The 56847-nt window shown below is 71.9% G+C and carries 54 protein-coding genes and 1 tRNA gene (2 of these 55 running past the window's edge); 13 read left to right on the top strand and 42 right to left on the bottom strand.

What is annotated here, in order from left to right; genetic code table 11:
- Both O7622_RS08070 and O7622_RS08065 read left to right on the top strand, forming a co-directional pair.
- Nucleotides 1–2053, top strand: partial view of a transposase gene (locus O7622_RS08070; protein ID WP_282312642.1) — the 3' portion only. 353 nt of this gene lie to the left of the window's left edge; the window shows 2053 of its 2406 coding nt (coding positions 354–2406); the start codon falls outside the window, past its left edge; it ends in the stop codon at nucleotides 2051–2053.
- A gap of 121 nt (nucleotides 2054–2174) precedes the next feature.
- Nucleotides 2175–3395: an ABC transporter substrate-binding protein gene (locus tag O7622_RS08065; protein WP_282312641.1), complete on the top strand. Its 1221-nt coding sequence runs from the start codon at nucleotides 2175–2177 to the stop codon at nucleotides 3393–3395.
- Between the two features lie 123 nt (nucleotides 3396–3518).
- Here the strand turns inward: O7622_RS08065 and O7622_RS08060 are convergent, their stop codons facing one another.
- From O7622_RS08060 to O7622_RS08045, 4 genes are all read right to left on the bottom strand, one after another.
- Entirely contained in the window at nucleotides 3519–4112 is a 594-nt protein-coding gene (locus O7622_RS08060; protein WP_030501201.1) for an ATP/GTP-binding protein, read from the bottom strand.
- 1 nt (nucleotide 4113) lies between these two features.
- Nucleotides 4114–4491, bottom strand: a complete 378-nt coding sequence (locus tag O7622_RS08055; RefSeq protein ID WP_030501200.1) for a DUF742 domain-containing protein — start codon at nucleotides 4489–4491, stop codon at nucleotides 4114–4116.
- Between the two features lie 100 nt (nucleotides 4492–4591).
- Entirely contained in the window at nucleotides 4592–4996 is a 405-nt protein-coding gene (locus O7622_RS08050; protein WP_117671056.1) for a roadblock/LC7 domain-containing protein, read from the bottom strand.
- Nucleotides 4993–8637: a nitrate- and nitrite sensing domain-containing protein gene (locus tag O7622_RS08045; protein ID WP_282312640.1), complete on the bottom strand. Its 3645-nt coding sequence runs from the start codon at nucleotides 8635–8637 to the stop codon at nucleotides 4993–4995. The genes O7622_RS08050 and O7622_RS08045 overlap by 4 nt, the downstream gene beginning before the upstream one ends.
- A gap of 532 nt (nucleotides 8638–9169) precedes the next feature.
- Between O7622_RS08045 and O7622_RS08040 the strand changes: the two genes are divergently transcribed.
- Nucleotides 9170–9436 (top strand): hypothetical protein, encoded by a 267-nt coding sequence (locus tag O7622_RS08040; RefSeq protein ID WP_228531240.1) that lies wholly within the window; start codon nucleotides 9170–9172, stop codon nucleotides 9434–9436.
- On the opposite strand, the gene O7622_RS08035 is transcribed toward O7622_RS08040, so the two are convergent.
- From O7622_RS08035 to O7622_RS08020, 4 genes are read right to left on the bottom strand one after another with little or no spacing between them, the layout of a single operon-like run.
- Nucleotides 9437–10513 carry an adenosine deaminase gene (locus tag O7622_RS08035; protein WP_013473969.1) on the bottom strand — a complete coding sequence of 359 codons (1077 nt, stop codon included), beginning with the start codon at nucleotides 10511–10513 and terminating at the stop codon, nucleotides 9437–9439.
- 49 nt (nucleotides 10514–10562) lie between these two features.
- Nucleotides 10563–10976, bottom strand: a complete 414-nt coding sequence (locus O7622_RS08030) for a PPOX class F420-dependent oxidoreductase (protein WP_282312638.1) — start codon at nucleotides 10974–10976, stop codon at nucleotides 10563–10565.
- Nucleotides 10973–11548, bottom strand: coding sequence for an NAD(P)H-dependent oxidoreductase (locus O7622_RS08025; protein ID WP_282312637.1), 576 nt, complete (start codon nucleotides 11546–11548; stop codon nucleotides 10973–10975). Before O7622_RS08025 ends, O7622_RS08030 begins: the two co-directional genes overlap by 4 nt.
- Entirely contained in the window at nucleotides 11536–12162 is a 627-nt protein-coding gene (locus tag O7622_RS08020; protein ID WP_282312636.1) for a hypothetical protein, read from the bottom strand. Before O7622_RS08020 ends, O7622_RS08025 begins: the two co-directional genes overlap by 13 nt.
- A gap of 57 nt (nucleotides 12163–12219) precedes the next feature.
- Here O7622_RS08020 and O7622_RS08015 point away from each other — a divergent pair, with 57 nt between their 5' ends.
- Both O7622_RS08015 and O7622_RS08010 read left to right on the top strand, forming a co-directional pair.
- Nucleotides 12220–12705, top strand: coding sequence for a MarR family transcriptional regulator (locus O7622_RS08015; RefSeq protein WP_282312635.1), 486 nt, complete (start codon nucleotides 12220–12222; stop codon nucleotides 12703–12705).
- Between the two features lie 3 nt (nucleotides 12706–12708).
- Entirely contained in the window at nucleotides 12709–13560 is an 852-nt protein-coding gene (locus tag O7622_RS08010) for a putative RNA methyltransferase (RefSeq protein ID WP_282312633.1), read from the top strand.
- Between the two features lie 2 nt (nucleotides 13561–13562).
- Here O7622_RS08010 and O7622_RS08005 read toward each other — a convergent pair whose 3' ends face one another.
- From O7622_RS08005 to O7622_RS07965, 9 genes are all read right to left on the bottom strand, one after another.
- Nucleotides 13563–14243 carry a DUF4272 domain-containing protein gene (locus O7622_RS08005; RefSeq protein WP_282314082.1) on the bottom strand — a complete coding sequence of 227 codons (681 nt, stop codon included), beginning with the start codon at nucleotides 14241–14243 and terminating at the stop codon, nucleotides 13563–13565.
- 101 nt (nucleotides 14244–14344) lie between these two features.
- The gene (locus O7622_RS08000) at nucleotides 14345–15625 is read right to left on the bottom strand and encodes a thymidine phosphorylase (protein WP_282312631.1); all 1281 of its coding nucleotides are present in this window, start codon (nucleotides 15623–15625) and stop codon (nucleotides 14345–14347) included.
- Between the two features lie 152 nt (nucleotides 15626–15777).
- Entirely contained in the window at nucleotides 15778–16479 is a 702-nt protein-coding gene (locus tag O7622_RS07995; protein WP_282312630.1) for a cytidine deaminase, read from the bottom strand.
- 104 nt (nucleotides 16480–16583) lie between these two features.
- Complete coding sequence (locus tag O7622_RS07990) at nucleotides 16584–17864, bottom strand: ABC transporter permease (protein WP_282312629.1); 1281 nt, start codon at nucleotides 17862–17864, stop codon at nucleotides 16584–16586.
- A gap of 2 nt (nucleotides 17865–17866) precedes the next feature.
- Entirely contained in the window at nucleotides 17867–19231 is a 1365-nt protein-coding gene (locus tag O7622_RS07985) for an ABC transporter permease (protein WP_282312628.1), read from the bottom strand.
- A complete protein-coding gene (locus tag O7622_RS07980) occupies nucleotides 19228–20883 on the bottom strand; it encodes an ABC transporter ATP-binding protein (protein ID WP_348774056.1) in 1656 nt (551 codons plus the stop codon). The genes O7622_RS07985 and O7622_RS07980 overlap by 4 nt, the downstream gene beginning before the upstream one ends.
- Nucleotides 20884–21005: 122 nt before the next feature.
- Nucleotides 21006–22076 (bottom strand): BMP family ABC transporter substrate-binding protein, encoded by a 1071-nt coding sequence (locus O7622_RS07975; RefSeq protein WP_282314080.1) that lies wholly within the window; start codon nucleotides 22074–22076, stop codon nucleotides 21006–21008.
- A gap of 278 nt (nucleotides 22077–22354) precedes the next feature.
- Nucleotides 22355–22696 (bottom strand): hypothetical protein, encoded by a 342-nt coding sequence (locus tag O7622_RS07970; protein WP_282312627.1) that lies wholly within the window; start codon nucleotides 22694–22696, stop codon nucleotides 22355–22357.
- A 129-nt stretch (nucleotides 22697–22825) separates the two neighbouring features.
- Complete coding sequence (locus tag O7622_RS07965) at nucleotides 22826–23797, bottom strand: helix-turn-helix transcriptional regulator (protein WP_282312626.1); 972 nt, start codon at nucleotides 23795–23797, stop codon at nucleotides 22826–22828.
- Between the two features lie 118 nt (nucleotides 23798–23915).
- Here O7622_RS07965 and O7622_RS07960 point away from each other — a divergent pair, with 118 nt between their 5' ends.
- From O7622_RS07960 to O7622_RS07950, 3 genes are all read left to right on the top strand, one after another.
- Nucleotides 23916–24230 (top strand): hypothetical protein, encoded by a 315-nt coding sequence (locus tag O7622_RS07960; protein ID WP_282312625.1) that lies wholly within the window; start codon nucleotides 23916–23918, stop codon nucleotides 24228–24230.
- A 5-nt stretch (nucleotides 24231–24235) separates the two neighbouring features.
- Nucleotides 24236–24496, top strand: coding sequence for a hypothetical protein (locus O7622_RS07955; protein ID WP_282314079.1), 261 nt, complete (start codon nucleotides 24236–24238; stop codon nucleotides 24494–24496).
- A 62-nt stretch (nucleotides 24497–24558) separates the two neighbouring features.
- Nucleotides 24559–25944: a tachylectin-related carbohydrate-binding protein gene (locus O7622_RS07950; RefSeq protein WP_282312624.1), complete on the top strand. Its 1386-nt coding sequence runs from the start codon at nucleotides 24559–24561 to the stop codon at nucleotides 25942–25944.
- A gap of 73 nt (nucleotides 25945–26017) precedes the next feature.
- Here the strand turns inward: O7622_RS07950 and O7622_RS07945 are convergent, their stop codons facing one another.
- From O7622_RS07945 to O7622_RS07930, 4 genes are all read right to left on the bottom strand, one after another.
- Nucleotides 26018–27880 carry a glycoside hydrolase family 13 protein gene (locus O7622_RS07945; protein ID WP_282312622.1) on the bottom strand — a complete coding sequence of 621 codons (1863 nt, stop codon included), beginning with the start codon at nucleotides 27878–27880 and terminating at the stop codon, nucleotides 26018–26020.
- A gap of 143 nt (nucleotides 27881–28023) precedes the next feature.
- Complete coding sequence (locus tag O7622_RS07940) at nucleotides 28024–28923, bottom strand: sugar ABC transporter permease (RefSeq protein ID WP_282312621.1); 900 nt, start codon at nucleotides 28921–28923, stop codon at nucleotides 28024–28026.
- Nucleotides 28920–30563, bottom strand: coding sequence for an ABC transporter permease subunit (locus O7622_RS07935; RefSeq protein ID WP_282312619.1), 1644 nt, complete (start codon nucleotides 30561–30563; stop codon nucleotides 28920–28922). The genes O7622_RS07940 and O7622_RS07935 overlap by 4 nt, the downstream gene beginning before the upstream one ends.
- On the bottom strand, nucleotides 30563–31816 hold the full coding sequence (locus tag O7622_RS07930) for a maltose ABC transporter substrate-binding protein (RefSeq protein WP_282312617.1): 1254 nt from the start codon (nucleotides 31814–31816) through the stop codon (nucleotides 30563–30565). The genes O7622_RS07935 and O7622_RS07930 overlap by 1 nt, the downstream gene beginning before the upstream one ends.
- A gap of 199 nt (nucleotides 31817–32015) precedes the next feature.
- Between O7622_RS07930 and O7622_RS07925 the strand changes: the two genes are divergently transcribed.
- On the top strand, nucleotides 32016–33083 hold the full coding sequence (locus O7622_RS07925; protein WP_282312616.1) for a LacI family DNA-binding transcriptional regulator: 1068 nt from the start codon (nucleotides 32016–32018) through the stop codon (nucleotides 33081–33083).
- A 371-nt stretch (nucleotides 33084–33454) separates the two neighbouring features.
- The gene (locus tag O7622_RS07920) at nucleotides 33455–35089 is read left to right on the top strand and encodes a glycoside hydrolase family 13 protein (RefSeq protein ID WP_282312614.1); all 1635 of its coding nucleotides are present in this window, start codon (nucleotides 33455–33457) and stop codon (nucleotides 35087–35089) included.
- Between the two features lie 164 nt (nucleotides 35090–35253).
- On the opposite strand, the gene O7622_RS07915 is transcribed toward O7622_RS07920, so the two are convergent.
- From O7622_RS07915 to O7622_RS07890, 6 genes are all read right to left on the bottom strand, one after another.
- Nucleotides 35254–35697 (bottom strand): hypothetical protein, encoded by a 444-nt coding sequence (locus O7622_RS07915; protein WP_282312613.1) that lies wholly within the window; start codon nucleotides 35695–35697, stop codon nucleotides 35254–35256.
- Nucleotides 35698–35770: 73 nt separating this feature from the next.
- Complete coding sequence (locus O7622_RS07910) at nucleotides 35771–36145, bottom strand: GntR family transcriptional regulator (RefSeq protein WP_013283968.1); 375 nt, start codon at nucleotides 36143–36145, stop codon at nucleotides 35771–35773.
- Nucleotides 36142–37083, bottom strand: a complete 942-nt coding sequence (locus tag O7622_RS07905; RefSeq protein WP_282312612.1) for a YhjD/YihY/BrkB family envelope integrity protein — start codon at nucleotides 37081–37083, stop codon at nucleotides 36142–36144. The genes O7622_RS07910 and O7622_RS07905 overlap by 4 nt, the downstream gene beginning before the upstream one ends.
- 56 nt (nucleotides 37084–37139) lie before the next feature.
- Nucleotides 37140–37715: a 2'-5' RNA ligase family protein gene (locus O7622_RS07900; protein ID WP_282314078.1), complete on the bottom strand. Its 576-nt coding sequence runs from the start codon at nucleotides 37713–37715 to the stop codon at nucleotides 37140–37142.
- Nucleotides 37716–37749: 34 nt separating this feature from the next.
- Nucleotides 37750–38775, bottom strand: a complete 1026-nt coding sequence (trpS, locus tag O7622_RS07895; protein ID WP_282312611.1) for a tryptophan--tRNA ligase — start codon at nucleotides 38773–38775, stop codon at nucleotides 37750–37752.
- Nucleotides 38776–38808: 33 nt separating this feature from the next.
- Nucleotides 38809–39825, bottom strand: a complete 1017-nt coding sequence (locus O7622_RS07890) for a hemolysin family protein (protein ID WP_282312610.1) — start codon at nucleotides 39823–39825, stop codon at nucleotides 38809–38811.
- Between the two features lie 177 nt (nucleotides 39826–40002).
- Between O7622_RS07890 and galE the strand changes: the two genes are divergently transcribed.
- Together galE and galK are read left to right on the top strand one after the other, a co-directional pair.
- Nucleotides 40003–40977 carry a UDP-glucose 4-epimerase GalE gene (galE, locus tag O7622_RS07885; protein WP_282312609.1) on the top strand — a complete coding sequence of 325 codons (975 nt, stop codon included), beginning with the start codon at nucleotides 40003–40005 and terminating at the stop codon, nucleotides 40975–40977.
- Complete coding sequence (galK, locus tag O7622_RS07880; protein WP_282312608.1) at nucleotides 40974–42155, top strand: galactokinase; 1182 nt, start codon at nucleotides 40974–40976, stop codon at nucleotides 42153–42155. The genes galE and galK overlap by 4 nt, the downstream gene beginning before the upstream one ends.
- 96 nt (nucleotides 42156–42251) lie before the next feature.
- On the opposite strand, the gene O7622_RS07875 is transcribed toward galK, so the two are convergent.
- The 9 genes from O7622_RS07875 to O7622_RS07835 form a co-directional block, all read right to left on the bottom strand.
- Nucleotides 42252–43553 carry a GTP-binding protein gene (locus O7622_RS07875; protein WP_282312607.1) on the bottom strand — a complete coding sequence of 434 codons (1302 nt, stop codon included), beginning with the start codon at nucleotides 43551–43553 and terminating at the stop codon, nucleotides 42252–42254.
- Entirely contained in the window at nucleotides 43553–44464 is a 912-nt protein-coding gene (gene cysD, locus O7622_RS07870) for a sulfate adenylyltransferase subunit CysD (protein ID WP_282312606.1), read from the bottom strand. Before cysD ends, O7622_RS07875 begins: the two co-directional genes overlap by 1 nt.
- Nucleotides 44465–44543: 79 nt before the next feature.
- On the bottom strand, nucleotides 44544–45377 hold the full coding sequence (locus tag O7622_RS07865; protein ID WP_282312605.1) for an inositol monophosphatase family protein: 834 nt from the start codon (nucleotides 45375–45377) through the stop codon (nucleotides 44544–44546).
- Between the two features lie 66 nt (nucleotides 45378–45443).
- Entirely contained in the window at nucleotides 45444–46034 is a 591-nt protein-coding gene (gene pth, locus O7622_RS07860; protein WP_282312604.1) for an aminoacyl-tRNA hydrolase, read from the bottom strand.
- Between the two features lie 100 nt (nucleotides 46035–46134).
- Nucleotides 46135–46830 (bottom strand): 50S ribosomal protein L25/general stress protein Ctc, encoded by a 696-nt coding sequence (locus tag O7622_RS07855; protein WP_013283957.1) that lies wholly within the window; start codon nucleotides 46828–46830, stop codon nucleotides 46135–46137.
- Between the two features lie 285 nt (nucleotides 46831–47115).
- Entirely contained in the window at nucleotides 47116–48096 is a 981-nt protein-coding gene (locus O7622_RS07850) for a ribose-phosphate diphosphokinase (RefSeq protein ID WP_013283956.1), read from the bottom strand.
- 116 nt (nucleotides 48097–48212) lie between these two features.
- Nucleotides 48213–49718, bottom strand: a complete 1506-nt coding sequence (glmU, locus tag O7622_RS07845; protein ID WP_348774055.1) for a bifunctional UDP-N-acetylglucosamine diphosphorylase/glucosamine-1-phosphate N-acetyltransferase GlmU — start codon at nucleotides 49716–49718, stop codon at nucleotides 48213–48215.
- A 33-nt stretch (nucleotides 49719–49751) separates the two neighbouring features.
- Nucleotides 49752–49822: transfer RNA gene (locus O7622_RS07840), tRNA-Gln, on the bottom strand.
- A 47-nt stretch (nucleotides 49823–49869) separates the two neighbouring features.
- Nucleotides 49870–50610: a helix-turn-helix domain-containing protein gene (locus O7622_RS07835; RefSeq protein ID WP_348774054.1), complete on the bottom strand. Its 741-nt coding sequence runs from the start codon at nucleotides 50608–50610 to the stop codon at nucleotides 49870–49872.
- 72 nt (nucleotides 50611–50682) lie between these two features.
- Here O7622_RS07835 and O7622_RS07830 point away from each other — a divergent pair, with 72 nt between their 5' ends.
- Nucleotides 50683–51351: a TetR/AcrR family transcriptional regulator gene (locus O7622_RS07830; RefSeq protein WP_282312602.1), complete on the top strand. Its 669-nt coding sequence runs from the start codon at nucleotides 50683–50685 to the stop codon at nucleotides 51349–51351.
- A 45-nt stretch (nucleotides 51352–51396) separates the two neighbouring features.
- Here the strand turns inward: O7622_RS07830 and O7622_RS07825 are convergent, their stop codons facing one another.
- The 6 genes from O7622_RS07825 to O7622_RS07800 all read right to left on the bottom strand — a co-directional run.
- On the bottom strand, nucleotides 51397–51864 hold the full coding sequence (locus tag O7622_RS07825) for a DUF4383 domain-containing protein (protein WP_282312601.1): 468 nt from the start codon (nucleotides 51862–51864) through the stop codon (nucleotides 51397–51399).
- Between the two features lie 116 nt (nucleotides 51865–51980).
- Nucleotides 51981–52436, bottom strand: coding sequence for a DUF4383 domain-containing protein (locus O7622_RS07820; RefSeq protein WP_282312600.1), 456 nt, complete (start codon nucleotides 52434–52436; stop codon nucleotides 51981–51983).
- Between the two features lie 97 nt (nucleotides 52437–52533).
- A complete protein-coding gene (locus O7622_RS07815; protein WP_282312599.1) occupies nucleotides 52534–54333 on the bottom strand; it encodes an ABC-F family ATP-binding cassette domain-containing protein in 1800 nt (599 codons plus the stop codon).
- Between the two features lie 65 nt (nucleotides 54334–54398).
- Nucleotides 54399–55352: a 4-(cytidine 5'-diphospho)-2-C-methyl-D-erythritol kinase gene (locus O7622_RS07810; RefSeq protein ID WP_282312598.1), complete on the bottom strand. Its 954-nt coding sequence runs from the start codon at nucleotides 55350–55352 to the stop codon at nucleotides 54399–54401.
- A gap of 86 nt (nucleotides 55353–55438) precedes the next feature.
- Nucleotides 55439–56308, bottom strand: coding sequence for a 16S rRNA (adenine(1518)-N(6)/adenine(1519)-N(6))-dimethyltransferase RsmA (gene rsmA, locus O7622_RS07805; RefSeq protein ID WP_282312597.1), 870 nt, complete (start codon nucleotides 56306–56308; stop codon nucleotides 55439–55441).
- A gap of 102 nt (nucleotides 56309–56410) precedes the next feature.
- Nucleotides 56411–56847, bottom strand: the end of a protein-coding gene (locus O7622_RS07800; protein WP_282314076.1) for a TatD family hydrolase. Its footprint extends 469 nt past the window's final position; the window shows 437 of its 906 coding nt (coding positions 470–906); its start codon lies beyond the right edge, outside the window; its stop codon occupies nucleotides 56411–56413.

Below are 56847 nucleotides of genomic sequence, written 5' to 3'. Positions count from 1 at the left end.
GGAGGAGATGCAGTCCCCGCCCGCCGAGCGCCGGGCGGTCGGGCTGGCCCGTGCGCTCCAGGCCGGCGCGCTCTCCGCGGTGACCCTCCCGGCACCGCGTGAACTCGCCGGATACACGCAGGTCCTGGCCGCGCACGCGGCGCTGGCGAGTGGCCGGCACTCCGCCGCCGTGACGCTGCGCGAGGTGCTCCGCGAGCTCTATCCCGCCGCGCTGCGGGCCTACCCGGATCCTGCCGACCGGGTCGCCCTGGCGGTCCTCGACGCGCTGCCCGAGCCGGGGACGCTCACCGGCCCCGCGGGCCGTGGTGGCCGGGACGGCGCACTGGCCGCCGACGCGGTCGTCGCGCAGCTGGCCGGCGAGGGCGTGGCCGACGCCGACGCCGTCTTCGACGCGGTGACCGCGCTGCGTGTCGCCATCTCCGAGACGCCCCGGCGGGCCACAGTCAACCGCACGCTCACCGCGGCCGTCGCCGAGACCGTACGCCAGGCCGTCGCCTCCGTCCGGACCTGTGACGCCGGCTGCGACGCGCTCGTCGGCGCGCTCGCCGAGCGCACGGCTCCCACGCCCGCGACCGGCCGCCGGGCCGCCGCCCGACGGGGCGAGCAGGTCGACGATCTTGCCTCGACGTCGGCGGCCGACCTCCGCCCGGTGCGCTCGATCCAGCCCGAGCCGATCGCCGAGCCCCACCGCGGCCGTCCCGAGCCGGCCGGGGCACCCGAGCCGGCCGGCCGTCGCGGCCGTCCCGAGCCGCTCCCCGGTGGGCGGCGCAGCCGTCCGGAGCCGGTGTCCGGTCCGGCCACCACGACGACGCCCCGGCCGCTCGGCCCGCCACCCGTCGCGCCCGCGCCGGTCACACCGCCGCCGGTCGCCCCGGCGCCGGTCACGCCCGTCGCTCCGGCGGCAGCACTGGGCCGGCCGTCCTCGGCTCCCCCGGCGCGTCCCGAGCCGACCGGCGCTCCGCTGCCGTCGCGGGTGGACGGCCCCACCAACCGGCCGATCTCCGCGCCGCCTCCGCCGCCACCCGGGATCACGCCGATCGCCCCGTCCCCGCGCGGCGCCGTGCCGCCCGCCGAGGCCGGCGAGCCGTTCCGCCCTACGCTCACCACCGCGGCGATCAACAAGGCGCGGGCCGAGCGGCAGCGCACTGTCATCCCGCCCCGTCCCAAGACGAACCAGAACCCGGAACCGCCGACCGGTGGGTTCAGTGCCACCGACCTGAGCATTCCGGTGCCGGCCCCGCGTCCGCCCGCGCCGGAGGCGCCGCCGGGCTCCCGGGCGAACTGGCCGCTGGTGAACAGCGAGGACGACACCGCGCGGGAGCGGGAGGGCACCACCTACCCGTACGGGCGGGGCGTGGACGCGCCGAGCGACCCCGGCCGGGTCACGCCGCCGTGGCTCGCCGACGACCTGCCGCAGGAGCCGCCGATGCTGCGGCTGGTGGAGCCGCCGCCGCTCGCCGACCGCGCGCTGCGCGACGAGATGGGCCGACCGGCCGACCCCGGTCTGGAGGCGCCCCCGCTGCGCCTGGTCGACCAGGGCGACCCGGGTCGCGTCCCGCTTCCCGCCGCGCCCGAACGGCGTCCCGCCCCGAAGGAGCACCGGCCGCCGCCGGTCTCCGACGAGGGTGACGGCGACCTGCTGATCTTCGCGCAGGCCAAGTCCGCCTGGTTCGTCGGGCACGGCGACGAGACCGACTTCGACTGGTCGACCACCGCCGACACCGGCTGGCAGGCGGCCGAGCAGGCGGCCCGCCCGTCCGTCGGCGCGGAGACCAAGGCCGGGCTGCCGAAGCGGGTGCCGCAGGCCAACCTGGTCCCGGGCTCCCCGCTGCGCGAGGAGCGTCCTCTGCGGATCGTCCGGAACGCGGCGAGCCTCGCCGAGAACACCACCGGATACTTCCGGGGCTGGCGGCGCGGCCAGGAGATCGGCGGCTTCGCCGTGGGCGGCCGTCCGGGCCGCGAGGCGGCCGGCGGCTGGGACTTCACCCGCGACACCGGCGACCGCGACGACGACCGGGAGTACGAGTACCGCTCGGCGGGCTACCGCTCCTGACCGGGCCCGCCGGGGTGTTCCATCCCACACCGGGACGATTTGACGCTGGGCTGGACCGGCCGGGAACATACCCGGCGGACCAGCGGCGGCGCCTGTTCGCCGGGGTGGGAAGGCGATTCCATTGGCGACACCGGCGTTCGACTCCACTGTGCTCACCCGGCGGGGCGTCCTCGCCGCCGCTGCCGGGAGCCTGCTGCTCGCCGGGTGCGCGCCGCAGGGCCGGCGGCCGGACGACGGCCCGTCCAGCAGCGCGCCGAGCGACCAGGACCTGATCGTCGGTGCGAGCCTGGAACTGACCGGCGCCGGCTCGCTGCTCGGCGTCGCCCAGCGGCAGGCCCTGCAGCTCACCGCCGACTCGCTCAACCGCACCGGCCTACCGGTCGGGAACCTGGTCCGGTCGGTCCGGCTCCAGATCCTGGACAACGGCAGCAATCCCGAGGTCGCCGCCCGCCACGCCGCCGACCTCACCCGGGCCGGTGCCCAGGCTCTCATCGGCGGCGTACTCGGCGAGACCTCGACGGCCCTCGCGGCGGCCGCCCAGCGGGTCAAGACGCCCTTCCTGTCCCTCGGCTACGGTGACCGCATCGTGCTGCCGCTGGAGGAGCGCACGTTCACCTACAAGCTCACCCCGGACGCCGTCGACATGGCGCGTCGCCTGGTGGAGCTGTTCGAGTCCAAGAAGATCCGGCGGGTGTCGGTGCTCGCCGCCGACGGTTTGCACGGCGACTCGGGTGTGCGGGCGATGCGGGAGGCGCTCGCCGACAGCAGCACCGACCTGGCCCGAACGGTACGCCTTCCGGCGACCGGCCGGCGCTTCCGCACCGCCGCCGAGCGCGTCGCCGGCAGCCAGCGGGACGGCGTGGTGATCTGGGCTACCGCACCCGACTCCGGTGCCGCGGCACGGGAACTGCGCGCCGCCGGCCACCGCGGCCCCATCTTCTTCGACGCCGGCGCGGTCGCCGGCGACACAGTGCAGGGAGCGAACGCCGCCGCCGTGGAGGGCGCGTACGCGGTGCACCCGGCCTGCCTGGACGTCTCCGCCGCGACCGCCACCACGACGGCGCAGCTGGCCCGCAGGGACTTCGTCAACCGCTACACGCAGCGGCACGGCGTCAGCCCGGACTTCGCCCCGTACGCCTCGGACGCGCTCCAGCTCCTCGCCACCTCGGCGCGGATGGCGACGAGCCTGGACCGGGGCCGGCTACGGGCCCTCCTGCAGGCGCAGACCGTCGAGGGCATCGCCGGCGGGTACGCGTTCCGCGCCGACCGGCACGGCGGCATGGAGCCCGACTCGCTCGCCGTGTACCAGGTGTTCCGGGGCAACTGGACCCGGTACGCCTGACCCACCCGTCGTCCGGTGACCGTCCTGCCTGGAGGGTCACCGGGCGATCGCGTACCGTGTCCGACCCCGGACGGCAGGAAGCGCCCGGTGGCCCTGGGGCCGCCGGGCGCTTCCGCGCGTCGGTCAGGCGGGCGCGACGGCCCGCGAGCGCCGCATGGTGAGCACGTACTCGACCAGTGAGATCAGCACGTGCTTCGTGGACTCCCGGTTCCGGGCGTCGCACGGCACCACCGGCACGTCGCGGGAGATCGCCAGCGCGTCCCGGACGTCCTGCGGATCGTGGTACTGCATGCCGTCGAAGCAGTTGATGGCCACCAGGTACGGCAGCCGCCGGTGCTCGAAGAAGTCGATGGCGGCGAAGCAGTCGGCGAGCCGCCGGGTGTCGACCAGCACCACCGCGCCGATCGCACCCCGGACCAACTCGTCCCACATGAACCAGAACCGCGTCTGACCCGGAGTACCGAACAGGTACAGGATCAGATCCCGGTCGATCGAGATACGACCGAAGTCCATCGCCACCGTGGTCGTCGTCTTACCCGGCACCTGCCGGGTGTCGTCGACGCCGACACCGGCCGAGGTCATGATCGCCTCGGTGGTCAGCGGCGTGATCTCGGAGACCGAGCCGACCAGCGTCGTCTTGCCGACGCCGAACCCACCGGCGATAACGATCTTCGCCGACGTCACTCGGCCGCTCGGGGCCGGCGGCCGGTGCGACATGTCAGAGCCTGCGAAGTCCACTCAGCACCCTCTCCAGCAGTTCAGTGCCCACCGCGTCGTCGGAGTCGTCCAAAATGGTCGGCTCGTGGACCGCGACCAGGCCGTCCGTCGCCATGTCGGCGATGAGCACCCGGGCCACGCCGAGCGGAAGCTGCATCCGCGCCGCGATCTCGGCGAGCGACTGCACACGTCCGTCACACAACGCGGCGATGTACTGGTGTTCACGACCGTGGCCACCATTGCCAGTGGCAACCGCTCGGCCGCGCACCGTCGTCTCGACGAGTGCCTCCAGGGCGATGTCGAGCCGGGGACGGGTACGGCCGCGGGTAACGGCGTACGGCCGGACCAACGCTCCGGTCGGCTCGTCACGATCCGCCATTTCGCCGCTCACCTCCCTCGTACCCGGCACCGGCTCGCCCCGGTGACATCCGTCGCTGTCGTAGTTGTTCCCGCACCTGACCCACCGGCCAGCGCGTCATTCAGCCCATCATCCCCACAGCCGCGCGCGGCTGCGGTGTCAGGGCATCGCCCACCCGGTCCACGAGCAGGGCCATCTCGTACCCGACCTGACCCACGTCGCAGCTCCGCGCCGCCAGCACCGCGAACGACGAGCCGTCGGAGATGGACATCAGGAACAGGAAACCGTTGTCCATCTCGACGACTGTCTGCAACACCGCTCCGCCTTCGAAGCAGCGGGCCGCGCCCTGGGTCAGGCTGACCAGACCGGACGCGATCGCGGCGAGCTGGTCGGCGCGGTCCCGCGGAAGGTCACGGGACGAGGCGAGAAGCAGGCCGTCGGCCGAGACCGCGACCGCGTGCGCCACACCGGGCACCCGGTCGGCGAAGTTGGCGAGCAGCCATCCGAGATCCTGCGTAGTAGTCATCCTTGTTGCTCCTTCTGCCCGCTCCCGGCCACCGGGCCTGAGTCAGACTGCGAGGACTGCTGCCCGCCCGGAGTGCCCTCCGGGCCGGTCGTGTTGCTGTCGGTGTTACGCCCGCGCTGTACGCCCCGATGGTAGGCCGAGAGCAGGCCCCGGACCCCCTCCGGTGTACGCCGCTGCACCGACGCAGAGGGCTTGTCGATGCTGCCCGGCACGAGCTGCGCCATCGGAGTCCGCTTCGGCAGGCCCTTCTGGGTGGTCTCCGCGACCGGCACCTCGGTGGCCGCCGAGGCGGCGCGCCAGCCGTCGTCGGCCGCCGTCTGCCACGGGGACGAGGACTGCGGCGACGCGGTCGGCTGCCGGGTGGGCAACCCTCCGGTGTACGCGGGACGGGTGTTCCCGTTCGCCACGCCGTTGTCACGCGGTGCTCCGCCGGCCGTCGGAGTGTGTGCCATCGGCGTGTTACCTGTCGTTGCGGGTGTCGTCTGCGGCACGGGCCGGCCGGCCGTGTCCACCTTGGCGAACTGCTGGGTGGCGGCGCCGCCGTTCGTCGTCGCGGCCGGGGCCGGGGCCGGGGCCCCCGGCTCCTCGTTGGGCCCGGGCCGGCGGGTGCGGAACCACGCCGACTCCAGCTCCCGGAAGATCGGCAGCTCCATCGTCTCGTCCGCGTACCGCTGGCGGTTGCCCTGCTGCTGCGGCGCGGCCGGACGTGCCACCGGTGCCGCCGGGCGGCTCGCCGGCGGGGCCTCGGCCGGCCGGCTCGCGGCCGGAGCGGCGGACCGCTGCTGTGGGGGGGCCGGAATCTCCGTGCGCGGCACCCGGGGCAGCTCGGTGGTCATGTCCATGCCACTGGTGGGCCGTTCCGGCGCCGCCGGAGCCGGGGTCGGCGCGACCGGCGGCCAGACCGGCGGGGCGCTGACACCCGGTGCGGGCATCGGACGTGCCGGCGGCTGGTTCACCGGCGGCGCGGAGGCCGGGTGCCCGGCGGCGGGGTGCCCCGAGACCGGCGCGGGGTGCCCGGAGACCGGCGCGGCCGAGACCGGACGGTACGGCAGCGGGTCACCCGAGACCGGCGCCGCGGAGACCGGGCGGCCCGAGAACGGGTCACCGGAGACCGGCGCGGCCGAGACCGGACGGTACGGCAGCGGGTTACCGGAGACCGGTGCGCCGGAGACCGGGGGCAGCGGCGGGGCCGACACCGGCGGGACCGGCGGCGCGGAGACCGGCGGCGGGCTGTAGGGCCGCGCCTCCGGGCTGCTCGGCAGCTGGCGCGGGATCGCCGGCTGCTGGCCGGTGCCGCCCGGGTCGCCGTCGGCCGGGTTGCGCCGCTGCGGCAGCGGGTCCATCGACTGGCCGTTGGGCCGGCCGCCGAATCCGCCGTCGCCGCCGGACGGGCTGGCGCCGGTCAGGTCGGACCAGGCCGGCATGGCACGGCCGCCACCGGCGTTCGCCGGGGTGCCCGAGCCGTTGCGCGGCGCCGGGTCGAACGCGCGTCCGCCGAGCGTGACCTGGTTGCCCGAGGAGCCCGGGTGGGGCGCCGGCGGCAGGCTCGGCGGGTTGTTGTTGCCGAAGGCGGCCAGGGCGCCGAAGGCCGGAGCCGGGCCGTTCTGCTGCGGGCCGGCGGCCGGCAGGGCCGGTCCGGGCAGGCCACGGCCGGCCAGGGCGCGCGGCACCAGGACCGATGTCGGCAGCGTCACGTCGGCGACGGTGCCCCGGTCGGCGCCCGGCCGCAGCTCGACCCGGACGCCGTGCCGGGCGGCCAGCCGCGCGACCACGACCAGGCCCATCATCCGGGAGACCGCGACGTCCACCTGCGGCGGCGTGGCCAGCCGCTCGTTGAGGTCGCGGAGCTGCTCCGGGCTGATGCCGATACCGCGGTCCTCCACGTAGAGGGAGGCACGGTCGCCGACCCGCCGGGCCTCCACCATGACCTGCGAGTCCGGCGGGGAGAAGGCGGTGGCGTTGTCGAACAGCTCGGCGACCAGGTGCACCAGGTCGTTGACCGCGTGGGCGGCGACCTCGATGTCCCGGTCGATCACGCCGAACTCGATCCGGGTGTAGTGCTCGACCTCGGACTGGGCGGCGCGCAGCACGTCGATCAGCGCGGCGGGCTCACGCTGCACACGGGTGGAGTCCGCACCGGCGAGGACCAGCAGGTTCTCGTCGTTGCGGCGCATCCGGGTGGCCAGGTGGTCGAGCTGGAACAGCTCGGCCAGCCGGTCCGGGTCCTCCTCGCCGCGCTCCAGCCGGTCGAGGTGGCCGATCAGCCGGTCGACCAGGATCTGCGAGCGGCGGGCCAGGTTGACGAACATGGTCGCGACCGAGGCCCGCAGGGCGGCCTGCTCGGCGGCGGTCCGGACGGCCTCCAGGTGGACGGCGTTGAACGCCTCGGTCACCTGGCCGAACTCGTCCTTGCTGCGCACCGGCAGCGGCTCGGCGATCTGGTTGGCCAGTTGCACAGGGGAGAGCTGGCCGGTGACCTGCGGGTCGCGCAGCCGGGCGACCGCCTGTGGCAGCCCGTACTGGGCCACCGCCAGGGCGCCCTGGCGCAGGTCGCGCAGCGAGCGGGCCATCGAGCGGGCCACCAGGTACGCGAACAGGATGGCCAGCAGCAGCATGGTGAGCAGCAGGCCGGTCTCCAGGAACACCTGGCGCTGGGTGTCCGAACGCAGCGCGTCGGCCTGCCGGACCACGTTGCGGTCGAGCCGGGCCTCCACGGTCCGGATCAGCTCGGCGTTGGCGACCATGGTCTGGTCCCACTGGTCCGCCCCGAACGGGGCGTTCTCCATCGAGCCGTTGTTGTTGCCCGAGACGAAACTGGTGAAGCGGTCGGCCTTGCGCAGGTCGGGCCCGGAGACGGTCTGCTCGTAGAACAGCTTGTCGGGCTCGGTGGCGACCGACTGGAAGGTCGCCAGCGACTGCGACTGGCCGGTGCCGCTGGCGATGAACTGCTCGCGCAGCGCGGCGGTGTACTGGTTCTGGGTCAGCGCCTGGTGGACGACGACCCGGCGCTGGGTCAGGTATTCCTTCTGCCGGGCGACGGCGGCCGCCGCGCGCATCCGGTCGCTCAGGTCGTTGTTGCCGGCGAGCTGGGTGGCCGAGTCGCGGATCGCGAGCAGGTCCTCGATCAGCTGCCGGTACGCCTGGTCGGCGTCATTGATCTTCAGCTTGCCGTTCAGCACCTGGCTGCGGGTCGCCGGAAGATCCTTCAGCTGGGTGTCGATCGTGTCGAGCAGCCCGACGAAGTTGCGGGGCAGGTCGTCGATCTCGCCACGCTGCCGCAGGTACGGCGACTTCGCCTGGTCCACCTGCTGGTTGGCGCGGTTGTAACCCTCCTGGTACTGCGCCCGGGTCTGGAACTCCTTCGCGCCGAGGAAGAGCACGGCGCCGACCCGCTCGTCCTGCACGGTGTCGACCAGGTCACCCGAGTAGCCGATCAGGTTGGCCAGATCCCCCGCCCGGTTGGCATTGTTGAGCGTCTCCAGGTGGTCGACCAGACCACTGGTGCCCACCACGACCGTGGCGATGGTCGGCACGATCATGATCAGACCGAGCTTGGACCAGATCGGCATGTCGCGCAGCCGACTCATCGGCCGGCGCAGCCGCGACAGGAAGGAGCCCGCCGTCGTTGGCCGTTTGCTCACGTCACCGCCCTCGCATTACCGCGCCCCGCGCCACCCTGAGGGCAACGCCGAGCGACCGACCCGGCGGGTCGGACCTCCGAGATTCCATCACGCCGCTCCGCAAAGAGAAAGACCAGGTTGTCCCTCACCGGAGGTGTGATGAGATGTTGATGCAATTTGCTAGCAATCCGTCTGGGCGGAGTCACTGAAGGTAATGGAACACCCGCACCGCGTCGTCCTGCTCGCCGGCCCCTCCGGGTCCGGAAAGTCATACATAGCCCAGCGAACCGGACTTCCGGTGCTCTGCCTGGACGACTTCTACAAGGATGGCGATGACCCTACGTGTCCGCGTCGAAACGGACAGGTGGATTGGGAGTCCCCCTTGTCCTGGGATTCGGACACGGCGGTGCACACAATCGCCCGATTGGCTCGTGAGGGCAAGGCCGAAGTGCCGGTTTATGCGATCGGCGCAGACCGTCGGGTAGCCACCCGGCCATTCGATGTCGACGGATCGCCAATCTTCGTCGCCGAGGGGATCTTCGCGGCCGAGATCGTGGCCGAGTGCCGGCGACTGGGCCTGCTCGCCGGGGCGTACGCGCTGCGCCGCCCGCGCGGCGCGACGTTCCTGCGCCGCCTCGCCCGGGATCTCGCCGAGCAGCGCAAGGCGCCCCGGGTGCTGCTCCGGCGCGGGGTCGCGCTGCTGCGCGCCGAGCCGGCCGTGCTGCGCCGGCAGACCGGGCTGGGCGCCGAGGCGGCCCGGGCCGGGCAGGTGCTGCGCGGGGTGGCCGCGCTGCTCTCCGGCCACCCCCGCCAGTCGTGATCAGCCGATCAGCTCGGCGTACGCCGGCTTGATCACCTCGTCGATGATCCGCAGCCGTTCGTCGAACGGGATGAACGCGCTCTTCATCGCGTTGATGGTGAACCACTGGAGTTCCTTCCAGCCGTAGCCGAAGGCCTCCACCAGCAGCGCCATCTCCCGCGACATCGAGGTGCCGCTCATCAGCCGGTTGTCGGTGTTCACAGTCACCCGGAACCGCAGGTCACGCAGCAGCCCGATCGGGTGGTCGGCGATCGAGGCGGCGGCACCGGTCTGCACGTTCGACGACGGGCACAGCTCCAGCGGGATGCGCTTGTCCCGCACGTACGCGGCCAGCCGGCCCAGCACCGGCGGGTTGCCCGGGGTGATGTCGTCGACGATGCGGACGCCGTGGCCGAGCCGGTCGGCGCCGCACCACTGGATCGCCTGCCAGATGGACGGCAGGCCGAACGCCTCACCGGCGTGGATGGTGAAGTGGAAGTTCTCCCGCTGGAGGTACTCGAACGCATCCAGGTGCCGGGTGGGCGGGAAGCCCGCCTCGGCGCCGGCGATGTCGAACCCGACCACCCCGGTGTCGCGGTGCCGTACGGCCAGCTCGGCGATCTCCTGCGAGCGGGCCGCGTGCCGCATCGCGGTGAGCAGCGTGCCGATCCGGATCGGTGTGCCCGCCTCGGCGGCCAGCGCGCTGCCCTCCCGGAACCCGGTGACCACCGCGTCGACCACCTCGTCCAGCGTCAGGTTCTGCTCCAGGTGCTGCTCCGGCGCGAAGCGCACCTCGGCGTAGACCACGCCGTCGGCGGCCAGGTCCAGCGCGCACTCGCGGGCGACCCGGCGCAACGCGGCAGGGGTCTGCATGACGGCCACCGTGTGCGCGAACGTCTCCAGGTAGCGCTCCAGCGAGCCGGAGTTCGCCGCCTCGGTGAACCAGACGCCGAGCGCCGCCGGGTCGGTGGTGGGCAGTTCGTGGCCGACCTCGGCGGCCAGTTCGACGATCGTCGCGGGCCGCAGGCCGCCGTCGAGGTGATCGTGCAGCAGCGCCTTCGGGACCTTGACGATGTCCTCGTACGAGATTGCGACCATGCTCAGACCCTAGTCACCCCCGGTACGGCCCGGGCGGTGGACCGGTCGGTCAGGGCCGCCAGCCGTACACCCGCTCCACAGCGAGCCGCAGGACCACCCGCCCGTCGGCCACCATGGCGTCCCGGTAGTCGGCCCAGTCCGGGTGCTCGCCGCGGATCCGCCGGTACACCTCGACCAGCTCGTCGACCGTCGCGTCGTCGATGGCGGCGGCCGGCGGGGTGAGCGTCACGGTGCCCTCGGCCACCGCGTACGCCCCGCCGTCAGCGGTGGTCACGTGGAAGCTGGCCCGGGGGTCGCGGCGCAGGTTGCGCACCTTCGCCCGGTCGCCGGTGGTGGAACAGCGGATCAGGCCCGGCTCGGCCAGGTAGTCGAGGTTGGACAGTTGGGGGCGGCCGTCCCGGCGCAGCGTGGCGAGCACTCCGCGCCCGCGCTCGCCGAACAGTTCCCAGAGCCGGGCGCTCACCGCGCCACCTCGGTTCGCAGCGGCGCGAGCGCGGCGGCCAGCCGGGCGAGCTGGTCCAGCATGAGCGCGGCGGCCTCCTCCCGGCCCGGGTCGGGTCGCAGCTCGCCCGCCTCGTCCAGCGCCTGCCGCAGGAAGACGACCACCTGGTCGTTGACCGGGATCATGTTCAGCGTGGTCACCACCTGCTTGATCATCTGCACTGCGCGCAGGCCCCCGGAGGTCATGCCGTAGCTGACGAAGCCCACCGGCTTGTGCTGCCACTCGTGGTAGAGGTAGTCGATCGCGTTCTTCAGCGGCGCGCTGAAGCCGTAGTTGTACTCCGGCATGACCAGGACGAAGGCGTCCGCGGCGTCGATCTCGGCGCTCCAGGCGCGGGTGTGCTCGTGCAGGTAGACCCGCTCGGACGGGTGGTGCGGCTCGTCGTGGAAGGGCAGCCCGACCTCGGCCAGGTCGAGGAGGCGTACCTCGTCGAAGCCGGCGTGGCGGACGGCGGCTTCGGTGAACCAGTCACCGATGCGACGGCCGGCCCGGCCGGGGCGGGTGCTGGCGACGACGACGGTCAGGCGGGGCATGGTGAGGTCACTCCTGTCGGGGCGGCGGCCGGGGCCGGCGCGGTGAGTCGGGGAACGAACCAGGCGACGATCGGCCCGATGCCGATCGCGTAGAGCAGGGTGCCGGGGCCGACGACGCCGCCGAGCAGCCAGCCGGCCGCCAGCACCGTCACCTCGATCCCGGTGCGGGCCGGGCCGAGCGGCAGGCCGCGGGCGGCCAGGCCGGTCATCAGCCCGTCCCGCGGGCCGGGGCCGAGCCGGGCGCCGAGGTAGAGCGCTGTGGCGAGGCCGTTGAGCAGGACGCCGGCGACCAGCAGACCGATCCGGCCGGCGAGCGGGGCGACCGGCGGCAGGAGCGCCAGCGTGGCGTCGAGGGCCAGGCCGACGAGCGCGACGTTCGCCACGGTGCCGAATCCCGGGCGCTGCCGCAGCGGGATCCACAGCAGCAGCACCACCAGCGCCACGCCGTTGACCAGCACGCCCATCGGCAGGCCGGTGCGATCGGCGAGGCCCTGGTGCAGCACGTCCCACGACGCGAGCCCGAGGTCGGCGCGGACCATCAGCGCGACGCTGGCGCCGAACAGGGCCAGGCCGGCGAACAGCCGCACCAGCCGGGACGGCAGTTTGGTTGACATGTCATCAACCTAGGCCGCAACTTGGTGACATGTCAACAACACCGATAGGATCGGTTCATGGACGAACCGCGCTGGCTGGACGAGCAGGAGGACCGCGCCTGGCGCGGTTACCGCCGCATGCGCCGCCTGCTCGACCTGGAACTGGCCCGGGAGCTGATGCAGGACACCGGCCTCTCCGAGCCCGACTACGACGTCCTGAGCGACCTGTCCGAGACCCCGGAGCAGCGGCTGCGGCTCAGCGAACTCGCCGACCGGATGCTCTGGTCCCGCAGCCGCCTGTCCCACCACATCTCCCGCATGCAGCAACGCGGCCTGGTCACCCGGGAGGAGTGCGCCACCGACGGCCGCGGCTCGGTCGTCGTGCTCACCCCGGCCGGGCGCCGGGCCGTCGAAGCCGCCGCGCCCGGGCACGTCGCGGCCGTCCGCCGGCACCTGATCGACCGGCTCACCCCGGCCGAGGTGTCCGCGCTCGGCACGCTCAGCCAGCGGGTGATCGACCACCTCGCCGGCCGCCTCACCGGCCGGCCGGAAGCGGAGCACTGAGCCGTGGACGATCGCATCCTCGGCCGGCTGCGCTGCCCGGTCTGCGGCGAGCCGCTCACCGAGACCACAGCGGGCACCGCACGCGCGCTGCGCTGCCCGCGCGGGCACAGCTTCGACATCGCCCGGCAGGGATACGTGAACCTGCTCGCCGGCCGCGCCCCGCACACCGGGGACAGCGCCGAGATGGTCGCCGCCCGCGCCGGCTTCCTCGCCGCCGGTCACTACGACGCCGTCGCCGCCGCGCTGGCCACCACAGCGGTACGCGTCGCGGGCTCCGACCCGTACCCCCTGGTGGTGGAGCCCGGCGCCGGGACCGGGCACTACCTCGCGGCGGTGCTGGCGGCGCTGCCGGACGCCGTCGGCCTGGCCCTGGACGTCTCCAAGCCGGCGCTGCGCCGCGCGGCCCGGGCGCACCCGCGGGCCGCCGCCGCGCTCGCCGACACCTGGCAGCGGCTGCCGCTGACCGACCGGTCCACCACAGTGCTGCTGAACGTGTTCGCGCCGCGCAACGGCCCGGAGTTCCACCGGGTGCTCGACCCGGGCGGCGCGCTGCTGGTGGTCACTCCGGCCGCCGACCACCTGACCGAACTCGTCGACGCGCTGGGCCTGCTACGGGTGGACCCGGACAAGGCCGACCGGGTCGCCGGCAGCCTCGGCGCCCATTTCGCCGAGGAGTCCGCAACCGGGCACCGGGCCCGGCTCGCGCTGACCCGCGCCGAGGTCACCACGCTCGTCGGGATGGGACCGAGCGCCTGGCACGCCGACCCGCAACAGCTCGCCGCGCGCATCGCCGCGCTGCCCGAGCCGGTGCCGGTCACGCTCTCGGTCCGGCTCGGCGTGCACCGCCCGCGCTGAGCTCAGGTGGAGAGGTCGACCTCTTCCCAGCCCGGCGGCTCGTCGTGGTACGGCCCGCGCAGCACCACCGCCCACTCCAGCGCCCACCGGCGCTGCCCGATCGCGTTGGCGTCCACCAGCCCCGGCAGCGCGCCACCGGCCTTCTCGGTCTCCAGGTACGCCCAGTCGAGGCAGTAGTGCAGGTCCAGCAGCGCCGCGGCGTCGCCGGGATGCTGCGGCGCGGCCAGGATCCGGGCCCGCCACTGGCCGAACGTCTCCCCCGCGACCAGATTCGGCATCCGCTCGACCAGCCGCTCGTCCACCGGCACCGTCGGGTCCAGCTCCTTGGCGAGTCCGAGCACCCAGGCCAGCGAGAACAGGGCGTCGTGGTGCAGCACGAACGACCTGTGGTCGCCCCGGCCGCCCATCACGAACTGCCACTCCGGCGGCGTCACCGAGTCGACCAGGTGCGACTCCAGCAGCCAGCCCGTCGCTGCCTGCGCGGGCATCCCGAAGCAGCGGGCCAGGATCACGTGCAGCACCGCGATCCGGGCCTCGATCTCCGGGGTCGGACGCAGCTCGATCTCGTCGCCCGGCTCCCACACCAGCGGGAACTGCGGCGGCGGCAGCGGGAGACCCAGCCGGGACAACTCGCCCAGGCTCGCCTCTCGGACGGCCCGGGGATCGGGAGCGGGTACGCGCACGGTCAAGCCCCTGTCTGCTCACCTCGGCTCGTCGCCGGCCGATCCCCCCTGGCCTGGGAGGATAGCGGCTCCGGCCGGGCCGGCACCATGGCCGGTCCCGGTCAGCCGATCCGCTCGACGACCAGAGGCGTCGCGTCCGGCGCGTCCGGCGCGATCCGAACCGCCCGACGAGCCTCGGCCAGCGCGGCCGGGATCCGCTCGGCGTGCTCGGCACGCAGCTCGAACAGCGGGTCACCGACGCGCACCCGGTCACCGCGGCGCTTGTGCAGCACCACGCCGGCCGGGATGCTCACCGGGTCCTCCTTGCGGGCCCGGCCCGCGCCCAGCCGCCACGCGGCCACCCCGATCGCGTACGCGTCGACCTCGGCGACCCACCCGTCCTCGGTGGCGGTGACCAGCTCGACCTCGTTCGCGACGGGCATCGGGGAGTCCGGGTCACCGCCCTGCGCCCGGATCATCGTGCGCCAGGCGTCCATCGCCCGGCCGTCCCGCAGTGCCGCCTCCGGGTCGGCGTCCGGCAGGCCGGCCGCGTCGAGCATCTCCCGCGCCAGTGCCAGCGTCAGCTCCACCACGTCGGCCGGACCGCCACCGGCGAGCACCTCCACCGACTCGGTCACCTCGACCGCGTTGCCCACTGCCAGGCCGAGCGGGGTGGACATGTCGGTGAGCAGGGCGACCGTCCGCACGCCGTGTGCGCCGCCCAGCTCGACCATGGTGCGGGCCAGCTCACGGGCGTCGTCGACGTTCTTCATGAACGCGCCGGAGCCGACCTTCACGTCGAGCACCAGCGCGCCGGTGCCCTCGGCGATCTTCTTGCTCATGATCGAGCTGGCGATCAGCGGGATCGCCTCGACGGTGGCGGTGACGTCGCGCAGCGCGTACAGCTTGCGGTCGGCCGGGGCGAGTCCGTCACCGGCCGCGCAGATCACCGCGCCCACGTCGCGGAGCTGGGCGATGAACTCGTCGTTGGTGAGCGCCGCCCGCCAGCCCGGGATCGACTCCAGCTTGTCCAGCGTGCCGCCGGTGTGGCCCAGGCCCCGGCCGGACAGCTGCGGCACCGCCGCACCGCACGCGGCCACCAGCGGGGTCAGCGGCAGGGTGATCTTGTCGCCGACGCCGCCGGTGGAGTGCTTGTCCACCGTCGGCCGGGACACCGGCGACAGGTCGAGCCGCTCGCCGCTGGCGATCATGGCGGCGGTCCACCGGGCGATCTCCGGCGCGGTCATGCCGCGCAGCAGGATCGCCATGGCCAGCGCCGACATCTGCTCGTCGGCGACCAGACCCTTGGTGTACGCGTCGACCACCCAGTCGATCTGCCCGTCGCTCAGCACACCCCCGTCCCGCTTCGCCCGGATGACGTCAACCGCCGTGAAAACACTCACTTCTGATGATCCAATCAGTATTTGCGCGTGGCCGCACCGACCCCGCGAACGATGACCAGGTCCGGCCGGGGCCGACCGTGCCCGGCGGAGGGATCAAGCCTGACCGCCCGGAGCCGGGCACGGTCGGCCCCGGCCCCCACCGCAACCACGGATCAACCCCAGCGAACCGGAATCTCCGAAGGAGGCTCACCCTCACCAGCCCAGAAGATCGTGCCCGAGGCGTCCACCACCACCACGCGCGGCGTCCGCGCCAGCCCCCACTCGATCGCCTCGGCCGGGTCGTCCCAGGTCGAGCCCTCCTCCAGCACGCCGGTCTCGGCGTCCGTGGTGTCACCCGACGACCGCTCCCAGTACGCCGTCCAGACCTGCTGCCCGGCCGACAGGTCGGGGTGCACGAACACCGTGCCCCGGCCCCGCCAGGCGGCCAGCCGGTCCGGCACCACAGGCACCGGGTGCTCGCCGGTCACCGCCTCGATGTCGGCCACGTCGAAGGCGTGCGGCAGCAGCTCCGCCATCCGCAGCGGCCCGCCCTTCGCCTCGACCAGGCACTCCGGCCCGCCCTGCTCCCAGAGCAACTGCCGGCATCTGCCGCACGGCATCAACGGCTCACCGGTGGCGTCGACGCAGGACAGCGCCACGATCCGGCCCCCGCCGGTCGCGTGCAGCTGCGAGACCACGCCGCACTCGGCGCAGAGCGTCACGCCGTATCCGGCGTTCTCCACGTTGCAGCCGACCACGACCCGGCCGTCGTCGACGAGCGCGGCGGCACCCACCGGGAACTTCGAGTACGGCACGTAGGCGTGCCGCATGACCTCGGTGGCGGCGGTACGAAGCCGCTCCCAGTCGATCTCCATCACAACCCCCATTCTGCCCAATCAACGCCGATCGGTCGCGGGTGCGGCCGGAGACGACGATGCCCGGCGGGTCGCCCCGCCGGGCACTGTGTCGCGGCGGGCGGTCAGCCCTTGATGTACGGCTTGCCGTCGGCGGCCGGCGCCCGGACCTTGCCGACCAGCCCGGCCACGGCCAGGATCGTCGCCAGGTACGGCAGCATCGCCAGGAACTGGCTCGGGATGCTGCTGCCGATCGCGCCCAGGTAGGTGGCGAGTTGGTCGGCGAAGCCGAAGAACAGCGCCGCGAGCAGCGCGCCGGTCGGGCTCCACCGGCCGAAGATCAGCGCGGCCAGGGCGATGAAGCCCTTACCGCCGATCATGTTCTTGGTGAACGAGTAGAGCGCCAGCGTGTACGAGGCGCCGCCGACACCTGCCACCAGACCGGCCAGGATCACGTTGCGGTAGCGCAGCCGCAGCACCTTCACGCCCAGCGTGTCCGCAGCGGTCGGGTGCTCGCCGACCGAGCGGGTCCGCAGGCCCCACCGGGTACGGAACAGCGACAGGTGGATGACGAGCACCAGCAGCAGGCCGAGGTAGAGGAAGATGTTGCCCCGGAACAGCGCCGGGCCGATCAGCGGGATGTCGGACAGCAGCGGGATCTCCCAGTTGCCGAACCGGGGCGCGCTGTTGTACTTCGCCGCGTCGGTCTGCATCAGCCGCTCGTACAGGAAGCCGGTGATGCCGACCGCCAGCAGGTTGAGCACGATGCCCATGACCACCTGGTCGACCAGGTAGCGGATGGAGAACACGGCCAGCAGGAACGAGATGAACGCGCCACCGATGGCGGCGGCCACCAGGCCCACCCAGACGCTGCCGGACATGCTGCCGAACAGCGCGCCGGAGAAGGCGCCCATCAGGAGCTGGCCCTCGATCGCCACGTTCACCACGCCGGAGCGCTCGCAGAGCACACCGGCGAGCGCGCCGAAGATCAGCGGCAGGGCCAGGATGAACGTGCCGCGGAGGACGTTCACCAGCGGCATGAAGTTGCGGCCCTCGGGCGCGGCCGAGACCTGCCAGCACAGGAAGCTCAGCACGAAGGCGACCAGCCCGGCGCCGAGCAGCAGCGTGAACCAGCGCTTCGGCACACCGGCCAGCAGCGCGCCTCCGGCCGCGGCGGTGATCAGCCCGAACAGGATCGCGCCGACCGTACCGTTGATCTCCAGGGCGGCTCCGCCCTCGGTCTCGCTGAGCGTGAACCGCGCGTGCTGGTCGGTCGCGAGCGCGCCGAACAGCACCGCCGCGAGCACACCGAGCGCCAGCAGGACCGCGCCGATCTTCCGGTTACGGGTCCAGAAACCCTCGTCGACCGCGGTAACGGCGACCTCGGGGACAGCGGTGGTGGACATGCTCACCAGCCCTTCGCGAGGCTCGTCTGCAACCGGGCGGCGCGGGCCGCCCGGAGCTGGAAGATCGTCTTCACCAGGGCAGGCGCGGCGATGAAGATGACGATGAGCGCCTGGAGCACGGTGACCAGTTCCAGCGAGATGCCGGAGTACGACTGCATCCGGTTGCCGCCGGCCTGGAGCGCGCCGAACAGCAGCGCGGCCAGCAGCACGCCCCACGGCTTCACGCGGCCGAGCAGCGCGACCAGGATGCCGTCGAAGCCGATCTGCGCGATCACCAGCGGGGTCAACGCGGTGGCGGTGGTGCCGAGCACCATGGTCGAGCCGCCGAGACCGGCCAGCATGCCCGCGAACACCATCACCAGCACGTACGTCTTCGTCACGCTGATGCCGGCGGTCCGGGCCGCGTCCGGGTTCGCGCCCACGGCTCGCAGCTCGAAGCCGAGCGTGGAGCGGTTGAGCAGCCAGGCGATGAACCAGGTGGCCGCCACCGCGAGCAGGATGCCGGCGTGCACCCGCAGGTCGTTGCCGAGCAGGCGGGGCAGCTGCGCGGAGGACTCGACCGGCTTGCTGATCGCGTCCGCCCGGTTCGGGTTCTGCACCCCGTTCTGGACGATGATCCAGGACAGGAAGTAGACCGCCACGTAGTTGAGCATGATCGTGTTGATCACCTCGTGCGCGCCGGCCCGTGCCTTGAGGATGCCGGGGATGAAGCCCCACAGCGCGCCGCCGAGCGCGCCCGCGATCAACGCGACCAGCAGGTGCAAGACGGGCGGCAGCGGCAGCGCGAAGCCGGCCACGGCGGCCAGGATGACGGCGATCGTCGCCTGGCCCTGGGCGCCGATGTTGAACAGACCGCCGCGGAAGGCGAGCGCCACCGACAGGCCGGTGAAGACGAGCGGCGCGGCGTAGGTGAGCGTCTCCGAGATCGGGCCCAGGGCGGCGGTGAAGCCGACCGCGTCCGGGTCGAAGATCGCGCCCTTGAACAGGTTCGCGTACGCCTCGCTGACCACAGTCCAGCTGGCGTTCAGCGCGTCGGTGGGGCGGGCGGTGATGTAACTGTAGGTGGCGAGCACCTCGGGGTCGGACACGATGATCAGCACCGCGCCGACCACCATCGCCAGCAGCACCGCGAGCACCGTCACGGTGAGCGTGTTGGCCGCCCAGAGGTTGTCCAGGAACATCCGGCCCATGCTGGGGCGGTTGTCCCCGGCCGGGTCCGGCTTCTTCGCGGTCGCGGTGGCGGGCACCGTCTGCTCGGTGTCACCGGCCGGCTGGGTCGGCGTCGCCCGGGCCTCGCTCAGCGACTCCTGCGCCTCGGTCGCCGGCTCCTTGTCCGGCGAGCCCGAGACGGGGTTCGGGTTGGTCATGCCTCGTCCTCGTTGCCAGGGCCGTCCCCGGTCGCGGTGGCGGCGTCCGGGGTGGCGGCGTCCGGGGTGATGCCGGCCATCAGCAGGCCGATCTCCTCGCGCGGGGTGTCCGGGCCGACGATGCCGATGATCCGGCCGCGGTACATGACCGCGATCCGGTCGGCCAGGCCGATCACCTCGTCCAGTTCGCTGGAGACCACCATGACCGCGGTGCCGATGTCCCGCTCGCGGATGACCCGGCTGTGGATGAACTCGATCGAGCCGACGTCCACGCCCCGGGTGGGCTGGGCGGCGATGAAGAGCTTCAGCGGCCGGGACAGCTCCCGGGCCACGATCACCTTCTGCTGGTTGCCACCGGAGAGCGTGCCGACCGCGGCGTCGGCCGAGGAGGTGCGGACGTCGAACTGCTCGATCCGCTCCCGCGCCGACTTGGCGATGGCGTCGGGCTTCAGCGACAGGCCCTTGCCGAACGGCGGCCGGTCGTAGATGTCCAGCACCAGGTTCTCCGCCACGGAGAACTCCTTGACCAGGCCGTCCACGCTGCGGTCCTCCGGCACGTAGCCGACCCCGGCGCGGAGCACCTTCTTGGTCGACCAGCCGTGCGTCGGCTCGCCGTCGAGGCTGATCGTGCCGGCGAGCACCGGGCGCAGGCCCATGATCGCCTCGATCAGCTCGGTCTGGCCGTTGCCCTGCACGCCCGCCACGCCGAGCACCTCACCGGCGTGCACCGTCAGGTCGACGCCGTCGACCGCGCGTACCTGCCGGTCGTCGTCCACGACCAGGCCGGCGACCTCCAGGATCGGCTTCCCCGGGGTGGCCGGCTTCTTGTCCACCGTCAGCCGGACGCTGCGTCCCACCATCAGCGCGGCCAGCTCGTCCCGGCTGGCGCTCGGCTCGGCGGTGCCGACTGTCCGCCCGCGCCGGATCACAGTGATCCGGTCGGCGATCGCCTTCACCTCGCCCAGCTTGTGGGTGATGAACACGATCGACTTGCCGGCGGCCTTGAGCGACCGCATGACGGTCAGCAGTTCCTCGGTCTCCTGCGGCGTGAGCACGGCCGTGGGCTCGTCGAGGATCAGCAGGTCGACGTCGCGGGTGAGGGCCTTGACGATCTCCACCCGCTGCTGGATGCCGACCGGCAGGTCCTCGATCACCGCGTCCGGGTCGACCCGCAGGTTGTACCGCTCGGAGACCTCGGCGACCTCGCGCCGGGCCCGCCGCCGGTCGAGGATGCCCGCGAAGGGCCCCTTGACCTGCTCTGCGCCGAGCATCACGTTCTCGGCCACGGTGAAGACCGGCACCAGCATGAAGTGCTGGTGCACCATCCCGATCCCGGCCGCGATCGCATCCGACGGGCCCTTGAGCTTCAGCGGCTTGCCGTCGACCAGGATCTCGCCCTCGTCCGGCTGGTAGAGGCCGTAGAGCACGTTCATCAGGGTCGACTTGCCGGCGCCGTTCTCGCCGAGCAGGGCATGGATCTCTCCAGGCTCCACCGTCAGGTCGATGTGGTCGTTGGCGACCAGATCACCGAACCGTTTGGTGATGCCGCGCAGTTCGAGTCTCAGCGCAACCTCCTGGAGTGCGAGCGATGGTGCAGCGTAGCGACCTGCCGCGCCGCCACCACGCCGGGTGGGGATGTTCGGGGGAGTCAAGCTGATCGGCCGTCCCGGCGCTGGGGGTACCTTCCCCGTTGCGCCGGGACGGCCGGATCGTCAAACCTGGTGCCCGCCGGCCCCCGCTGCCGATGATCGCACCGCGGCGGCCGGCGGGACCGTCACTTGGTCGGCTGGGCCTTCGAGGTGACGGTGATGGTGCCGGCGGCGATGTCCGCCTTGATCTTGTCGACCTCGGCCTTCAGGTCCGCCGGGACCTTGCTGTCGAAGTCGTGGTACGGGGCGATCGAGACGCCGTTGTTGGCCAGCGTGCCGACGAAGCCCGGGGTGGACTGGAGCTTCTCGCCACCGGCGGCCTTCAGCACGGCCTCCTTGACGGCGTCCGGGATGTTCTTGACGACAGTGGTCACGATCGCCGAGCAGTCCGGGGTGCTCTCGCAGCCGTCGATGTCGACCCAGACGACCGAGTACTTGCCGCCCGAGGCCTTGGCCGCGGAGGTGGTGCCGAGGCCGGCGCCACCGGCGACCGGCATCACGATGTCGGCGCCCTGCGCGACGAGCGCGTCGGAGACCTTCTTGCCCTCGTCCTGCTTCTCGAAGGAGTTCGAGAACGAGCCCTTCTGGGCGGCCTTGTCCCAGCCCAGCACCTGGACGTTCTTGCTCTTGGCCTTGTTGTAGTACGCGACGCCGTCGGCGAAGCCGTCCATGAAGATGGTGACCGGCGGGATCGGAATGGCGCCGTAGGTGCCGACCTTGCCGGTCTTGCTCATCCCGGCGGCCAGGTAGCCGGCCTGGAACGCGGCCTGCGCGGTGTCGAACTGCATCGGGTAGACGTTCGACACACCCGGGTTGGCGTCGACGATGCCGAACTGCTGGTTCGGGTTCTTCTCAGCCGCCGCCTTGGTGGCGTCCGACATCAGGCCACCGACGGCCAGGATGAAGTCGCACTTCTGGTTGACGAACCCGGTCAGGTTGACCTCGTAGTCCGCCTCGGCCTTCGACTGGACGTTCTTGATCTCGATCTTGTCGTTCTCCTTCTGCGCCTCCTGGAGGCCCTTCCAGGCCGAGGCGTTGAAGGACTTGTCGTCGATGCCGCCGACGTCGGTCACCATGCAGGCGCTGAACTTCTTGCCACCGTCGCCGCCGGCGTTGTTGTCGTCGTCCGGAGCCTCACCACACGCGGCAGCGCCCAGCACGAGTCCACCCGCCACGATGGCGGAGGCGATCCGCATCCCACGCACAGAGCGCAAGACGTCTCCTTCCCCTTGCACACCGCGTCGTGCACGGTGTGCAGCCCTTCGCCGGCCTGCGGTGTGCCGCCGGCGTCCCACGTTACGGACGGGAGCGTACGCCCGCGCCCACCCACCGGCCGACAATCGTGCACGACTGTTGAGCGTCCGTTACCCCGGTGTAACCCTTGCGTGGGGCACATCACTTCTCATGCCCGGTAGGCGTACGCGGTGGTGTCGCGAACGTCCGTTTTCCCGAGCTTCCCCCGACTCCTGGCGAACTAACGCCAGAACACCGCGACGGCAGCGTTGACCAGCGTCAACCCGACGATCGCGAGGAAGTGGCCACGGTTGACGGCCTCCCGCTTACGGGAGAAGAAGACCATGACGAAGATGAGCAGCGCGAGCACCAACTTGGTAACAAGTTTCGCCGGGGCCGGCTCGTCCCCGTCCCGAAGCGGAGCGGACAGCCCGATGCCGGTGAGGATCTGGATGATCGCGCCCCAGAGCATGGCGGCGTTGATCCGCAGCCGGCCACTGACGTACTGGGCGATCGCACCGCCGAGCAGCAGCGCGAAGCCGACCAGATGGACGTAGAGAAGAATCAGTCGAAGAGCTTCCACGCGGCCCATCCTCCCTCAGCAACGACGCAACGTAGTAGTCGCCCCGCCGGCCTGCCGTCATACCGTGACCTCCAGATGCAGGCCCGGTGACCACGGCAGGCGCTCGATCGACTGCCGGAGGCGCCAGGCTCACACCCAGCCGCGTTGGCTGGCATGGACCCCCGCCTGGAACCGACTCGCCGCCTTCAACCGTTCGGTGAGCGACGTCATCGTGCGTTGCACGCTCCGCACCGACATCGCGAGTTTGCGGGCAGCCGACTCGTCCGTGTGGCCGGCCGCCAGCAACCTGATCAACTCCCGTTCGTGCGGGGTGAGGCCCTGATCGTCGGGTGCCGTCTGCTCAGCAAAAGGGGTGGCCGTCCGCCAGATCTGCTCGAACAGCGCGACGAGCCCGGCCACGACACCGGGGCTGCGCAACTCCAGCGCTCCGCGCCGTGCGTCGTCCGGGTCGATGGGCACGAACGCGGTCTCACGATCCACGATGACCAGGCGCATCGGCAGTGTCGGCGCGGTACGCGACTCGGCGCCCAGGCTTGCCATGCGACGGGCATGAGCGAGAGTTGTCGGGTCGTTGCGGAAGCTGTCCTGGTAGACGTTGCGGATTCGCACGTCCCGCTGGAGCGCGAACTGGTTGAGCGGCCCCTCGGCCTCCAGGGTGTCCGCGCTCTGACCCCGGCCGGTGGTGAAGGACAGGCACTCGGCCCGCGCGCTGTGTGCGAGTTCCGCGAGGCGCTCCCGGACGGCGTCGATCCCGTCGAGAACGCGGCCTTCCCGTACCAGGTTGTGCTGGTCGTGGGCGGTGGCGATGGCGGCGATGGCAGCCCTGGTCGCCTCGACCTGCCGCTGTCGGACGGCGACATCGGCCTCCACCTTGGCCAGCAATGCCATCAGGCCGGCCTGGGGCCGCACCACCCGGGCATCGCCTCCTGCGGGGTCCAGCCGAATCAGAGCCAGATCCGCCAGGATATCCAACGCCTCGCGTATCTGGTCAAGCGGTGTGGCCAGATGCGCGGCCAGCCCTGCGACGTTCAGGTCCGGCCGGTCGAGCATCGTCCGGTAGACCATCTCGTGCTGCGCGGACAGACCTAACAGATCGAACATCGAGCCTCCCCGGGGACGGCCGGCGACACCTCATTCTGCCGTGCCGGGGATCTTCGCGGTGCCCCGCGAGGACTGCTGGCGTGATACCGCCGGGCGGAGTCGCGCCAGGCCGGATCCGATGACACGGGCCGACCGGACCGGGATGCTCGATTCAGGCCGACGCGAAAGCGCGCAGAGCCAAGCAACAAATCCCGAAAGACCGAGCCATTCCATTGGGAGGCAGATCACCGTGCGCGCAATTATCGCCGTACCTCGACGTTTCATCCTGGTCCTATTGCTCGCGCTGGCGGTTTCCGTCGCGCTGTTCATCGGCCAGGAATCGTTCAGCGCACTTGCCGAGGGATTCGGGTGGGGCACCCCCGGCCCCGTCTCTCCGGCCGGCGTCGAGACGCTCGGCGGGATCGACTCGCTTTCCCCGCAAGAGGGAGCGTGAGCACGATGATCGCGGCCTACCTCCGGATCGCACCGCTGACGACGGCGGCGTCCGTCGACCCGATGGCGCTCCGGGATCTGCTCTACGCCCAGTGCGGCCCCGGGAACGGAGTGGAGCACATCCGAGTACGTGCCGGACCACACGGCGTCGACATCATCGCTTTCATCGATGGCAACGACCCGGAAAGAGCAAATGAGGTTCTTCGACAGGTCGTCGAGAAGGCGATTACCGCCACTGCGTCGCTTCACCTCTGGCGAATGGTTTAGCGCACCGCACGATTTCGCTGATCAATCCCTCGAGTATCAGAACCCGTGAAAGGTGGAAGAACATGTTGATTCGACGAATCACCGCCATGACGCTCGGCGTCACCCTCGCTGCCGGGCTCGGTCTGGCGGCCGGCGTCGGTGTCACAGTCGCCGGCGCTCCGCAGGCGGCACACGCCGCGTCGAGCGTCGGTGGTCAGATCAGCCGCGACGAGATCATGAGCCGGGCGCAGTACTGGTACGACAACCGCGGCAGCATTCCCTACAGTCAGAGCGGCTGGTACCGCGACCAGGGCGGTAAGGACTACCGGACCGATTGCTCCGGGTACGTCTCCATGGCCTGGCATCTCTCCGCCTCGGCCTGGACCGGCAACCTCGGCAAGGTCGCCACCCAGATCAGCAAGACCAGCCTGCTTCCCGGCGACGCCCTGAACTCGCCGGCCGAGCACGTCATCCTCTTCAAGCGCTGGATCAACCAGTCGACCGGCACCTTCGAGTACTACTCCTTCGGCTCGACGCCGGTCAAGATCGCGACAGATACCCTCACCGGCGGCTCGGACGGTCTCATCGACTCCCATCCCGCCAGCAACTACGTCGCACTCCGCTACCGCAACGTCATCGGCAGCGGCGAGACGCCGGTTCGTGACCCGTGGATCGCCGACGTGACCGGCGACGGCTTCCACGATCTGGTCGCCACCAAGTCCGACGGCAGCATGTGGCTGTTCTCCAACAACTACATCCGCGACGGTGCCACACCTTACGGCGATGTCCGCCAGATCGGCAGCGGCTGGGGCAACTACGAGCGCGTCATCAACGCCGACGCCAACGGCGACGGCTTCGCCGACATGCTTGGCATCAAGGCCGACGGCACCATGTGGCTCTTCTCCAACAACTTCGCCCGCGACGGCGGGGCGCCGTACGGCGATGTTCGCCAGATCGGCAGCGGCTGGGGCAACTACACCCGCATCATCGCCGCCGACGCCAACGGCGACGGCTTCACCGACATGCTTGGCATCAAGGCCGACGGCACCATGTGGCTCTTCTCCAACAACTTCGCCCGCGACGGCGGGGCGCCGTACGGCGACGTCCGCCAGATCGGCAGCGGCTGGGGCAACTACACCCGCATCATCGCCGCCGACGCCAACGGCGACGGCTTCACCGACCTGCTCGGCATCAAGGCCGACGGCACCATGTGGCTCTTCTCCAACAACTTCGCCCGCGACGGCGGGGCGCCGTACGGCGACGTCCGCCAGATCGGCAGCGGCTGGGGCAACTACACCCGCATCATCGCCGCCGACGCCAACGGCGACGGCTTCACCGACCTGCTCGGCATCAAGGCCGACGGCACCATGTGGCTCTTCTCCAACAACTTCACCCGGGACGGCGGGGCGCCGTACGGCGACGTCCGCCAGGTCGGCAGCAACTGGGGCGGCTACAACCGCATCGTCTAGTCCCTCGTGACAGGCAGGCGCGCCCGGCAACCAGCCGGGCGCGCCGCTTGTCCGTTCATGACCCGGACGGCCTCTAGTGCAGGCGCCAGACCTGGAAGGTGGGGCCCTCGGCGGGGAGGGTTACCTTGTTGTCGGCGTCGGGGTGGAGGGCGGGGGCGTCGCCGTAGACGTTGTCCCCGGCTCCCAGGCCGGTCAGGCGGACCGGGGCACCGGGCGCGCGGCGGGCCAGCACCAGCACCGTCGACGTGGGCGCCTCGCGCAGGAAGACGAGCGTGTCCGCGTCCGCGTGCACCCAGCGCAGGCCGCCGTGCCGCAGCGCCGGCTCGTCGCGGCGCAGCGTCAGCAACGACCGGTACGCCTCGAACGTGCGCCGGTCCCAGCTCTCCGGCCGGTGCCACGGCATCGGGGTACGCGAGCCCTCCCCGTTCGTACCGGTCAGGCCCAGCTCGTCGCCGGCGAAGACCACAGGCGTGCCGGGCATGGTGGCGAGCAGTCCGGCTGCCACCTCCTGCCGGGCCGCGTCGCCGACCACGGTGCGGATCCGGGCCGAGTCGTGCGAGCCGAGCAGCTGCCACGAGTGGGTGTACGACCGCCAGGACACCAGCGACCGGTAGGTGTTCATGGTGGCGAGCACCGCGCTCGCGTCGCGCCGCCGTACCCCGCCCGGGGTGCCGAGGAAGTTCGGCACCGGGTCGTCGCCGTGGCGCAGCCAGGACCAGACCGGGTCGGTGAAGCCGACGTAGTTCATCGTCCCGTGCCAGCCGTCGCGGTCCAGGTCACCTGTGTGGTCGTGGCCGTGCTCGGCGAGCAGCAGCCCGTCGGGCCGAGTTTCGGCCACCACCTCGCGCAGCAGCCGCGCCACCTCGTGGGTGTACGCGTCAGCACCCCGCCGCCCGGTCATGTTCGCCACGTCGACCCGCCAGCCGTCCAGCCCGTACGGCGGGCGCAGCCAGCGGCGCAGCAGCGAGTCGTCGGCGGTGGCGAACCGGCGGCGCAGCTCCGCGCTGCCCCAGTTCAGCTTCGGCAGCGACTTCACCCCGTTCCACGACTCGTAGTCCGACGGCTCCAAGTCGCCGCGCGTCGTCAGACGCGCCGAGTTGGAGTCGTCGTAGCCGGGCAGGTCGAAGTAGTACAGCTCGCGTTCCGGAGCGTTCACGTCGGAGACGGCGGCGGTGAACCAGTGGTGGGCGTCGCCGGTGTGGTTGCTGGTGATGTCGCCGAGCAGGCGCCAGCCCCGGGCGTGCACGGCGTCGGCGAGCCGGGCCAGCGCCGCGTCGCCGCCGAGCAGCGGGTCGACGGTGTCGAAGCTCGACGCGTCGTACCTGTGGTTGGAACGCGCCGGGAAGACCGGCGTGAGGTAGACGGTGTTGACGCCGAGCCGGTCCAGGTGGTCCAGGCGCTCGGTGACGCCGTCGAGGTCGCCGCCGTAGAACTGGCGGGGCGTCTCCGGGCCACGGCCGACGACCGGGGTGTCCCAGTCGCATCCGATGGCCCAGTCCGGCACGGTCCGGCCGTCGGCGGCGGCCGAGCGGGCGAACCGGTCCGGGAAGATCTGGTAGATCACCGCGTCGCGGGCCCAGGCCGGCGGCGGGGCGTAGCCGACCAGCTTGAAGTCGCCGTTGTCCGGCACGTCGTGGCCGGCCGGCCCGGCGGCGTTGAGCCAGCGGGTGCCGTGCGCGCCGTCGAGCAGGAAGCGGTAGTTGCTGACCGGGTTGCGGACCTCGACGTCGGCCCGCCACCACACGTCGCCGCCGTCGGTGCGGTCGATCCGCGCCTCGGCGAAGCGCGGCTCGCCGTCGCCGGTGGTGCGCACGTGCACCTGGGAGACGCCGGATCCGGCCGGTGCCCGGACGAAGACCGGCACGGTCTGCCCGAGCGCGGGCTCCTGCTCCGGGACGTAGGTCGCGGAGCCGTCGTGGTGCGGCTGAAGGGGCATGGTGCTGCCTTTCGCGTCGTACCGACAGGGAGAGGGGGCGGGCACCCGCCGCGGCCGGTTTCACCCGACCGCGGCGGTCCGCCCGAGAACCGCTCCGGTGTACGCCGACACGACGCCCTTGCCGCAGCGTGAGCCGAGGAGGCTCAGCCCTTGACCGCTCCGGAGGTGAGCCCGGAGACGATGTAGCGCTGGAGCAGTTGGAACACCAGCACCGTCGGGATCGCGGTGAGCAGCGTGCCCGCCGCGAACATCCCGAAGTTGTTGTTGCGCTCGCCCGCGACCAGGCCGAACATGCCGACCGCGAGGGTCTTCGACTCGGGTTCGGTGAGGAACACGTTGGCGATGATGAACTCGTTGATCGCCCCGATGAAGGCGAGCAGGCCGGTCACCGCCAGGATCGGCGCCACCAGCGGCAGCATGATCCGGAAGAAGACCTGCACGTGCGACGCGCCGTCCATGGTCGCCGACTCGTCCAGTTCCTTCGGCAGCGTGTCGAAGAAGCCCTTCATCAGCCAGGTGTTCGCACCGAGCGCGCCGCCCATGTAGAGCAGGAACAGGCCCCACGGGGTGTTGAACCCGATCGCCGGGTAGAGGTCGGTGAGCGTGGTGAAGATCAGGAAGATCGCCACGATCGCCAGGAACTGCGGGAACATCTGGATCAGCAGCAGCGCGAGCAGGCCGACCCGGCGTCCGGCGAAACGCATCCGGGAGAACGCGTACGCCGCGAGCGACGACAGGAAGATCGACGCGAAGCTGGCCACGCCCGCGAGCAGCAGCGAGTTGAGGAACCAGTGGCCGAACGCGGTCTGGTCGAACAGGTTCGTGAAGTTCTCCAGCGACGCGCCGGTCGGCAGCAGCTCGGTGGAGGAGAGCGTGCCGAGCGGGTTGAACGCCGCCGAGATCACGAACAGGATCGGGAAGAGGCTGAACGCCACCGCCAGCAGTCCGACCAGGTGCCGCCAGCCCACCTGCGCGAACCAGCGGCGGCGCGACCGGCGGACCGGCCTGCGGGTGGTCGTGGGCGTCTCCGCGATGGTCGTCACGAGTACACCTCCTCCTGCTTGCGGGTCCGCCGGAAACTGATCGCCGACACCGTCGCCACGATCGCGAAGATGAAGATCGAGACGGTGGCGGCCAGGCCGAACTCGGCGCCCTGTGCGCCGAACGCGAGCCGGTACGTGTATGTGATCAGCAGGTCGGTGGCGCCGTTCGTCGGGTTGTCCGGCGCGAACGGACCGCCCTCGGTGGTGAACAGGATCGCGTTGACGTTGTTGAAGTTGAACGCGAACGACGCGATCAGCAGCGGCGAGAGCGCCACCAGCAGCAGCGGCAGGGTGACCGCCCGGAACGACTGCCAGGGTGACGCGCCGTCGACCGACGTCGCCTCGGTCAGCTCCCGGGGGATGGCCTGCAACGCGCCGGTGGCGACCAGGAACATGTACGGGTAGCCGAGCCACAACTGCACCAGCAGCACCGCGATCCGGGCCGACCAACTGCCGCCGAACCAGTCGACGTCCAGCCCGAACAGGTCGTTGAGCAGGCCGAAGTCGGTGTTGAACATGTCCCGCCAGATCAGCAGCATGGCGAACGACGGCATGGCGTACGGCAGGATCAGCACCATCCGGTAGAGGTTGGTGCCGCGCATCCGGGGTGAGTGCAGCGCGAGCGCGATGGCCATGCCGAGCAGGAACGTCAGCCCGGTGGAGCCGATCGCGAACGCGAAGTTCCAGGCCAGCGTGCCGAAGAACGGCCCGGAGATGTTGCGGTCGGTGAGCACCGTGGCGAAGTTCTTCAGCCCGACGTCGACCTTCCAGCCCTGGGCGAGGCGCTCGCCGTCGGCGGCGACGAAGGAGCCGGACTTCTCGTCGGCGGTCCACGTCCTGCCGGTCTCGCTGTCCTTGACGCAGTCGCACGCGGCGTCGTACGCCCGGATGGCCTTGCCCTCGTACGCCCGGGTCAGGCCGTTGGAACGGATGGCGCCCTCGTCGGTGGGCACGACGAGCGCGGTGACGGCGTCGCTGCGGTTGCTGGCCTGCCCGATGTTCAGCAGGGTGTAGCCGTCCGCCGCGGTGATCTTGCCGCTGAGGCTGCTCACCTCGACGTCGGCGGCGTCGAGCTTGCGCAGCCCGCCCGCGTCGCCGGCGAAGACCTCCTTGGTCTTCGGGTCGCTGAGCAGGAAGGTCAGGGGGCCGGTCGCCGGGTCGCCCTTCGTGGCGATGGTGAGGTTGTACTCGGTCGAGCCGGGCACCTGCTTCACCGAGGCGGTCTGCACGGCGACGATCGCGTCGTCCTTGCTGCCGCGGTGGCCGTCGCCGAAGTTCGTGAACGCGGTGCTCGCGGTGTAGAGCACCGGGAAGACCTGGAACGCGATCAGGAAGAGCGTGCCGGGGACCAGGTACTTGGCCGGGATGTGCCGGCGGCTCAGGTAGAGGTAGAACAGGCCGGCGGTGGTGACCGCCAGGACGCCCAGCGCGAGCCAGTGCCCGGCCTCGATGAGCGGGAAGGCCGCCCAGATCGCGATCCCGGCCACCAGGCCGAGCAGGACCACCTTGACGACGAGGCCGGTCGCGGTGATCGGCGCGTGTTGCCGCGCGGTACGGGACGTGCGCGGGAGCCCACGGCGTACGGGCTCCCGGCCCGGGGTCGGTGGTGCAGACCCCGGGCCGGACAGCGGCGCGCTCATTACTTGATCTGACCCTGGATGGTCTTGCCGGCGGCCGTGATCGTCTTGGCCGGGTCGGCGCCGCCGATGATGGCGGCCTCCGCCTTGCCGAACGGGTCCCAGATCGCGGCCATGGCCGGGATCGCCGGGAGCACCTGGCCGTTCTTGCCGGCCTCGGAGAACTTGGCCAGGTCCGGGTCCTCGCCCTTGACCTGGTCGAAGGCGGCGGTCAGCGCCGGCGGGCGCGGCTCGGCCTTGTACAGCGCGACGGCCAGCTCGGGCTTGGTCACGTAGTTGGTGACGAACTCCTGGGCCAGGGCCTTGTTCTTGCCCTTGGCGGCCACGTAGAACGCCTGGACGCCCACGAACGGCTGGGCCTCCTTGCCACCGGCGAAGCCGGGGACCGGGGAGATGTCGTACGCGATGTTGGCCTTCTTGGCGTCGGCGACGGCCCACGGGCCGGAGACCAGGAACGCGCACTTCTTGCCGGTGAAGGTGGAGATGGCGTTCTCCGGGGTGATGGAGCGCTTCAGCGCGCCCTCGCCCTTCTCACCGAGCTTGGCGATCTTCTGGAAGGCGGCGATCGACTCCGGCTTGCCCACGCCCAGGTCCTTCGGGTCGTAGTCGCCGTTCGCCGAGGTGCCGAACAGGTAGCCGCCGCCCGAGGTGTACAGCGGGTAGATGTGGTACGCGTCGCCGTTCTGGCCGGACTGCAGGCACAGGATCTCGCTGGCCTTCTTCTCCGCCTTGAGCTTCTTGCCGGCGGCGACCAGGTCCTCGATCGTCTTCGGCGCCTCGGGGGCCAGCTCGGTGTTGCGGATCAGCGCGACGTTCTCGGTGGCGTAGGGCACGCCGTAGAGCTGGCCGTTGAACGTGACGGCCTTGACGGCGGTCTCGTTGAAGCCGGACTTCTGCTCGGCGGTGAGCTGCACCGGGTCGATGGCGCCGTTCTGGACCAGGTTGCCGATCCAGTCGTGCGCGCCGACCACGACGTCCGGGCCGCTGCCCTGCTGCGAGGCGGTGACGAAGTTGGTCTGCAGGTCCTTGGAGACGGCCTGGACCTCGACTGTCACGCCGTTCTCCTTGCCGAACTCCTCGGCGAACGGCTTGAGGGCGGCCGTGCGCTTGTCGTCGGCCCAGATGACCAGCTTGCCGCCGGTCGCCTTGGCGGACTCGCCGGCGGCCGGCTTGTCGTCGCTGCCGCTGTCACCACAGCCGGAGGCGGCGAGCGCCAGGCCGAGGACGGCGACCACACCCGCGGTACGGATGCGCATCGGTACTCCTGTCGTCATGGCGGCCCGCCGGGGGAAGGGCGGCCCGCCAGTGGAAACCTCTGAAATTTCTTGCTGACCGGCGCCGGGGTGCTGCGCCGCTGCTCTCGCATGTTGCGGGGACGTTAGCAAGGGGTTTCAGAGAATGGAAGGGTTTGCAGAAGTGTACGCAAGACTTTGCCGTTGGGCTAAAGTGCCGCACATGCGCGCTCGACTGTCCGACATCGCCCAACAGGCTGAAGTCAGCGAGGCCACGGTGTCGCGGGTGCTCAACGACCGCCCCGGTGTGGCCCCCGAGACCCGGCAGGCCGTCCTCACCGCCCTCGATGTGCTCGGCTACGAACGACCGGCCCGGCTGCGCAAGCGCAGCGCCGGGCTGGTCGGCCTGGTCGTGCCGGAGCTGGACAACCCGATCTTCCCGGCGTTCGCCCAGATCATCGAGTCCGCGCTCGCCCCCACCGGCTACACCCCGGTGCTCTGCACCCAGACGCCGGGCGGCGTCCGCGAGGACGAGTACGTGGAGATGCTGCTGGACCGGCAGGTCTCCGGCATCGTCTTCGTCTCCGGCCTGCACGCCGACACCGCCGCGGACCACGACCGCTACCGCACGCTGCTGGCCCGGCCGCTGCCGATCGTCATGATCAACGGTTACGCCCCGGGCATCCCCGCGCCGTTCGTCTCCTGCGACGACCGGGAGTCCGCCGAACTCGCGGTCGCCCACCTGGTCGCGCTCGGGCACCGCCGGATCGGCCTGATCACCGGCCCGGACCGGTTCGTGCCGGTGCAGCGCAAGGTCGCCGGCTACAAGGCCGCGATGGGGCGCCTGACCGATATCAGCGAGGACGAGCTGGCCGAGCTGACGGAGCTGTCCCTGTTCGGCGTGGAGGGCGGCGAGGCGGCCGCGGGCCGGCTCATCGAGCGCGGCGTGACCGGACTGGTCTGCGGCTCGGACCTGATGGCGCTCGGCGCGATCCGGGCCGCCCGCCAGCGCGGGCTGTCGGTGCCGGGCGACATCTCCGTGGTCGGGTACGACGACTCCCCGCTCATGGCGTTCACCGACCCGCCGCTGACCACAGTGCGCCAGCCGGTCGCCGCCATGGCCGTCGCCGCGGTGCGGGCCCTGGTCGACGAGATCAACGGCCACCCCTCCCCGAACTCGGAGTACCTGTTCCGGCCCGAGCTGGTGGTACGCGGCTCGACCGCGGTGGCCCGCCCCGTCGACCCCCCGAAGCGCCAGCGCTCCGCCCCCTCCCTCCCAGTCCCCGCCTGACCCGCCGCCTCCTCCCCGCCGCCTCCTCCCCGCCCCCCGCTCCCCGCCCCCCTTCTCCCCGTTGATCAAGGAGTTTGCGGCGGAGTCGATCTCCCTCCCGGACACAAACCCCTTGATCACCGCCTCTGGTCCCGGGCCCGGGCCGGGCCGGACCCGGGCCGAGGGGTACGGGCCGGACCTGGCGGGGGCGGGTGGGCGGTGGGGGTGAGTGGGTGGGCGTCCCGGGATGCGGGAGTCCGGGCCGACGTCGGCGCGGGTGACGGCTGTCATTTCTTGCGCAAGGAATGCTTGACTCTTGCAGTGCGATGGCGGCATTCTGCTACGACACCCTGCGCCGCACCAGAAGCCGCCACAGAACGGGATCGACACCGATGACCACCGCCCCCAGCACCGCCCCACGCACCGCCGACGACGACTGGTGGCGGTCCGCGGTCGTCTACCAGGTGTACGTCCGCAGCTTCGCCGATGCGAACTCCGACGGTGTGGGTGACCTCCAGGGCATCCGGCAGCGCCTGCCGTACCTGCGCGACCTCGGTGTGGACGCGCTCTGGCTGACGCCGTTCTACACCTCGCCGCAGGTCGACGCCGGCTACGACGTGGCCGACTACCGCGACGTCGACCCGCTGTTCGGCAACCTGACCGACTTCGACGAGATGATCACCGACGCGCACGCGCTCGGTCTGCGGATCATCGTGGACATGGTGCCGAACCACACCTCCAGCGCGCACCCGTGGTTCGCCGCCGCGCTGGCCGCCGGACCGGGTTCGCCGGAGCGTGAGCGCTACCTGTTCGCCGACGGCAAGGGCGAGCAGGGCGAGCTGCCGCCGAACGATTGGGAGAGCATCTTCGGTGGTCCGGCGTGGACGCGCGTGGTCGACGGCCAGTGGTACCTGCACCTGTTCGACCCGGCCCAGCCCGACCTGAACTGGCGCCATCCGGAGGTACGGGCCGAGTTCGAGGACGTGCTGCGCTTCTGGCTGGACCGTGGCGTGGACGGCTTCCGGATCGACGTGGCGCACGGGATGATCAAGGCCGAGGGCCTGCCGGACGTGGGCTTCAACTCGATGACCACCGGCCAGCGCCAGTCCGAGCTGCTCGGCAAGGGCCGGCTGCCGTACTTCGACCAGGACGAGGTGCACGACATCTACCGCGCCTGGCGGCCGATCCTGGACAGCTACCCGGGCGGCCGGATGGCGGTCGCCGAGGCGTGGGCCGAGACGCCGCAGCGGCTGGCCCGCTACATCGGCCCGGACGAGCTGCACCAGGCGTTCAGCTTCGACTTCCTCGACGCCACCTGGTCGGCCGACTCGTTCCGCAAGGTGATCGACACGGCGCTGGCCGAGTCCACGATCGTGGGCGCGCCGACCACCTGGGTGCTCTCCAACCACGACCGGCAGCGACACGTCACCCGGTACGGCGACGGCGAGGTCGGCCTGCGCCGTGCCCGTGCCGCCGCACTGCTGATGTTCGCGCTGCCCGGCTGCGCGTACGTCTACCAGGGCGAGGAACTGGGCCTGCCGGAGGTGCTGGACCTTCCCGACGAGCTGCGTCAGGACCCGGCGTTCCGGCGTACCGGGGAGAGCCGGGACGGCTGCCGGGTGCCGATCCCGTGGGGCGGCGAGCTGCCCCCGTACGGCTTCGGGCCGGACGGCAGCGAGCTGAGCTGGCTGCCGGCGCCGGCGACCTGGCGGTCGCTGTCGGTGGCCGCCCAGACCGGGGTGCCCGGCTCGACGCTGGAGCTGTACCGGACCGCGCTGCGTGCCCGGCACGAGCACCCGGCGCTGGCCGGCCTGGACGCCATCACCTGGCTGGAGACCGAGCCCGGCGTCCTGGCGTTCCGTCGCACCGCCGGGGACGCCGAGGTGACGTGCGTGGTGAACATCAGCGGCGCCGGCGTGACGGTGAGCGGCTACGGCCGCCCGCTCGTCGCCAGCGCCGAACTCACCGAGCGGGGCGACGGACACGTCCTGCCGGTGGACGCGGCTGCGTGGTTCGAACGGCGCTGAGCCGGGTAACCCGCCAACGACCTGGCCGTCCGTTGTGCCCCGCGCCGACGGGCGGCTGGGCTGCCGACCCCTTGTGGTGGGGGGTGAGGTGGCCCCGGCCCCTCGGGAGTCCGCTCCCGGGGGGCCGGCGTCCATCGAGCACGGACACGTGGTGCTGAGCCTCCTCAGCCGCCCTTGGCGGTGAGCAGCGCGGCGATCCGGGCGAACCCGGCCCGGATCTCCTCCCGGTCGGGTGCCTCCGCCGGTTCGGGCTCCGGATCGCGTTCGGCTGCGCGTTCCAGTTCCTCGTCGATGACGTCCTCGAAGTCGCCGTAGAGGTCCGCCTGGTCGATCTCGGCCGCCTCGTCCTCGGCGGCGATCTGCGCGGCCGCGATCTCGCCGCGGATCTCCTCCGGTGTGAGCGCCGGCAGCAGCGGCTCCACCACCGCCATCAACTGCTCGTCGGCCACCACCGCCTCGGCCAGCGCCAGCGCGTGCCGTCGCTCGTACGGGCCGCAGACCACCGGCTCCCAGTCGTCCTCGGCGCCGAGCGGGCCGAACGTGATGATCCACGGCAGACCCCGGATCGGGGAGTCGTCCGGCAGGTCCAGTGTCACGAGTGCGCCCACCGGCCCATCATGGTCGCCGCGCATCGGCCCGGGGAACGCAATCATCGGACTCTCCCCGCTTCGGGGACCACGCTCAGCCACGCGTACCGGCGTCCAGCGCCGCGCGGACCAGCGCGACCGCCCGCTCCGGCGCGACGCCCAGGCGACGCGCCTCGGCGGCGTACTCGGCGGCGGCCCGGTGCAGCCGGTCGGTGGCGTCGTCCCGGCCGGGGGCGACCACTGTGCCGTGCCGGCCCCGCGTCTCCACCAGCCCGGCGCCCTCCAGTTCCCGGTACGCCCGCGCCACCGTGTTCACAGCCAGCCCCAGGTCGGCGGCGAGCTGCCGCACGGCCGGAAGCCGGGTGCCCACCGGCAGCCGCCCGTCGCCGATGCGCGCGGCGAACTGCGCCCGCACCTGCTCGTACGGCGGCACCGCCGACTCGGCGTCGATCCGGATCCGCGCGCTCATCCCGCCCCTCCCGGTGTGCCCGGTTCGGTCTCGTCGTCGAGCACGTCCGCCTCCACGTCCACCTCCCGGGCACCGCCCTCGGCCAGGTCCACCACCCGGCCGTACCGGCTGGTCGCGGCGAGCGCCGCGCCGAAGAGCACCAGCTGGTTGAGCAGGTAGAGGTAGAGCAGCAGGCCCACGGCGGTGGCGACCACCGTGTACGCGGGGTTCCGCTCGGTGCGTACCACGTAGTAGCGCCCGACTGTGTTCAGCAGGGTGATCCCGACGGCGATGGTCAGGACCGCCGGGCGCAGCCGGCGCCGGCTCATCCGCAGCCGGGGCACCGCGAGCAGCAGCGCGGCGGCGAGCACGGCGTTGACGAGCACGCTCAGCAGCGCGCTCATCGTGGTCAGACCGACCGAGCCGGTGCTGCGCAGCAGGAAGCGCAGCAGCGACTCCAGCGCGTCCACGGCGGCGACCGAGACGAACAGCAGCACGAAGACCGCGACCAGCACGCCCAGGTCGACGAGCCGCCGCACCACGAGGTTGCCGGGCTGCTGGTTGAAGCCGTACATCAGCCGCTGCGAGGAACGGATCGCCTCCACCCAGCCGATGCCGGTGAAGACCAGGATGACCAGGCCGACCACGCCGACGGTGCCGCTGCTCTCGGCGATCTGCGCCGGGTCGAGGAAGGGCAGGTTCTCCTCCAGGAAGTGGGCCGCGGCGCGGCTGACCTCCTCGTTGTCCCGGAGCACCGCGCCGAAGACCCAGTACGCGACGAGCGCGAGCGCGAACACGGCGAAGAAGCCGTAGTACGCGATGGCGGCGGCGAGCCGCCCGGCGAGCAGGTCGGCGTAGAGCGTCCCGGCCCGCCAGACGTGGTCGAAGACCGACGAGCGGCTCCGGGCCGCGTCGATGCGGCGCCCCACCGCCGCCTCGATCCGGCCGAAGACGTTCACCCCGTCATCCTCGCCGATCTCCGCCCGTGGCGGAGGGGCCCCGGCCGGTCGGATGTTCAGCTGCGGCCGCCGAGCCGGAAGTCGCGGCGGGGCTGCCACCGGGTCGCCCCGCTGTGCGAGAACAGCGTGAACGCGTCCACCTGGAACAACGCGGAGAAGTCGGCGAGATCCTCGTACGCCTTGTCGAGCACCTCGGGTGGCACGTCCTGCGCGACAGTGACGTGCGGGTGGTACGGGAAGCGCAGCTCGCGCCGCAGTTCGGGGGCCGAGTTGATAGCGGCGGCCAGCAGCTCGCACTCGCTGATCCCGGCCGCCACCGCCACGAACACCACCTGGGTCACCGGGCGGAACGTGCCGGTGCCGCGCAGGTGCAGCGTGAACGGCAGGTGCGCGGCGGCGACCCGGTCCAGGTGTTCCTCGACTGCGGGCAGCGCGCGTCCCGGGATCTCGGTGGGCCCGAGGAGGGTGACGTGCGCGGGGACGGCGAGCGGGTCGCCGGCCTCGACCCGGCGGCGGGTGAGCAGCCCGCCCCAGGGCTCGGGGACGTCGACCGCGATCCCGATCTGGATCGTGTCCGCGCCGCCCGGCGCCGTGTCACTGCCCGCCACGTCGCGCGCCACCCCTCCGGTCACCGGCTGCGTCACCCGTTCCCGCCCGTCCGGGCCGTTACTCGAACCGCACCGGCGGGAAGAAGCCGACCCGCTCGTACGCGTCCCGTAGCGTCCCGGCGGCCACCGGCCGGGCCTTCTCCGCGCCCCGCGCCAGCAGCTTGTCGAGCTGGGCCGGGTCGTTCAGGTAGGCGTTCGTGCGTTCCTGGATCGGCGTGACGAAGTCCCGCACCACCTCGGCGAGGTCCTTCTTCAGGTCGCCGTAGCCCTTGCCGTCGTACGCGGCGACCAGATCGTCGACGGACCGGCCGGAGAGGGCGGAGTAGATCGTCAGCAGGTTGGTGACGCCCGGCTTGCCCTCGGCGTCGAAGACGATCTCGCGGCCGGTGTCGGTGACCGCCGAGCGGATCTTCTTGGCCGACCGGGCCGGGTCCTCCAGCAGGTCGATGATGCCGGCCGGCGAGGACGACGACTTCGACATCTTGGCCGTCGGGTCCTGGAGGTCGGTGATCTTCGCGGTGTCCTTCACGATGTGCGGGGAGGGCACGGTGAAGGTGCTGCCGAACAGCGAGTTGAACCGCTGCGCCAGGTCGCGGGAGAGCTCCAGGTGCTGCCGCTGGTCCTCGCCGACCGGCACCGCGTTCGTCTGGTAGAGCAGGATGTCCGCGGCCTGGAGGATCGGGTACGTGAACAGGCCGACGCTGGCCCGCTCGCTGCCCTGCTTCTGCGACTTGTCCTTGAACTGGGTCATCCGGCCGGCTTCGCCGAAGCCGGTGATGCAGCCGAGCACCCAGGCCAGTTGCGAGTGCTCGGGCACCTGCGACTGCACGAACAGCGTGCTGCGCTCCGGGTCCAGGCCGAGCGCGAACAGCTGTGCGGCGGCGAGCCGGCTGCGGCGCTTGAGCACCTTCGGGTCGTGCCCCGCGGTGATCGCGTGCAGGTCGACGACGCAGTAGAAGGCGTCGTGGCTGTCCTGCAACGCCACCCAGTGCCGCAGCGCGCCCAGGTAGTTGCCGAGGTGGAACGAGTCGGCCGTCGGCTGGATGCCGGAGAAGACGCGCGGGCGGGCGGGTACGTCGGACATGGCGGCAATTCTGTCAGCAAGCCCCGGCGTCCGTCATGACGGGCCGGTGGATCGGGCGGGTACGGGTGGAAGCGGACCGTTCACCTCGCGCCGGGGTTCGGGCAGCCGTGCGGCGGAGACCGCCAGGCGGGACACCCGCCGGCCGTCGAGCGTGAGCACCCGCAGCAGCCAGCCCGCCGGATCGGCGGGGACCGGTCCGGTGGCCGGGTCGACAGCCACCGGCACCTCGTCGCCCGCCACCGGCAGCCGGCCCAGGACGGCCATCACGTACCCGCCCACCGTCTCGTACGGCCCGGCGGGCAGCGCCACTCCGGTGCGCTCGGCGAAGTCGGTGAGGTTGAGCCGGCCGTCGACGACGGCGGGCAGGCCGGTGGGCTCCGGTTCGAGCGGGCCGTGCTCGTCGTCCCGGATCTCCCCGACCAGTTCCTCCACCAGGTCCTCGCACGTGACGATGCCGGCGGTGCCGCCGTACTCGTCGACGACGACGGCCAGGTGGTGGCCCTCCCGGCGCATCTCGGTGAGCGCCGCCAGCACGCGCTTGCTGTCCGGCAGGCGCTTCACCTCCCGGATCAGGTCGCCGACCAGCAGCGGCCGGTCCGTTTCCGGGCGCAGCAGCACGTCCCGCAGGTGCACCATGCCGACCACGTCGTCGTGGGTGCCGTCGACCACCGGGTAGCGGGTGTGCGGACCGGCCCGGACCAGCCGCTGGGCCTGCGCCAGCGGGAGCGCCGCGCTGAGGAAGACCACCTCGGTGCGGGGCACCATCACCTCGCGGACGAACCGGGCGCCGGCGACCAGCACCTCGTCGATGATCCGCCGTTCGTCCGGGTCGAGCAGCGTGTTCGCCGCGACCAGGTCACGTAGCTCGGCTTCGCTGATCCGTTCCCGCCCGGCGGTGGGGCTGGCCCCGAGCAGGGCGGTCACCAGGCGGATGGCGCCGTCGGCGCCGCGCACCACGAGCCGGGCCACGGTGCGGGCCAGCGGGCCGGGTTCGCGTCGGGGCCGCCCCGACGGTCGCCGCCGGGGCCCGGGACCACCACCCTCCCGCATGAGAAGGATGGTAGACAGCGGCCACCGTACGCTCGGCCCGATGTTCGGATCTGTTCAATCGTGAAGGATTATGATGGAATATAGGTGGGCTCAACTCGACAGCCGTGACACAGCCCCCGGCCGTAGGGTGATCACGGGACGGCCGCCGCGGGACGCGGCCCAGGCAGGAGGACCGACGTGAAACTGCTCGTCACCGGCGGCGCCGGCTACATCGGCAGCGTGGTGACCCGGATGCTGCTCGACCACGGCCACCAGGTGACCGTGCTGGACGACCTGCGCACCGGTCATCGGGAGGCCCTCTCCCCCGACGCCACCCACGTCGAGCTGCCGGTGCACGAGGCCGCCCGGGTGCTGACCCCCGGCGCCGGGTTCGACGGGGTGCTGCACTTCGCCGCCCTGATCGCCGCCGGCGAGTCGATGATCCGCCCCGAGCTGTACTGGCACACCAACACGGTCGGCTCGATCGCGCTCATCGACGCGGTCCGCGCCGCCCGGGTGCCCCGGATGGTCTTCTCCTCCACCGCCGCCGTCTACGGCAACCCCACCGAGCTGCCCATCCCGGAGACCGCCGTCAAGGCCCCCACCAGCACCTACGGCGCCACCAAGCTGGCCGTCGACATGGCGCTCACCTCCGAGGCCATCGCGCACGACCTGGCCGCCGTCTCGCTGCGCTACTTCAACGTCGCCGGGGCGTACCTGCGCGACGGGCTGGCCATCGGCGAGCGGCACGACCCGGAGACGCACCTCATCCCGATCGCGCTCGACGTGGCCGCCGGGCGGCGGGAGAAGCTCCAGCTCTTCGGCGACGACTACCCCACGGTCGACGGCACCTGTGTGCGCGACTACATCCACGTGGAGGACCTGGCCCGCGCCCACCTGCTCGCGCTGGACGCGGCCACCCCGGGCCGGCACCGCATCTACAACCTGGGCAACGGCAACGGTTTCACCAACCGGCAGGTGGTCGACGTGGTCCGCGAGGTCACCGGGCACCCGGTGCCGGTCGAGGTGGCCCCCCGCCGTGAGGGCGACCCGGCCGAGCTGGTCGCGTCCTCCGCGCTGGCCCGCGACGAGCTGGGCTGGACGCCGGCCAAGCCGACCCTGCACGACATGGTCGGCGACGCCTGGGCGTTCTACCGCGAGCAGTCCGCGTGAGCGCAGAGGGCACGCCGGCCGGCACGACGGTCGCCGACCGCGCCACGGCCGGCTTCCGGCAGCGGTACGGCGCCGAGCCGGCGGGCCGCTGGGCGGCTCCCGGCCGGGTCAACCTGATCGGCGAGCACACCGACTACAACGACGGCTTCGTGCTGCCCTTCGCGCTGCCGCTGCGTACCGTGGTCGCCGCCGCGCCCGCCCCCGACGGACGCTGGACCGTCTGGTCGGAGCTGGACGACGAGCCGGTCGAGTTCGGCGCGGCGGAGGCCGGCGAGCCCGGCCGGGTCGACGGCTGGGCCGCCTACGTGGCCGGGGTGGTGTGGGCGCTGCGCGCCGACGGCCACGACGTGCCGGGCGCGCGGCTCGCCGTCGCCTCCGACGTGCCGGTCGGCTCCGGGCTCTCCTCGTCGGCGGCGATCGAGTCGGCGGTGCTGGCCGCGCTGGTCGACCTCGGCGGGCTCGACCTGCCCGCCGGCCGGTGGCCGCGGCTCGCCCAGCGGGCCGAGAACGACTACGTCGGCGCGCCGACCGGGATCATGGACCAGTCCGCGGTGATCCGCGGCCGGGCCGGACACGCGCTGTTCCTCGACTGCCGCACCGAGGAGATCGAGCAGATCCCGTTCGACCTGGACGGCGCCGGGCTGGCCGTGCTGGTGATCGACAGCCGGGCGCCGCACCGGCACGCGGACGGCGAGTACGCGGCCCGGCGCAAGAGCTGCGAGCGGGCCGCCGCGACGCTCGGCGTGACAGCGCTGCGCGACGTCGACGTGGCCGGCCTCGACGCCGCACTGAAGCGGCTCGACGACGACGAGACCCGCCCCCGGGTCCGGCACGTGGTGACCGAGAACCAGCGGGTGCTCGACACCGTCGCGCTGCTGCGCGCCGGCCGGGTCCGCGACACCGGTCCGCTGCTGACCGCCTCGCACGCCTCCATGCGCGACGACTTCGAGATCACCGTCCCGGAGATCGACACCGCGGTCGAGGCGGCGCTGGCCGCCGGGGCGTACGGCGCGCGGATGACCGGCGGCGGCTTCGGCGGCTGCGTGCTCGCCCTGGTCGACGCCGAGGCCGCCGACACGGTGGCCGCCGCCGTCACGGAGGCGTACGCCGAGCGCGGCTTCACCGCCCCCGGCACACTCACGGTGCTCCCGGCCGGCGGCGTCACCCGCCTGGACTGAGGTGTAAGGAAGGGCCCCTTATTAACGCCTGCGGTAGAGGAGGGGCCCCTTGTTAACAGCGCACTGTTAACAAGGGGCCCCTCCTTACACCCAGGGTCAGCCGGCCTCGACGATCATGCCGGCGCCGACCGTACGGTTCGTCGACTCGTCGATGATCACGAAGCCGCCGGTGGTGCGGTTGCGGCGGTACTCGTCGGCCAGCAGCGGAACCGTGGTGCGCAGCCGGACCCGGCCGATCTCGTTGAGCTTCAGCTCACCGGCCGTCTCGTCGCGGTGCAGCGAGTTGATGTCCAGCCGGTAGTGCAGCCCGCGCACGATCGCCCGCGCCGAACGGGTCGTGTGCTTGATCGCGTACTTGCCGCCGACCTGCAACGGCCGTGTCTCGTCCATCCAGCAGACCATCGCCTCGATGTCCTGCACGGCCGTCGGGGCGTTGTTCGGCCGGCAGATCATGTCGCCGCGGGAGATGTCCAGCTCGTCGGTCAGCCGGACCGTCACCGACATCGGCGGGAACGCCTCGTCCACCGGGCCGTCGGCGGTCTCCACCGCGGCGATCCGGCTGGTGAAGCCCGACGGCAGCACCATCACCTCGTCGCCCGGCTTGAGCACGCCGGAGGCCACCTGACCGGCGTAACCCCGGTAGTCGGTGACGGTGGTGGACTGCGGTCGGATCACGTACTGCACCGGGAACCGCACGTCGACCAGGTTGCGGTCCGAGGCGATGTGCACCCGCTCCAGGTGGTGCAGCAGCGACGGGCCCTCGTACCACTGCATGTTCTCCGAGCGGGTGACGATGTTGTCGCCCTGCAGCGCGGACACCGGCACCACTGTCAGGTCCGGCACGTCGAGCTTCGCGGCGAACGCGGTGAACTCGTCCGCGATCCGCTCGTAGACCTCCTGCGACCAGTCCACCAGGTCCATCTTGTTCACGCACAGGACCAGGTGCGGCACCCGCAGCAGCGAGCAGAGGAACGCGTGCCGGCGGGACTGCTCCACCAGGCCCTTACGCGCGTCCACCAGGATCAGCGCCAGGTCGGCGGTGGAGGCGCCGGTGACCATGTTCCGGGTGTACTGGATGTGCCCCGGGGTGTCGGCGATGATGAACTTCCGCCGCGGCGTGGCGAAGTAGCGGTACGCCACGTCGATGGTGATGCCCTGCTCCCGCTCGGCGCGCAGGCCGTCGGTGAGCAGCGCCAGGTTCGTGTACTCGTCGCCCCGGGCCGCGCTGACCGCCTCGACGGCGGCGAGTTGGTCACTGAACAGCGACTTGGTGTCGTAGAGCAGACGGCCGATCAACGTCGACTTGCCGTCGTCGACGCTGCCCGCGGTGGCGAACCGCAGCAGGTCCATCGGCCGCGCGGTCTCGCTCTCGGCCGGGGCCAGGGTCTCGACGCTCATCAGAAGTAGCCCTCTCGCTTGCGGTCCTCCATGGCGGCCTCGCTGACCCGGTCGTCGCCGCGGGTCGCGCCGCGCTCGGTGATCCGCGTGGCGGCCACCTCCTCGATCACCTTCTCCACCGTGTCGGCGTCCGAGCGGACCGCCGCGGTGCAGGAGGCGTCACCCACGGTCCGGTACCGCACCTGGGCCTTGAACGGCTGCTCACCGGCGCGGGCCCGGAAGAACTCGTTCACCGCGTAGAGCATGCCGTCGCGCTCGATCACCTCGCGCTCGTGCGCGTAGTAGATCGACGGCAGCGGGATCCGCTCCCGCTCGATGTAGTGCCAGACGTCCAGCTCGGTCCAGTTCGACAGCGGGAACACCCGGATCGACTCGCCCGGGTGGTGCCGGCCGTTGTAGAGCGCCCACAGCTCCGGACGCTGGTTCTTCGGATCCCACTGGCCGAACTCGTCGCGGAAGCTGAACACCCGCTCCTTGGCCCGCGCCTTCTCCTCGTCGCGCCGGGCACCGCCGAACAGCGCGTCGAAGCGGTGCTTCTCCACCGCCTCCAGCAGCACCGGCGTCTGGATCCGGTTGCGCATGCCGTCGGCCGACTCGCGGACCAGGCCCTTGTTCAGCGCCTCCGGCACGCTCGCCACGATGAGCTGCAGGCCCAGCTCGGCCACCCGCTGATCGCGGTAGTCGAGCACCTCGGGGAAGTTGTGCCCGGTGTCCACGTGCATCACCGGGAAGGGGATGTTGGCCGGCGCGAACGCCTTCTGGGCCAACCGGAGCATCACGATCGAGTCCTTGCCGCCGGAGAACAGCAGCACCGGCCGTTCCATCTCGGCGACGACCTCGCGCATCACGAAGATGCTCTCCGCCTCGAGCGCGTCGAGGTGCGACACCTGGTACGCGGCGGGGGCCGTCATGACACGAACTCGATTCGCACGGATCCGTACATCGGATTCCAGACCTTTCAGGTCGGACTCGTGAAGAAGAACGCTCAGGTTACCCGGAATGCCGCTGCAACGCCGCAAGCAACCGACTCGCGAGATCCTTGCGGCAGACCAGCAGATCCGGTAGGCGCGGGTCGGCCCCGTTGTATTTCAGCGCAGAACCGTCGATCCGGGAAGCATGCAGACCGGTGGCCGTCGCCACAGCGACCGGAGCGGCCGAGTCCCACTCGTACTGACCGCCCGCGTGGATGTACGCGTCGACCTCACCCGTGACCACGGCGGCGATCTTCGCGCCCGCCGAGCCCATCGGAACCAGATGAGCGCCGACGTCCTCCGCCAGGTCGGTCAGGAAAACCGGCGGACGGCTACGGCTGGCCGCCAACCGGATGACCCGCGCGCCGCCCCCGGTGGCCGCCTCCACTGTCATCGGCGGGTACGCCGGCGGGTGGTCCGTGCCGAGCACCCGGTGCTGAGCCGGGAGCGCCACCGCGCCCGCCACCAGACCGTGCGGCCTCGACGCGTTACGCGACCAGAGCGCCACGTGCACCGCCCAGTCCGCGCGCCCCTCCTCCGCGTACTCCCCGGTGCCGTCCAGCGGATCGATGATCCAGACCCGGTCCGCGGTCAGGCGCGACAACGCCGCGTCGGTCACCTCCGCCGTCCAGGCCAGCCGCGACCCCTCGTCCTCCTCCGACAGCACCGCGTCCGCCGGCCGCCACTTCGCCAGCTCGGTGCGGATCAGGTCGTGCGAGACCTTGTCACCGGCCGACCGGAGCGCGCCCGCGTCGGCGAAGCCCATCTCCGCGCGCAGGGCCGTCAGCGCCTGACCGGCCCGGGACGCCAGCCACCGGGCGAACCCGCCGTCGATCATCGGAGGACTGCCCATGCTGCTCCCGTCACCCGCCTTCGCATCCCGTCGCCCGAGGCTACCGGCCGGGCTCCGCCCCGCCGGTCAACCCCCGTGGTACAGGTTCTGCGTCGGCTCCACGCCCTTGAGAACAACCGACTCCACCACGTCCGCCGCGCGGTCCACCAGGAACTCCAGCTCCTTGCGCTCCGCCGGGGAGAAATCCGAGAGTACGTAGTCAGCCGGGTCCTGCCGGCCCGGCGGCCGGCCGATGCCGAACCGCACCCGCACGTAGTCCTTCGTGCCGAGCGACTTCGACATCGAGCGCAGGCCGTTGTGCCCGCCCTCGCCGCCGCCGCACTTCACCCGCACCTGCCCGTACGGAATGTCCAGCTCGTCGTGCACCGCGATCACGTGCGCCGGCGGGATCTTGTGGAACTGTGCCAGCCCGGCCACCGGACCGCCGGAGAGGTTCATGTACGTCAACGGCTTCAGCAGCACCAGCTTCGGACCGCCGAACCCCAGCCGCCCCTCGGCGGCCTCGGCCATCGCGCGCTTGTGCCGCCCGAACCTCGCGCCCACCCGGGCCGCCAGCAGGTCGGCCACCATGAACCCGACGTTGTGCCGGTTGCCCGCGTACTCCCGGCCGGGGTTGCCCAGGCCGACCACCAGCCACGGCCCCGCCTCGTCCGTCACCCGACGCCCCTTCCCGCTCGCTCGCCCGACCAGCCGTCCCGATACGCCGACAGGCGCCCCCGGGAACCGGGGACGCCTGTCGCACAGCCTTGCGGACCGGTCAGGCCTCGGTCTTCGCCTCGGCCGGGGCCTCCTCGCCCTCGGCGGCCGGAGCGCCCTCGGCACCCTCGGCGGTCTCCTCGCCGACCTCGGCCTCGGCCTCCTCGGTGGCCTCCTCGACCTCGGGGAGGGTGGCCTCGAGCTGCTCGGCGGTCGGCGCGGCGGTCACCGAGGCGACAGCGGTCTCCTCGTCGGTGGCCAGCTCGACGCCGGCCGGCAGCTCGACGTCGGCGGCGGTGATCGTGGTGCCCGGCTCGGCGCCCTCGATCGAGGCCTCCAGGTGGTCCGGCACCTTGGTCGCGTCGGCGGTCACCGACAGCGTGTCGTGGTCGTGCACGATCAGCGTGTCCTTCGCGGCCTCACCGGTCAGCTGGACCGGGACCTCGACGGTGACCTTCTCGCCGCGGCGGACCAGCAGCAGGTCCACGTGCTCGAAGGTGTCCTTGATCGGGTCACGCTGGATCGCCTTCGGCAGCGCCAGCACCTGGGTGCCGTCGCTGACCTCGATCGCGAAGAGCTGGTTCGCGCCGCCCTTGCGGATCGCGGCGGCGAACTCCCGCGCCGGAAGCGCGATGTGCTTGGGCTTCTCGCCGTGACCGTACAGCACGGCGGGCACCTTGCCGGCCCGGCGGGTACGACGGGCACCACCCTTGCCGAACTCGGTACGGGGCTCGGCGCTGATCTTTACCTCGGACACGGGGAAACTCCTGATGCTTCGCTGCGGCGGCTTGTCGTCTGGCGGTGCTGGGGCGAGGGGCTCGCTGGGGCTAGGGTCATGAACGACCGCCCGGAGCACCGCGTCGATGACGGCGCCTCCGTGCGGTGCTTGTCAGCAGCCCGCCGGGCACCCTCGCCGTGGCAACCGCACCAGTCTACCCGAGGGAATTCCCGGCTCTCCGGCAGTCCCCCATATCACCGCCCCGCCGGTTTCCGCAGGGCATCGGCCCGGCCGCCGGGAACTCCCGGCGGCCGGACCGCGCGCTCAGCTCAGGCCACCGAACAGGGTGGTCACCGAGCCGTCGTCGAAGACCTCCCGGATCGCCCGCGCCAGCAGCGGGGCGATCGACAGTACGGTCAGCTTGTCCAGCTGCTTCTCCGACGGCAGCGGCAGCGTGTTCGTCACCACGACCTCGCTGATCGGGCTGTTCTTCAGCCGCTCCGTCGCCGGGTCGGACAGCAGCGCGTGGGTCGAGGCGACCACGATCTCCGCCGCGCCCTGCTCCTTGAGGATGTCCGCCGCCTTGGTGATCGTGCCACCGGTGTCGATCATGTCGTCCACGATCAGGCACACCCGGCCCTCGACCTCACCGACCACCCGGTTCGCCACCACCTGGTTCGGCTTGAGCGGATCACGGGTCTTGTGGATGAACGCCAGCGGGCAGCCGCCCAGCCGGTCGGTCCAGCGCTCGGCCACGCGCACCCGGCCCGAGTCCGGCGCGACCACAGTCATCGGCCGGCCCGCGTACTTGTGCTCCACGTACTCGGCCAGCACGTCCATCGCGAACAGGTGGTCCACCGGGCCGTCGAAGAAGCCCTGGATCTGCGCGGTGTGCAGGTCCACGGTCAGGATGCGGTTCGCGCCCGCCGTCTTCAGCAGATCCGCGATCAGCCGCGCCGAGATCGGCTCCCGGCCGCGGTGCTTCTTGTCCTGCCGCGAGTACGGGTAGAACGGCAGTACCACGGTGATCCGCTTGGCCGAGCCGCGCTTCAGCGCGTCGACCATGATCAGGGTCTCCATGACCCAGGTGTTCACGCCGTGCGTCACGGACTGCACCACGAAGGCGTCCGAACCACGGACCGAGTCCTTGTACCGTACGAAGATCTCGCCGTTGGCGAAGTCGTACGCGTCGGCCGGCGTCGGCGCGACGCCGAGCACCTCACCGATCTCCTTGGCCAGCTCCGGAAAACCCCTCCCGGAGAAGAGCATCAGGCTCTTGCGGTTTTCGGCGACGATGCTGCCCATGGGCCCGTCTGCTCCCGTATGTCGGTGGTGCCCGGCGGCGGTGGGGCCGGGGACTGTTCGGTTGCAGTATGCCCCCGGTTCAGCGATCCACCCACGGCCCGCCGATCCCCGTGGATTCAGTCACCTTCGCTTGCGGCGCCGCCCGTGTCCGACGCACCCTCACCGGCCCGCCGCGCCGCCTCGGCGGCGTCCGTACCGGCCCGCTTGCGCAGCACCCAGCCCTCCACGTTGCGCTGCTGACCACGCGCCACAGCCATCGCGCCGGGCGGAACATCCCCGGTGATCACCGAACCCGCAGCCGTGTACGCGCCGTCGCCCACCCGTACCGGCGCCACGAACATGTTGTCCGCTCCGGTACGGGCGTGACTGCCGATGGTGGTGTGGTGCTTGCGTACCCCGTCGTAGTTGACGAAGACGGTGGCCGCGCCGATGTTGCTGTGGTCGCCGATCGTCGCGTCGCCCACGTACGACAGGTGCGGCACCTTCGACCCGTCGCCGATCGACGCCTTCTTGGTCTCCACGAACGTGCCGACCTTCGCCTTGCGGCCCAGCCGCGACTCCGGCCGCAGGTACGCGTACGGGCCGACGCTCGCCTGCGGGCCCACCTCGGCGCCGAGCGCGTGGCTGCGCACGATGCTCGCGCCCGCGCCCACCACCGTGTCGACGAGCGTGGTGTCCGGGCCGACGAGCGCGCCCTCGCCGACCACCGTGGCGCCCTGGAGCTGCGTGTTCTGGTCGATCACCGCGTCCCGCTCGACGGTCACCGTCACGTCGATCCAGGTGGTGTGCGGGTCGAGGATGCTGACCCCGGTACGCATCCAGCCCTCGTTGACCCGGTCGCGCAGCAGCCGGCGCAGCGCGGCCAGCTCGACCCGGTCGTTGCAGCCGAGCGTCTCCACGTGGTCGGCGGCGCAGTGCACAGCCACCGGCTCGCCGGCGTCGCGCAGCAGCGCGAAGACGTCGGTCAGGTACTCCTCGCCCTGGTCGTTGTCGGTGGAGAGCTTGCCCAGCGCCTCCCGCAGGCGAGCCGCGTCGAACGCGTAGATGCCCGCGTTGATCTCCCGCAGCGCGCGCTGCTGGGGGGTGGCGTCCCGCTCCTCGACGATCTGCTCCAGGCGCCCCTGCACGTCTCGCACGATCCGGCCCAGGCCGGTCGGGTCCGGCACCTCGGCGGCCAGCACTGTCGCCGCTGCGGCGGCGTCCTCGTGCGCCTCGACGAGCGCCTGCACCGTCTCCGGCCGCAGCAGCGGCACGTCGCCGTTGATCACCACGACGGTGCCGGTCGCGTCCGGCACCGCGTCCAGCGCGATGCGGACCGCGTGCCCGGTGCCGAGCTGGCGCTCCTGGAGCACGGGGGTGGTGCCGGGTGCGACCTCGGTCAGGTGCTCCCGGACCTGGTCGGCGCCGTGGCCGACGACGACCACCGAGCGGTCCGCGCCGAGCGGACCGGCCGCGGCCAGGACGTGACCGAGCAGGGTACGGCCGAGCAGCGGGTGCAGCACCTTGGGCAGGGACGACTTCATCCGCTTGCCCTCACCGGCGGCGAGCACGACAACGGTGCGGAGGTGGGGCTGGGACACGACGTGGCTCTCCCGTCGGGACGGCGACAGTCTCGCGGTCATGCTAACCAGGTGGCGGAGGGCAAACAGCAGAAGCTCCCGGGAGAGGATTCGAACCCCTATAATCAGGACCAAAACCTGACGTCCTGCCATTAGACGACCCGGGATGGTCGAAAACGGGCAAATAGTATTACGCCCGTCGGCTGCCTACACCTTACCGGTCACGAGGTGGATCTTCATTGCCCATTCCTTTCATGATCCCTTCGATCCTCCAATAGAGACGGGTTCCACCCACGACGTGCACGGTCAGGCAGCCGTGGTAGTCGGCTCCGACGTTCTTGCGCCTACTGAGCGGCCGATGCCTCTTGATCGTGGTGGGCTGGAAGCTCTCCGCCGGCACGCCTACCCGAGCCGCCCACCACCGCACCGCAGCCGCGTCGTCCGCCGTCTCGTGGATGCTCACCCGGAACCTCCGGTCCTCGACCGGCACCTCGACGGCGTCCAGGAAACGAAGGAAGAGCGTCACCAGCAACGGATCGCTGTTGACGAATTTGATCCGGCAGTCGTTCGGACGCCAGGGCTTCGCCTTGCCACCCTCACACCAATAGATCGCCGCGCCGATCAGCAACAACTCGCGCCGGTCGAGGCGTCGCACCCAGTCCGCCGACGTGGCCACCGCCTCGACCCGGGCCGCGTCCCGCGCCGCGCGGTGCTCACTCCACTGCGCGTCGGCACGCGCCTGCTGGGCGACCCGCCGCCGCCGGCGCACCAGCTCCGGATCCAGCGGCAGATGCCGAGTCCACAGGTATGCCGTGGACTTCGAGACGTCGAGCACCCTCGCGATCTCCCCCACCGGTGAGCCGGCTCGCCGCAGAGCCAGCGCCCGCGCATGCAGCTCCGGCTTCCACCCTCGATAAGAGGGCGGGCGGGTAGCGGATTCATCACCGACGGCCACCGGCACAGATTAGAACGGGCGTACGACAGTGGCCGGTCTGACCAAGAGCGTCGCGCCTGGCAGGATGGACGGGTGACCGACGTTTCCGGCAGCGACCGCACCCGTCGGCGGCCCGTGCCGGCGGCGAAGCCCTCCCGGGTACGGATGTCCGCGACGCAGCGGCGCGAGCAGTTGATCTCGATCGCCCGGCAGATCTTCGCCGAGAAGGGCTTCGACGCGACCTCGATCGAGGAGGTGGCGGCGCGCGCCAAGGTCTCCAAGCCGGTGGTCTACGAGCACTTCGGCGGCAAGGAGGGGCTGTACGCGGTGGTGGTGGACCGCGAGGTCCGCGCGCTGCTCGACCGGATCACCACGGCGCTGACAGCGGGCAACCCGCGGGAGCTGCTGGAGCAGGCCGCGCTGACGCTGCTGACCTACATCGAGGAGGAGACCAGCGGGTTCCGGGTGCTGGTCCGGGAGTCCCCGCTGATGTCGGCGACGGGAAACTTCAGCAGCGTGATGAACGACGTGGCGCACCAGGTGGAGCACATCCTGGCGGGCGAGTTCTCCATCCGGGGGTACGACCCGAAGCTGGCGGAGCTGTACTCCCAGGCGCTGGTGGGCATGGTGGCGCTGACCGGCCGCTGGTGGCTGGAGGTGCGCAAGCCGCGCAAGGAGGCGGTGGCGGCGCACCTGGTGAACCTGGCCTGGAACGGGTTGTCGCACCTGGAGTCGAAGCCGGGGCCGATCCCCCGGGGCTGACGCCGCTCGAGCGCAGCAGCCGCCTCAGCCCGCGCGACGGCCGCTTCAGCGCTCGCCGATGGTGTGGTAGCGGCGCTGCCGTTCCTCCTCGGCGTGCTCCGCTGTGCCGACCTTGTCGTAGAGGCCGGTGGCGAGCAGGACCAGCCCGAACAGCAGTGACACGATGACTGTCGACATGGAGAAGTTCAGGAAGTTCGCCGAGGTCTGCAGCACCGACATCATCAGGATGCCGGTGACCAGGAAGACCGCGCCGGCGGTGAGGTTCATGTAGTGGCCGAGGTTGTCACGGCGGGACGCCCCGACCAGCAGGACCGCGCCGAAGACCACCGAGACCAGCGAGAAGGCCAGGTTGGTACGCAGGCCGAGCGCCCAGTCGCTGTCCCGGCCGAACAGTCCCTCGCCCCAGGTCTGGAAGACGCCGAAGACGCCGAAGACCAGGATGTAGAGGCCGATGAGCCCGGACAGCACCCGGTAGAGCGGCCGCGCGGGGTGGTTCACCGGGAAGTGCGCCATGATGCCCTCCAGCCGTGTGACTGATTCGGGGCAATTGTCGCTTGGGATGTCCGTCGGCGTCCGGAAAACACCGAAGGCCCGGCGCGCTGCGCCGGGCCTTCGGGTACGAGACGGGATCAGAGCACCAGGCGGGCCTTCTGCCAGGCCTCGTGCTCGTCGTCGGAGCCGACCTTGCCGTACATGCCAACCATCAGGAGCACCAGCGACAGGGTCAGGACCACGACGTCGGTCATGATCGAGAAGTTGAAGATGTTGGCGTCGGTCCGCAGGAACGCCAGCGCGGCCAGGCCGATCACCATCAGCGTGTAGGCCAGCCACTGGTTGATCGCCACGTCGAGGTTGCGGCCGATCGCGGTGCCGGCCAGGATCACGACGCCGACCAGCACCGACAGCAGCGAGAACGCCATGTTGGTGCCCTGGCCGAGGACCTTGGTGTCGTCCTGGGCGAGGAAGTCGTTGCCGGCGCCGGCGATGATGCCGAGGCCGCCGAAGACGACGAAGTACAGACCAACGAGCCCGCCGATCGCCCGGTAGATCGGCCGCGCGGGGTGGTTGACGGGGGTGTGGGCCATCTCTGCGTCTCCAAAAGACCGTTCGGACGAGGGTTCCACAGGTGATTGTCCCGTACGCCGGTCAGTGACGCCGCACACCCCCCACCCCGGCGGCAGGTCAGCCGCCCGGGAGCTCCTCGGCGAGGGACAGCCAGGTCTCCTCGGTGCGGTCCCGCTCGGCCCGTACCTCCTTGAGCTGGGCGTCCAGTTCGGCGACCCGGGCGTAGTCGGTGGCGTTCGCGGCGAGCTGCTCGTGCAGGCCCGCCTCCTTCTGTTCGAGCTTGGCGATCTGCCGTTCCAGCCGGTTGAGTTCCTTCTTCGCGACGCGTACCTCGGCCGCCGACATGCCCTCGCGCGCCTGCGCCGCCGTGGCCGGGGTGAGGTCGGCGGGCGCCGGGCCGCCGGTCGCGGCGGCGCGCGCCAGGTACTCGTCGACGCCGCCGGGCAGGTGCACCAGCCGGCCGTCGCCGAACATGCCGTACGCGACGTCGGTGACCCGCTCGATCAGGTAGCGGTCGTGACTGGCCACCACGATGGTGCCGGGCCACGAGTCGAGCAGGTCCTCCAGCGCGGCGAGCGTGTCGGTGTCCAGGTCGTTGGTGGGCTCGTCGAGCAGGAGCACGTTCGGCTCTCCGGCGAGCAGCCGCAGCATCTGCAGGCGACGGCGCTCGCCGCCGGACAGGTCGCTCACCGGGGTCCAGAGCCGCTTGTCGTCGAAGCCGAAGATCTCGGCGAGCTGGGCGGCGCTGATCTCCCGGTCGCCGAACTGCACACGCCGGGCCACCTCCTCGACGGCTTCCAGCACGCGCAGGTGGCCGGGGAGTTCGGCGAGTTCCTGGGACAGGAACGCGGGCCGGACGGTCTGCCCGGCGGCGAAGCGCCCACCGTCGGGGCCGGTCACCCCGGCGAGCATCCGCAACACCGTGGTCTTGCCGGCGCCGTTGCGGCCGAGGATCGCGACCCGGTCGCCGGGCCCGACCTGCCAGGTGGTGTCGTGCAGGATCTCCTTCGGGCCGGCGTGCAGCCGGACGTGTTCGAGGTCGTACACCTGCTTGCCGAGCCGGGCGGTGGCGAGCCGTTGCAGCGACATGGTGTCGCGGGGTTCCGGCACGTCGGCGATGAGCGCGTTCGCCGCGTCGATGCGGAACTTGGGCTTGGAGGTCCGTGCCGGCGCGCCCCGGCGCAGCCAGGCGATCTCCTTGCGGAGCAGGTTCTGCCGGCGGGCCTCGGTGGCGGCGGCGACCCGTTGCCGCTCGACGCGGGCCAGCGTCCACGCGGCGAAGCCGCCCTCGTACGCCCGGACGGTCTGGTCGGCGACCTCCCAGGTGGTGGTGCAGACGGCGTCGAGGAACCAGCGGTCGTGGGTGACCACGACGAGCGCGCCCTTGCGGGTGACGAGGTGCCGGGCCAGCCAGTCGACGCCGCCGACGTCGAGGTGGTTGGTGGGCTCGTCGAGGACGAGCAGGTCGGCGTCGCGGACCAGCAGCGCGGCGAGCGCGACCCGGCGGCGTTCGCCACCGGACATCGGGCCGACCGGCGTGTCCAGGCCGAGGTGGGGCATGCCGAGGCCGTCGAGGATCGCGCGCACGCCCGCGTCGCCGGCCCACTCGTGCTCGGCGCCCATGCTCTCGCCGAGCCAGGCGGTGCCGAGCACCACGTCCCGCACGGTGAGGTCGGGTGCGAGGTCCAGGCGCTGCGGCAGCCAGGCCACCCGCAGGTCGCGGCGGTGCGTGACACGGCCGTCGTCGGGTTCCTCGGTGCGGGTGAGCAGGCGCAGCAGCGTCGACTTGCCGGCGCCGTTGAGGCCGACCACACCGACCCGGTCGGCGTCGTCGAGGCCGAGCGAGACGTCGGTGAGCAGCGGCCCGGCGGCGCCGTACCCCTTGGACACCCGGTCCAGGTTGACGATGTTGGCCACTGACCCACCCTTCACGACTCAGGCGTCCCGGGGGCCCGGGACGCCTGAGTCAAGGGTACGGGTCGTCAGACCACGCGGGCGCCGGCGACCGGACCGTGCGCGACGCGAGCCTCCCGGCACACCCCGGCGGCGGTGATCTCGGCGGCGATCCGGACGGCGTCGGCCTCGCCGGTGGCGAGGAAGACGCAGGTGGGCCCGGAGCCGGAGACGATGCCGGCGAGCGCCCCTGCGGCCTCGCCGGCCTTGAGCGTCTCGGCCAGCGACGGGCGCATGGTCAACGCGGCGTCCTGGAGGTCGTTGCCGAGCGTGGCGGCGAGCACCCGCGGGTCGCGCTGGCGCAGCGCGGCGAGCAGCGCGTCGGTGCTGCCCAGCGGCGTTCCGGCGGCTCCGGCGTCACGCAGCCGGTCCAGTTCCCGGTACGCGGCCGGGGTGGACAGGCCGGCGTCGGCGATCGCCACCACCCAGTGCCAGGAGGTGGGGCGGGCCAGCACCGGGCTGACCGCCTCGCCCCGGCCGGTGCCGAGCGCGGTGCCGCCGTGGATGAGGAACGGCACGTCCGAGCCGAGGTCGGCGGCGATGCCGGCCAGTTCGTCGCGGGACAGCCCGGTGCCCCAGAGCGTGTCGCAGGCGACGAGCGCGGCGGCGGCGTCGGCGCTGCCGCCGGCCAGCCCGCCCGCGAGCGGGATCTGCTTGCGCAGGTGCAGCCGGGCGTGCGGGGCGACGCCCGCGTAGCCGGCGAGCGCGTGTGCGGCGCGCAGCACCAGGTTGGTGTCGTCCAGGGCCAGCTCTCCGGTGCCCTCGCCCTCCATGGTGAGGGTGAGCGTGTCGCCGCGACGGGCGGTCAGCTCGTCGTAGATGGAGATCGCGTGGTAGACGGTGTTCAGCTCGTGGTAGCCGTCACGCCGCAGCGGCCCGACCCCGAGGTGCAGGTTGACCTTGGCGGGCACCCGCACCTTGACCGGCCCGCTGGACCCGCGCCGCTGCCCGTCCTCGTCCTCCGGTCGCCATGCCTCGGTCACCGGGCGGACTCCACCGGACGTGGGCGGATGTCGAACGGCTTCGGCACTGTCAGCTCCTCGGCGGGGGGTCGGACAACGGCGCCAGCCTACTGCTCGCCGCCGAGGGCGTCCGGGGCCGACGCGGCGATGGCGGCGAACTGCTCGACGGTGAGCGATTCGCCCCGGGCGCCCGGATCCACGCCGGCGGCGGTGAGCGCCGCGGCGGCCCGGTCCGCGCCACCGGCCCAGCCGGCCAGGGCGGCCCGCAGCGTCTTGCGGCGCTGTGCGAACGCGGCGTCGACGACCGCGAAGACGGCCCGCCGGGGTACGTCCGGCCGGGGCGGCTCGCGCCGGGTGAACGCGACCAGGCCGGAGTCGACGTTCGGCACCGGCCAGAACACGTTCGGCGGCACCTTGCCGGCGGCGCGGGAACGGGCGTACCAGGCGAGTTTGACCGACGGGATGCCGTACACCTTGGAGCCGGGACCGGCGACGAGCCGGTCGGCGACCTCCTTCTGCACCATCACCAGGCCGTGCCGCAGCGTGGGCAGCTCGGCGAGCAGGTGCAGCACGACCGGCACGGCGACGTTGTAGGGCAGGTTCGCCACCAGCGCTGTGGGCGCCGGGCCGGCCAGGTCGTCGGCGGTGACCCGCAGCGCGTCGGCCGGGTGGACGGTGAGCCGCTCGGCGGCCGCCCCGGCGAAGCGGGCGGCGGTCTCCGGCAGCGCGGCGGCGAGCGCCGGGTCGAGTTCCACAGCGTGCACGTGCGCGGCGACCGGGAGCAGGGCGAGCGTGAGCGAACCGAGCCCGGGGCCGACCTCCAGCGCCACGTCGTCGGGGGTCAGCCCGGCGGTGGTGACGATCCGGCGCACTGTGTTCGGGTCGTGCACGAAGTTCTGGCCGAGTTTCTTGGTCGGCGTGACGCCGAGGCGCGCGGCGAGTTCCCGGATCTCCGCCGGGCCGAGGAGTCCGGTCACGCCCCGTAGCGTAAGCGCCCCCGCCCGCGGAGAAGGAAGGGCCCCTTCTTAACGCCTCGCGATATGGAGGGGCCCCTTCTTAACGCCACGGACCGAACGCGCTCAACGCCACGGGCCGAACGCGCGCTCACCGTTCGTGGACAGGGCGGCGCAGAGGGCGTCCACGTCGGTGCCGGTGGTCTCGGCGAGGAAGCGAACCGTCAGCGGGATCAGGTACGACGCGTTGGGCCGTCCCCGGTACGGCATGGGGGTCAGGTAGGGCGCGTCGGTCTCGACGAGCATCTGCTCCGGCGGGGTGACGGCGGCGGCCTCGCGCAGCGCGGCGGCGCTGCCGAACGTGACGGTGCCGGCGAAGCTGAGCAGGAAGCCGCGCCGGACGCACTCGCGGGCGAAGTCGGCGTCGCCGGAGAAGCAGTGCATGACCACGGTGTCCGGGGCGCCCTCGTCGTCGACGACGCGCAGCACGTCGGCGTGCGCGTCCCGGTCGTGGATGACCAGCGCCTTGCCGTGCCGCTTGGCGATGGCGATGTGTGCCCGGA

Source organism: Micromonospora sp. WMMD1076, assembly GCF_029581475.1.
Lineage (GTDB): Bacteria > Actinomycetota > Actinomycetes > Mycobacteriales > Micromonosporaceae > Micromonospora > Micromonospora aurantiaca.
The sequence above is the reverse complement of the archived record's forward strand: the minus strand, read 5'-3'. Positions and strand labels throughout refer to the sequence as shown.

What these genes read in the sequence shown, in the direction of transcription:
- O7622_RS08060 (WP_030501201.1), bottom strand. Translation starts at nt 4,112, where the DNA reads ATGTCGCACCGGCCGCCGGCCCCGAGCGGCCGAGTGACGTCGGCGAAG.
- O7622_RS08055 (WP_030501200.1), bottom strand. Translation starts at nt 4,491, where the DNA reads ATGGCGGATCGTGACGAGCCGACCGGAGCGTTGGTCCGGCCGTACGCC.
- O7622_RS08050 (WP_117671056.1), bottom strand. Translation starts at nt 4,996, where the DNA reads ATGACTACTACGCAGGATCTCGGATGGCTGCTCGCCAACTTCGCCGAC.
- O7622_RS08035 (WP_013473969.1), bottom strand. Translation starts at nt 10,513, where the DNA reads ATGGTCGCAATCTCGTACGAGGACATCGTCAAGGTCCCGAAGGCGCTG.
- O7622_RS08025 (WP_282312637.1), bottom strand. Translation starts at nt 11,548, where the DNA reads ATGCCCCGCCTGACCGTCGTCGTCGCCAGCACCCGCCCCGGCCGGGCC.
- O7622_RS08020 (WP_282312636.1), bottom strand. Translation starts at nt 12,162, where the DNA reads ATGTCAACCAAACTGCCGTCCCGGCTGGTGCGGCTGTTCGCCGGCCTG.
- O7622_RS08015 (WP_282312635.1), top strand. Translation starts at nt 12,220, where the DNA reads ATGGACGAACCGCGCTGGCTGGACGAGCAGGAGGACCGCGCCTGGCGC.
- O7622_RS07995 (WP_282312630.1), bottom strand. Translation starts at nt 16,479, where the DNA reads ATGGAGATCGACTGGGAGCGGCTTCGTACCGCCGCCACCGAGGTCATG.
- O7622_RS07990 (WP_282312629.1), bottom strand. Translation starts at nt 17,864, where the DNA reads ATGTCCACCACCGCTGTCCCCGAGGTCGCCGTTACCGCGGTCGACGAG.
- O7622_RS07985 (WP_282312628.1), bottom strand. Translation starts at nt 19,231, where the DNA reads ATGACCAACCCGAACCCCGTCTCGGGCTCGCCGGACAAGGAGCCGGCG.
- O7622_RS07975 (WP_282314080.1), bottom strand. Translation starts at nt 22,076, where the DNA reads ATGCGGATCGCCTCCGCCATCGTGGCGGGTGGACTCGTGCTGGGCGCT.
- O7622_RS07965 (WP_282312626.1), bottom strand. Translation starts at nt 23,797, where the DNA reads ATGTTCGATCTGTTAGGTCTGTCCGCGCAGCACGAGATGGTCTACCGG.
- O7622_RS07960 (WP_282312625.1), top strand. Translation starts at nt 23,916, where the DNA reads ATGACACGGGCCGACCGGACCGGGATGCTCGATTCAGGCCGACGCGAA.
- O7622_RS07955 (WP_282314079.1), top strand. Translation starts at nt 24,236, where the DNA reads ATGATCGCGGCCTACCTCCGGATCGCACCGCTGACGACGGCGGCGTCC.
- O7622_RS07950 (WP_282312624.1), top strand. Translation starts at nt 24,559, where the DNA reads ATGTTGATTCGACGAATCACCGCCATGACGCTCGGCGTCACCCTCGCT.
- O7622_RS07945 (WP_282312622.1), bottom strand. Translation starts at nt 27,880, where the DNA reads ATGCCCCTTCAGCCGCACCACGACGGCTCCGCGACCTACGTCCCGGAG.
- O7622_RS07935 (WP_282312619.1), bottom strand. Translation starts at nt 30,563, where the DNA reads ATGAGCGCGCCGCTGTCCGGCCCGGGGTCTGCACCACCGACCCCGGGC.
- O7622_RS07930 (WP_282312617.1), bottom strand. Translation starts at nt 31,816, where the DNA reads ATGCGCATCCGTACCGCGGGTGTGGTCGCCGTCCTCGGCCTGGCGCTC.
- O7622_RS07925 (WP_282312616.1), top strand. Translation starts at nt 32,016, where the DNA reads ATGCGCGCTCGACTGTCCGACATCGCCCAACAGGCTGAAGTCAGCGAG.
- O7622_RS07920 (WP_282312614.1), top strand. Translation starts at nt 33,455, where the DNA reads ATGACCACCGCCCCCAGCACCGCCCCACGCACCGCCGACGACGACTGG.
- O7622_RS07910 (WP_013283968.1), bottom strand. Translation starts at nt 36,145, where the DNA reads ATGAGCGCGCGGATCCGGATCGACGCCGAGTCGGCGGTGCCGCCGTAC.
- trpS (WP_282312611.1), bottom strand. Translation starts at nt 38,775, where the DNA reads ATGTCCGACGTACCCGCCCGCCCGCGCGTCTTCTCCGGCATCCAGCCG.
- O7622_RS07890 (WP_282312610.1), bottom strand. Translation starts at nt 39,825, where the DNA reads ATGCGGGAGGGTGGTGGTCCCGGGCCCCGGCGGCGACCGTCGGGGCGG.
- O7622_RS07875 (WP_282312607.1), bottom strand. Translation starts at nt 43,553, where the DNA reads ATGAGCGTCGAGACCCTGGCCCCGGCCGAGAGCGAGACCGCGCGGCCG.
- cysD (WP_282312606.1), bottom strand. Translation starts at nt 44,464, where the DNA reads ATGACGGCCCCCGCCGCGTACCAGGTGTCGCACCTCGACGCGCTCGAG.
- O7622_RS07865 (WP_282312605.1), bottom strand. Translation starts at nt 45,377, where the DNA reads ATGGGCAGTCCTCCGATGATCGACGGCGGGTTCGCCCGGTGGCTGGCG.
- O7622_RS07850 (WP_013283956.1), bottom strand. Translation starts at nt 48,096, where the DNA reads ATGGGCAGCATCGTCGCCGAAAACCGCAAGAGCCTGATGCTCTTCTCC.
- glmU (WP_348774055.1), bottom strand. Translation starts at nt 49,718, where the DNA reads ATGACCGCGAGACTGTCGCCGTCCCGACGGGAGAGCCACGTCGTGTCC.
- O7622_RS07825 (WP_282312601.1), bottom strand. Translation starts at nt 51,864, where the DNA reads ATGGCGCACTTCCCGGTGAACCACCCCGCGCGGCCGCTCTACCGGGTG.
- O7622_RS07820 (WP_282312600.1), bottom strand. Translation starts at nt 52,436, where the DNA reads ATGGCCCACACCCCCGTCAACCACCCCGCGCGGCCGATCTACCGGGCG.